The sequence below is a fragment of the Brevundimonas sp. AVps5 genome, assembly GCF_058681515.1.
On sequence record NZ_CM178740.1, the window covers coordinates 2419435 to 2475881 of the forward strand.

The following is a 56447-nucleotide window of genomic DNA, read 5'->3' on the forward strand; positions in this document are numbered from 1 at the left end:
CGCCGACCGAATCATCCTCAACAAGACCGACCTGGCGACCGAGGCCGAGCTGGTCGCCGTCGAGCAGCGGCTGCGCAAGCTCAACCCGCTCGCCCCCATCACCCGCGCCGAACGTGCCAATGTGCCACTGGATCAGGTGCTCGGCCTGCATGGCTTCGACCTCGAGCGGATCCTCGACATCAATCCCGAGTTCGCGAACTCAGGGTCTGGCCCCGCCCACGGCGAGGCCGGCCACGTCCATGACGAGCACTGCGGCCACGACCATCATGACCACGGGCATGACCACGCGCACCATCACGACCATCACCACGGCCCGCGCGGCCACGACCACGGCGACGACATCAAGGGCATCTCCCTGTCGCTCGACCGCCCGATGAATGGCGTGAAATTCACCGCCTGGCTCGACAAGCTGCTGGGCGAGAAGGGCCAGGACATCCTGCGCGCCAAGGGCATCATCAATGTCGAGGGCGAGGACAAGCGCCTCGTCTTCCAGGCCGTCCACATGATCCTCGAGGGCGACCTCCAGCGCGAATGGGGTACCGCCGAACGCCGCTGGTCCCGCGCCGTCTTCATCGGCCGCGACCTCGACGAGGCCGCCATCAGGGCCGGCTTCGAAAGCTGCGCGGCTTGAGGCAAGCCCCGGTCGGAGGTAGATTAGCCGGATGACCATGGTCGTTGTCGATGCGAATGGCGAAGTCACGCTCCAGAAGGCGCTGCTGGAGCGTGCGGGTGCACATGCTGGCGACACCCTCGAAGTTGAGGTGCGGGTCGTCTCGCCGTCGCGAAGCGATCGGAAGCCTATCGACTGGGACAACATCGCCGGGATGCTGAAGAGGCCGGCCGGCGTCGCCCCGCTCTCGATCGAAGAGATGAACGAAGTCATCGCCAAGGGATGGGCGGGCGAGCTTGACGATAACGCCTGACACCAACCTGCTGGTTCGGGTGATCGTCCTCGACGATCCTGCACAGACGGAATGCGCAAAGGCTGAACTGGCCCAGGCGACACAGGTCTTCGTCACCCTCCCGGCCCTCTGCGAATTCTGCTGGGTTCTGCGAAGCCGGTACAGATTTTCAAACGCCGACATCGTGGCGGCGGTCTTGGCGATCTCGGGCGCGGAGAACGTCGTGGTCGATATCGATGCCGTCGATGCGGGTATCGACCTTCTGCGCGCCGGCGGTGATTTTGCCGACGCCGTGATCGCCGGACTGGGCCACCGACAAGGCAGCCGCGCCTTCGTCTCTTTCGACCGGACGGCGGTCAAACTGATCTCGGCGAGCGGCATTTTCGCCCGCCAACCTGCTTAAGAAACCCCATGACCACCTTCACCTTCGACGCCCAGGTCACCTCGGCCCATTTCGAATCCTCCGGCGCGGTCTTCGCCTTGGGCGACGGCACGGTCCGGTTCGAGGACCGGACCTTCGACGCGGTCCATGACGGCGCGATCCTGTGCGCCGTGGTCCATCCCTCCGGCGACGGCCTGGTCACCGGCGGTGACGACGGCCGCGTCATCTGGAGCCGCAAGGGCGAGGCCGGCCTCCTCGCCACCGCCAAGGGCCAGTGGATCGACTCCATCGACGCCTCGTCCGAAACGAAGCTGATCGCCTTCTCGGCCGGCAAGACCCTGTCGGTGATCGACGCGACCGACGCAGGCTTCCGCCGCGACTTCGTGCATGAGCGCACCGTCTCGGGCGTCGCCTTCGATCCCAAGGGCCGACGAATCGCGGCCTCGACCTATGGCGGGGCCTGGCTGTGGTATGCCCGGATCGCCGACCAGAAGCCGACGAAACTGGGCTGGGCCGGGTCGCACACCGGCGTCGCCTTCTCGCCCGACGGCGCCTTCGTGGTGACCATGATGCAGGACGCCCAGATTCACGGCTGGCGGCTGAAGGATGCGAAGAACATGCGGATGGGCGGCTATCCGTCCAAGATCCGCTCCGTCGCCTTCATGGCCAAAGGCCGGCTGCTGGCGACCTCCGGGGCCCAGGGCGCCGTGCTCTGGCCCTTCGACAGCACCAACGGCCCGATGGGGCGCGAGGCGTCCGAGATCGGCTTCGACGACTCGACCCTCGTCAACCTCGTCGCCGCCTCGAACCCGCACAGCCGCCTGGCCGCGGGTCTGGCCGACGGCCGCGTCTGGATCGCCGATCCGGCGGGTCAGGGGCTGAACTTCATCAAGGCCGAGAAGGGTGCCCCCATCGTGGCCCTGGCCATGAGCCCCGATGCGACCCGCGTGGCCTGGGCCGACGAGGACGGAAACGCCGGCGTCAGTGACATCTGAACCGCGACAGCCCGCGCCGACGCACCCTGCCATCGGCGCGAACGGGGGGTCCTGATGCGCGGTCAAGCGGGAGGCGGGACGCCGAGACTGGCCTTCGGCTGCATGGCCGTCGGCATTCTGATCCTGGTCGGCATCGGTGCCTTCGCCGTGGTCTTCCTGTGGGACGTCAACGTAAAATAGGCCGGCCCTTGCATGGCCACGCTTCCCGGCCAAAACTCCAGAGCATGATCGCTTGAGACAGAGCCGCTGCGCGGTTCTGGCTAAGGCGTGACTCAGGCTCTCGCTCAGATCTGGAGCCTGAGTCACCGCATCGGCGGACTCGCGTAGCGAGTCCTCCTCAACGGATCAGGCTCCAGGCCGGGAGGGATCATGACTGACACACCGCCGCCGCCCCGCAAGCGCCGCCCGATCCTGACCGCCCTGCTGGTGCTCGCCGCCCTGCCGGTCGGCGGCGTCCTGATCCACGCCTTCGTCCCGCCACCCCTGACCATTCTGATGTCGCGCGAGTTCCTGGCCGGTCACGGGCTGGACTACCGCTGGCGCTCGCTGGACCAGATCTCGCCCAACCTCGTCACCGCCGCCATCGCCGCCGAGGACGCCCGCTTCTGTTCCCATGGCGGCTTCGACATGAAGGCGATCGAAAAGGCCCTGCAGAACAACGAGCGCGGCCGCAAGATCCGCGGTGGCTCGACCATCTCGCAGCAGACCGCCAAGAACGTCTTCCTCTGGCCCGGCCGCGACTGGATCCGCAAAGGGTTGGAGGCCGGCTACACCCTGATGATCGAGACGGTCTGGTCCAAGCGCCGGATCATGGAGGTCTATCTGAACGTCGCCGAGATGGGGCCCGGCATCTTCGGCGCCGAGGCCGCCGCCCGGCACTGGTTCGGCAAGTCCGCCGCCGACCTGACCCCGCGCGAGGCGGCCCGGATCGCCGCCATCCTGCCCAGCCCGCGCCGCTACAACGCCGGCACCCCCGGCCCCTATGTCCGCGGGCGCGCCTCCAGCGTCCAGGCCAACGCCCGGGTCGTCCGCAACGAGGGCCTCGCCGCCTGCGTCCTCGGCTAACGCGCGTTTACCGTCCCTCTAGGACCAAGCCTTAACCGTCACGCGCTAGACGAGGTCGATTGCGGCCCTCCGTCCGGGGCCGCCGCGCACACAGGTGGGCCATGACGACCGAGAACCGGAGGAGCCGTCGAACACGGGACGTCGCGCGCCGTTTCGCCTCCGACACCCGTGGCAACATCGCCATGATCTCGGCCTTCGTGATCCCGGTCCTGCTGCTGATCACCTTCGGCGGCATCGACATCCACCGCGCCTCGACCGTGAAGGCGAACCTTCAGGACGCCCTCGACGCCGCCACCCTGGCCGCCGCCCGGTCGCCCTACACCGCCGACACCGACATCACCCGCGTGGGCCTGGCCTCTCTCCGCGCCAACCTCGCGCCCTACACCGACATCACCCTGCTGACGGCCCAGACGACCTTCGTTCTGGACCCCAGTACCGGCGCTGTGGCCGGCGACGCCAGGGTCGATGTCACGGCTCTCGTCGCCAACATCATCCTGCCGATGGTGGGACGCGGCACGGGCGACCAGATCCCGGTCGGTGCCCGCTCCGAGGTTCTGCGTTCGAACAACCGGGTCGAGGTCGCCCTGGTGCTGGACAATACAGGGTCCATGTCGGGGACCAAGCTGGCCAACACCAAGGCCGCCGCGATCGACCTGATCGACCGGCTGGAGGCGGCCGACAGCCGGTCGATCGAACCGGACGCGATCAAGATCTCCCTGGTGCCCTTCTCGCAGACCGTGCGAATCGCGGCCGGTGGCTCCAACACCGTGCCCAGCTATATGTCGAACGCCACGACCCACACGGGCGGCGGCACCTGGAACGCCACGTCCAACCCGACCAGCCTGTTCAGCACGGCCCGGGGGCGGTTCACCCTGTTCGGCGATATCGGCGCGACCTGGGGCGGCTGCGTCGAGGCCCGGCTCGCCCCCTTCGACATCCGCGACACCGCCCCCCTGTCCACCACCCAGGGCCGGATGTTCGTGCCCTATTTCGCCCCGGACCAGCCCGACCCGGGCGACTACCCGAACGACTCGACCTGGGGGAACTATGACGACGAGGACAACGACTATCTCGAGGACGCCCGCAACGGGAACAACTCCACCTTCGCCAGCACCGCGGCGCGCGAGAGCGAATGGGGTCTGCGCCTGCGGGACCGCACGCGATACAGGACCTCCAGCAAGCGGTCGGGCACGTACAACACCGGCTGGGGCCCCAATCGCGGCTGCGATCTCCAGCCGCTGATCCGGCTGACCGACAACTACAGCGCCCTGCGCACCGCGGTGAACAACATGATCGCCAGCGGCAACACCAACGTCCCGCTCGGCACGATGTGGGGCTGGCACACCCTGTCGCCCAACGCCCCGTTCGGCGACGGCCGCGCCTATGGCACCGCGCGGCTGACCAAGATCATCATCATCATGACCGACGGCGAGAACGTCATGAGCGACCGCAGCAACCCCAACCGGGGCTCCTACAGCGGCCTCGGCTACATCTATCAGAACCGCCTCGGCATCACCTCCGGCAGCGACTCCCAGCGCCGCACGGCGATGGACAACCGCTTCGACCATCCGACCGCCGGGGTCGAGGACATGTGCGGCAATATGAAAGCCGAGAACATCGAGGTGTACACCGTCGCGGTCCAGGTCGACGGCACGGCCCAGACCCTGCTGCGCCGCTGCGCCACCGACGACGCCCACTATTTCCCGGTCGACAGCGCGGGCGGCATCGGCGAGGCCTTCGACCGTATCGCCGGAGCCATCGAGAACCTCAGGATCTCGCGGTGATCGCCGCCGGAGGCCCGGCCTAGGCTCTTCGACGAACGGGAATCCTCCGGCCCGGGTTCGCACCGTGCGCCTTGTTGACTCCGGCCCGCCTGACGTCTTCCTACAAGACGCCTGCCTGTCTGATCATCCACCAACCGGGGCTCAAGCAGCGAGCGTCGTCATTCCCGCGCAGGCGGGAACGCGTCGCGAGCGGTAGCCCCATCCAGAATGGAGCACCAGAATGCCTTACGTGACCGGCTTCCTGACCCCCGTGAAAGCCGCGGACAAGGATCGCTACATCGCGTCCGCCCAGGTCAGCTGGCCCCTGTTCCAGGAGTTCGGCGCCCTCGAACAGGTCGAGACCTGGGGCGACGACGTCCCGGCGGGCAAGGTCACCGGCTTCGACCTGGCCGTGAAGCTGGAAGAGGGCGAGGTCGTGGTCTTCTCCTGGCTCAAATGGCCCGACAAGGCGACCGCCGACGCCGCCTGGACGAAGATGATGGAAGACCCCCGCTTCGCCGACATGGACATGCCCTTCGACGGCAAACGCATGATGTGGGGCGGCTTCGAGGTGATCTTCGGGGGATAGACCCCTCCCCCTCTCGTCCCCTCTCCCGGCGGGAGAGGGGTACTATGTGGGGTGACAAGGGCTCCGAGGCCCTCGCCGAGGAGCTCTGACATGGCCGATCAGACAGCGCCCACCCTCTCCCGGCGGGAGAGGGCTTGAGCACACGATCACGCCAGTGATCGTCCTTGTGCGACCCGAAGGGCGGCGCGTAGCAGCCAAAGGGTGAGGCGCACCCCTCACCGTGACCCCCGGACAGACCAGCGCCTCACCCTTTCGGCTAAGGCGCATCGCTTCGCTCTGCGAGCCTCAAGCCCTCTCCCGCCGGGAGAGGGGTCACGTGCCAAGGGGCGGAGGCAAGGACTGAACCGTCTAGAGCCGTCGCACGCGCGGACCCGTCTGCGCCTCGGGCGGCGTCCGGGACGGGTGGGCGGCCGTCGTCTCCGCCTCCGCCTCCGCGATCCCCTTCGGCGGCCATTCGATCCCGCTCATGTCGATCTCGCCGCCGAAGCCGCCGCGCGTCAGGCCGACGTGCTGGCGCAACATCCGGTCCGACGGTGCCGCCGGCGGTTCCACCGGGTGCAGGCGGCCGTGTTCGTCCCAGTAGCGGCTGGCCCAGCCGCCGGAGACGCCCCGGGCGAAGTCGGCCAGGGCCTGGTCGGGGCCGAGGGTCCGGGCGCGCCAGCGCAGGGCCGAGGCCGCCCAGTTGTCGGCCAGGTCATAGCCACGGGTGCTCAGAATGGCGTCGGCCATGATCAGGGCGCGCCGGCCCCAGGCCTCCTCCTGCCGCGCGCTCTCGGCCTCTCGCCAGGCCGCCTTCTCGTCGGCCCAGGCGGCCCGAAGGGCCTCCTGCTCCGCCTCCCATTCCTCGACCGTCGGCAGGTGTTCGGGCGGCGTCGCCTGACGCAACCGCACCAGGGTCTCGGCGGCCTTGAGCAGACCCGCGGCTTCCGCCCCCCGTCCGGCGGCGATGGCGGTGCCCGCGCGCGCCAGCGCCGCCTCGAAGGCGTCGGCAGGATCGATATCGACCGGCGTTTCGGCTGGAGCCGCAGACATCGGGTCGGCGCGACCGGCGAGACGGACGTCCTCCGCCTCGGTCTCCGCCTCCGCCTCGGCCATCATCGCCTTGCGGGTCCAGCCCTCGGCATTGGCGCGGTATCTGAGATTGCCGAGGCCGACGTCGAACCGCCGCGCGACCGAGGCCGCCGTCTCGCCGGCCAGATAGGCCGCCCTGACCCTGGCCCACACCGCCGGGGACCGCTGTTTGATCACGCGTCGCTCTGTCATCCGCGCATCATCGACCGCCGCTACGCCAGAATCGGTCGGAGCCGCTGGCGATCCTGGTCAGGTTGGCGTTCGGGGTTGGTGGATTTGGCGATAAAACGACGCAGGGCCTGTACTTGCGCTCTACTTATTTTCGTCATTCCGGGCGGAGAGGCGAAGCCTCGCAGACCCGGAACCCAGCGGCGCGCGAGAGCGCGAAACTGTCGCACATGGGCTCGCTGAAACATTTCGCCTTCGCTGCGCTACGGCGCCGCTGGGTTCCGGGTCTCCGCTGCGCTGCGCCCGGAATGACGAAAGAAAGAAAGGGCCGCTTCCTCGCGGAAGCGGCCCTACTGCCTACTGCCTACTGCCTACTACCCGACCTCAGCTATCCAGGAAGCTCCGCAGCTTCCGCGACCGGCTCGGGTGCTTCAGCTTGCGCAGCGCCTTGGCCTCGATCTGGCGGATGCGTTCGCGGGTGACCGAGAACTGCTGGCCGACCTCTTCAAGGGTGTGGTCGGTGTTCATGCCGATGCCGAAACGCATGCGCAGGACGCGCTCCTCGCGCGGCGTCAGGGACGCCAGCACGCGGGTGGTGGTCTCGCGAAGGTTCGACTGGATGGCCGCGTCGATGGGCAGGATGGCGTTTTTGTCCTCGATGAAGTCGCCCAGGTGGCTGTCTTCCTCGTCGCCGATCGGCGTCTCGAGGCTGATCGGTTCCTTGGCGATCTTCAGGACCTTGCGGACCTTCTCCAGAGGCATGGCCAGTTTTTCGGCCAGTTCTTCCGGGGTCGGCTCGCGGCCGATCTCGTGCAGCATCTGGCGGCTGGTGCGGACGATCTTGTTGATCGTCTCGATCATATGGACCGGGATGCGGATGGTCCGCGCCTGGTCGGCGATGGAGCGGGTGATCGCCTGACGGATCCACCAGGTGGCGTAGGTCGAGAACTTGTAGCCGCGGCGGTACTCGAACTTGTCGACCGCCTTCATCAGGCCGATGTTGCCCTCCTGGATCAGGTCCAGGAACTGCAGGCCGCGGTTCGTGTATTTCTTGGCGATGGAGATGACGAGGCGCAGGTTGGCCTCGACCATTTCCTTCTTGGCCTGACGGGCCTCGCGCTCGCCCTTCTGGACCGTCTGGACGATGCGGCGATAGTCGTCGATCGGCAGGCCGGCCTCGGTCGCCACGGCGGCGACATCGCCCCGGATGGTGGCGATCTGGGTCGCCTGGTCGTCGCTGAACTTGGTCCAGCGGACACCCATCGCCTTGACCGTTTCCGACCAGTGGGGGTCGAGCTCGCGGGTGAAATAGGCCTTCAGGAACTCGGGGCGGGAGATGCCGTAGCTGTCGGCCAGGCGCAGCAGCCGGCCTTCCAGACCGATCAGCCGCTTGTTGATCGCATACAGCTGCTCGACCAGGGCCTCGATACGGTTGTTGTTCAGCTTCAGCGTCTTGAGCCGGCCCGAGATGGCCGCAGACAGGGTGACATAGGCCTTGCGGTCCTTGGCGCTGAGATCCTCGCCCTTCAGCCGGGTGTCGACCAGCTTCTCCTGCAGTTTGCGGAAGGCGTCGAAGTCCGAGGCGATCGCGTCCAGGGTCTCCATGACGCCGTCGCGCAGCTCCGCCTCCAGGGCCGAGATCGACATCCCGCCGCCGTCGTCGAAGTCTTCGTCCTCCTCGTCCTGTTCCGGCTTCTCGGCCTCGGCCTCGGCGCCCTCTTCCGGCTCCGGCTTGGGCGGAAGCGGTTGGCCGGGGATCGGGGGCTGGGGTTGGTTGTGCGGCAGGGACGAGGGGTTGAGCACGCCGTAGGTGGCGTCCAGGTCGATGACCTCGCGCAGCAGGATGCGGTTGTTGGCCAGTTCGTCGCGCCACACCATGATGGCCTCGAACGTCAGGGCGCTTTCGCACAGGCCGCTGATCATGGCGTCGCGCCCGGCCTCGATCCGCTTGGCGATGGCGATCTCGCCCTCGCGCGACAGCAGCTCGACGCTCCCCATTTCCCGCAAATACATGCGGACGGGATCGTCAGTCCGGTCGTAGGTCGGCTTGGCATCGCCTTCGGTGACTGAAGTCTCCGCGCGCTCGGCGACTTCGCCACCCGTCGTTTCAGCCGCGTCTTCCTCGGCCTCGACAACATTGACGCCCATCTCGGACAACATCGCCAACGTATCTTCAATGGCGTCAGGCGTGACTTCTTCGGACGGCAGAACCTTGTTCAGCTCCTCCATCGTCACATAGCCACGCGCCTTGGCCTGTTTGATAAACTTCTTGACCCCCGCATCCGTCAGATCGAGCAAGGGCCCGTCGGTGGACGTGGACTCAGGCGGTTCCTGCGTATCAGTCATTCACTCAGATTCTCCGCGCCGTCAGGACCCCGCCGGCCCCTCGGCAAAAATGCAACATATGTTCCGAAATAGAACGCATCGGCGCGAAGTTCGTTACGAACCCGCCTCATCGTCCCAGATCGTCCCGGTCTTGATGGCTCGCCGCAATGCATCGCGCTCCGCCTTCAGACGACTGAAGGCGGATGCGTCGAAGGCGTGATCCGCCCCCGACTTCGCTGACGCCAGCGCCGCGTCCAGTCCCGCAGCGCGGGTCAGGGCGTCGAAGCCTTGCGACCACCGGACCCTTGCTTCGGCGAGGGGCGCATTTGCGGCCAGGAAAGGCGCGCCGGACTTTGCCGCCGCCTTCTCGACCTCGCGCACTAAAGCATCGTGTCCGGAGGTCGCGAGATGGCGACGCAGGGCCGCGCTGTCAAGCGTCTGGCCGCCAAACCGCAGCCGAACCAGCTCCTGCGCCAGGCCGTCCAGCGACGGATCACCGAAGCCGTGCGAGGCGATGGCTTCCAGATGATCGTCCATCCGCTCGGGATCCTCGATGGCACCGTGGGCGAGGGCCGCCGCGATCGGCTCTATCGACCGGCTCAGCGCCTGCATGGCCGAGGCGCCCTCGGCGGTCTGTCCCAGCTTCGGCGGAGGTCCCGGCTTCCAGCGTCCGCCGGCCTGCGGAGCCCGCTGCTGCGGCGCCGACCGGCTGGGGAACAGGGCGTCGAAGCGGTCGAACAGCTCGCGGCGATACTGCTCGGCCAGATCCTTGTCCTGGACCGCAGCGGCCGCCGAACGCAGTCGCCCCTTCAGCCCCGCCCGGCGCTCTGGCGTATCCAGCGGCTCCGCCTCGGCCTCGCGGCGGAACAGGACCTCGGCGAAGGGCCGCGTCTCGGTCATCGCCTGACGCAACGCCGGGGCACCCTTGTCACGGAGGATGTCGTCGGGGTCCTGCCCGCCTTCCAGCAGGGCGAAGCGGAACGAGCGACCAGATTTCAGCAACGGCAGGGCGCGTTCAATAGCGCGATAGGCCGCCCGCTGACCGGCTCCGTCGCCGTCGAAACACAAAACGGGTTCCGACGACACCCGCCACAACAGGGCCATCTGGTCCTCGGTCAGGGCCGTCCCCATCGGTGCCACGGCCGGCAGGCCCGCGCGCTGGCAGGCGATGACATCCATATATCCCTCGACCACGATCACGGCCTGGGTCGACTTGGACTCTGCCCCCAGGATGCGCCGGGCCTCGGGCAGACCGTACAGGGTCGCGCCCTTGTGGAAGAGCGGGCTCTCCGGTCCGTTCAGGTATTTGGCGCGATCGTCGGGGTTCATCGCCCGACCGCCGAAGCTGACCAGACGGCCGCGCGCATCGAGGATCGGGAACATCAGCCGGTCGCGGAACCGGTCGTAGGGCGCGCCGCCGCCTTCGGGCGAGATCAGCATCCCCATCTCGACCAGATCGCCCGGCCTGGCTCCCCGCTGGACCAGGGCCTGCTTCAGCCCCTCGCGGTCGTTCGGCGCATAGCCCAGGCCGAACCGTTCCCACTGATCCTCGGGCAGACCACGCTTTTCCAGATAGTCGCGCGCCGCCTTGCCTGTCGACCGGCGCAGGTTTGCCGCGAACCATTTCTGGGCCAGATCCATCCAGTCGGTGAGGCCCTGTTTCTTCGCCTCGCGTTCGGCGGCCTGGGGATCCTCGGCCGGCATCTGCATCCCGGCCTCGGCGGCCAAACGTTCGACCGCCTCAGGGAAGCTCAGCCGCTCGGTCTCCTGCAGGAAGGAGATGACGTCGCCGTGCTTGCCGGAGGAGAAGTCGTGGAAGAAGCCCTTGTCGTCATTGACGAAGAAGGACGGTGACTTCTCCTTCGAAAACGGACTCAGTCCGACCCATTCGCGTCCCTGACGCTTGAGCTTCACCGACCGGCCGATCACGTCGGACGGGCGAAGGCGGGCCTTCAGTTCCTCAAGGAAGCGGTCATCGAAACGCACCTCCGCTCTATAGCGCGACGGAAGCGGGTCGTGGCCGTTAAGCATTCATTAACCAACAAGGCCAAACCAAGACCATAAGATCATGTTTTATCAGAACATTTTTTGGTCAGATTGGGGAACTATCCACAGCATACAGGGTTAATCCACTGTTCCTTCCGGCGCAGAAGAGCCGATCCCCATTCAAGCCAGAGACGCTCCATGTTCATCGCCATCGCCCAGCCGGCGGTCGAGCCCATCGGACCCGATCCCGTCGCCGTGCCCTACGCCCCTGCTGTCCACGAGCTGAACCCGCGTGCGCTCCACGCCCGCCTGCTGGCCAACGCCGCCCAGCGGCGCCTGCGTGGCCTGGAACGCATGCGCGCGGACCGGCCGGAGGACGCGGAATACTGGCTGCATGCCGCCCCGGTCGCCGTGCGCAAAGCCTGTGCGCTGCGCGAAGACCGCAGCTTCGCGCCGCTGCCTTAACCTCGTCGTCCGCGCTCAAGCAGTGACGGGCCGCGCCCGAGGATAACGCCCTTCGCCTAGAGATACCCCAGCCACCAGTCGCGGCGGCGCGCCTTGACGCCCGCGAACCAGCGAACCAGCGGATAGAGCAGGGCAAGGATGACCATCCAGACGCCATAGACGGCCGGCAGGCTCAGGCCCCAGCCCTCGGGCGGGCCCAGGAACAGGGAGTTGATGAAGGCGGAGGCCGGATACCCCATGGCCATGCCGATCCCCATGGCCGCCAGATGCGCCATGTAGATGTGCAGCACATAGGCGAACAGCGGCGCCCTGCCGAAGGCCAGCAGGAACGACGCCGCCGGACCCTTCAGCCGCTCCAGCCAGGGCAGCAGCATCAGCGCTGGCCCGATCGTCATCAGCACAAACAGGGGCGAGGGCGGGTTCTTGCGCACGTCGAGAAAGTCGCCGACCGTCTTCCACAGCTCGGAATGGACCTGCCATGGGTGCGGGTCGGAGGCGATCGGCAGTCCTCTCAGGACGAGAAAGGCGGCTATCATCGACAGGCCCAGCACGGCCAGCGCCCGTCGCCGGGCCACCGTCTCCAGGGTGAATAGCCCGCCCAGCCCATAGCCCAGGCAGGCGATGCCGAACCAGGGCAGCACCGGATAGGCGGCCAGCACCGGCACGCCGCCGACGGGCACCATCCCCTGTCCCATCAGGGCGGTCCAGGCAGGTCCCCAGGCCCCCAGCGTCTCCGCCGACACCGGCTCCAGTAGAAGGCGGCCGATCAGGATGACAGCGCCCAGCACCAGGACCGCGCGTGGCGGCGCCCAGGTCAACAGCGACAGCAGCACCATAGACCAGCCGATGGCCCAGATCACTTGCAGGAAGACGACCACAGGGGTGTGGAACTGCCAGCCGAAGCCGACCACGGTCAGTTCCAGCACCACCAGCCACAGCCCGCGCGTCAGGAGAAAGCGCGACAGCTGTCCCGGACTCTTGCCGTTGAAACGCTGCAGATAGGCCCCGACGCCCGCCAGCAGGACAAATGTCGGGGCGCAGAAATGGGTGATCCACCGCGTCGCGAACAGCGCCGGGTTGGTCAGGTCCGGATCCAGGGCGTCGAACGCGACGCTGGGATGGAGGAAGTCCCTGACGTGATCCAGCACCATCAGGCAGATCACCAGGCCGCGCAGCATGTCGATGCCGTCGATGCGCGGGGCGCCGGTTCGGGTCACGCCGCCTGCAGTGGGACTGGCCAGTGGCGCATCATGGGCTTGTTCTGCGGCAGCGGTCATGGCGAACTCCCCTTGCGAACAAGGTTCCATCAGTATCGCCCCACCGCAAGTCAACTGCGACGGTGCCCTAGCGCCAGGCCTCGCCCGAGAGCGCGCCCTGCCGACCGACCTCATAGACCGCGCTCATCGACTCCACGCTGAAATCCAGGGCCGAGGCCTCTGAGTCATCCGGCAAGGCGGCGTAACGGAAGAACAGGTCATTGCGGTCGGCGAAGGCCTTGTTGCCCGCCAGCGTCGTCAGCAGGGAGGCGCGCAGCAGAATATCGATGCTGCGGCCCAGCACGCCCTGCGGCGTATCCCCGGTGATCTCGAAAGTCGGATTGGTCCGGCCGTTGACCACGACATAGAAGCGGGCGCCGCGCAGGGTGTCGGACGGCTCCTTGAACGACCAAAGGGTCTCCGGCACCGCCAGGAAGGGCGTCGTCACTCCGCCGTCGACATGCATCTCCTCGAAATACAGGCCTGCGTTGTCGGACTGGATCAACACGGGCGGAAAGGCACCGGGAATACTGGCCGAGGCGACCAGCACGCTGCGAAACAGCTCCAGCGCGGCAGGTGTGCCCTGTGTCGCGATGGCACCCAGATCCCAGCTGACCCCGCGCTGTGAATCCAGATCGGTCGTCGCGACCAGCAACACCCTCCCCCGGGCGTATTCAGCGGCAACGGCTTCCAGCAGGTCCTCGTCCACGAACCGTTCGACCAGGGCCCGCAGAGGTTCGGACCTGTAGATGCCGGAGCCGATCAGCGCGCCCAGCCCCTGCGACTGCAACAGGCCCGCAGCCGCGCCGCCGGTGTAGGCCTCGGCGAGTTCGTCGTCATAGTCGGGTCCCAGAAAGACGAACGGTGCCGCCAGGGCACCCGTGGAGACGCCGGTGACGACCTCGAAGTCCGGCCTCTCGCCCGTCTCGCTCCAGCCCTTCATCAGGCCGGCCGTGAAGGCGCCGTTCGAACCGCCGCCGGACAGGGCGATGAAGTCCAGCCGACCGTCGGGACCCAGCGGAACACCCTCGCGGAACGCCTGCTGGAAGATCGCCGCCCGGTCGTCGGCGTCCAGATAGACACGGATCGGATGGTTGGGCGCGGAGATCAGGCCCATCGGCCGCGCGCCTTGCCGGTCCTGCACGTCGAACGACGAGCGCGCGCCGCTGGCGCAGGCGCCGAGCATCAGAACAAGAGCGAGAAGGATCAGGCGAACCGGCATGGCCTCATGCCTAACACGTCAGCGCAGTTCAGGCAGACGACGCATGAGCGACTCGCGCAGCTTTCGCCACCGCTGGCCGGCACCCTTGGGGCGCACCCTCTCGCGCAGCTCCAGTCCCTGCCCCCAACGCTCGTGCATCGCCCTGGCCAGGTGGGGATGGCGGTCGTGCTGGTGGACGATGGCGCTGACGGAACCGTCGGGGTTGACCACCTCACCGTCCCTGAGGCTCAGGGCGTCGCAGGGCGTCAGGCCGATGGTGGCGACGCGGCCGAAGTTGTCGCGCACCTCGGCCTTCAGCAGGCCCATGTGGATGGCGATGTTACACGCCGCCTGATCGGCGCCGAACGCCCCGCCCATCTCCGACCGTGGGATGGCCGCAAGCATCAGGATCATCCGGCAGAAGCGAGATACGTCCGCCCGGGGCCCCATCACGGTGCCGACGCAGATGGCCGGGGCCGGGGCCAGGGCCGTGGCCATCGTGTCGCCGACCAGAGCCCTCAGATATTTCATGTTGAAGGCATGGTCCCCCAACCTGTCGCCCTCGACGAAGACTTCCAGCCCGATCGGCTGAGGGGCGAAGGGGGGGGTCTGGAACAGCACGTCGCGCACATCGGTGATCAGCACACTACCCACGTCCGTCCGATGGGTCAGGTAGCGATCGAAGGCGGCGAACCGTGCCATGACGGCATGAGGCTCCCATCCATGGATGGTCTCCGCTGACAGCATGCGAACGTCGTACTCGGCGAACAGCGTCCGGACATCATCGCGATCATCGACGACAAGAGCGATCTCGCCGTCGAACACCGCGCGCAACGAGCGCACGAAGGGCGCGATGTCGTGGGAATCGTAACCGGTGGCATACCCCAGCACCATATCGATCGACGCCGCTGGTCCGGCTTGTGACCGCTCGCCGACGGTCGCCAGCGCGGTGCCCAGCCAGCCCAGATAGGCCGAGGTCGCCGCCACAGGCGCTAGACCTTCATCAGATCGCTGAACCGGTCGAACAGATACAGGCTGTCAGCCGGCCCCGGAGAGGCTTCCGGATGGTGCTGGACGCTGAACACCGGGCGGTCCTTCAGCTGGATGCCGCAGTTGGTGCCGTCGAACAATGAGACGTGGGTCTCGAGCACCGCGTCCGGCAGGCTGTCGCGATCGACGGTGAAGCCGTGGTTCATCGACACGATCTCGACCTTGCCGGTCGTCAGATCCTTCACCGGATGGTTCGCGCCGTGGTGGCCCTGGTCCATCTTCACAGTCCTGGCGCCGAGCGCGAGGGCCAGCATCTGGTGGCCCAGGCAGATGCCGAAGACCGGCTTGCCGCTGTCCACCAGCTTGCGGATTTCCGGCACCGCATACTCGCCCGTCGCCGCCGGATCGCCCGGACCGTTCGACAGGACGATGCCGTCCGGCGACCGGGCCAGGATGTCCTCGGCCGTCGTGGTCGCCGGGACCACGGTGATCCTGGCCCCGGTCGAGGCCAGGGCCCGCAGGATGTTGCGCTTCACGCCGTAGTCCACGACCACGACGGTCTTGCGGCCCTCGGTCCTGGGGTGGCCCGCCGGCCATTCCCACAGGCCCTCGTCCCACTCGAACGCCTGCAGCGTCGAGGCGGGCCTGGCGAGGTCCAGACCCACGAGGCCGGTCCATTCGCGCGCCTGGGCGACGAGGGCGTCGAGATCAAACCTGCCTTCGGGATCGTGCGCGATCACCGCATGGGGCGCGCCGCGGTCGCGAATGCGCTGGGTCAGGGCGCGGGTGTCGATGCCCGCGAGGCCCACGACGCCGCGCCGCTTCATCCAGACATCGAAGCTGGCGTCCGAACGCCAGTTGGCCGGATCGGTCGGCACGTCGCGGAAGAGCGCGCCCCGCGCCGAGGTATCCGACCCACCGCCCATCTGTTCGATGTCCTCCACGTTCGTGCCGGTGTTGCCGACGTGCGGGAAGGTGAAGGCGAGGATCTGGCTCATGTACGACGGGTCGGTCAGAATCTCCTGATAGCCGGTCATGGCGGTGTTGAAGACCACCTCACCCAGGGCCGAGCCGGTCGCGCCGACTCCCACACCCTGGAAGATCGTGCCGTCGGCGAGAACGAGGACGCCGGTCGCGCCGGGAAGAAGCTGTGCGGTCATGACCGTCCCCTTACACCGAATCCCGGCGAACAAACGGCGGCGTGACTAAAGGGGCGGGGCGGGCGGGTCAATCACCACCGGATGGCGTCGACGCACCCACAACCAGCCGATGCTCACCAGGATGAAGAAGCCGACAGTGGGTGTCAGGTAGGGACCGGCTGCGGCGGCGACCGCGAACACCGAGAAGACCAGTGCGAAAACCGCCAGCAGCCTCCAACCCATCGACGGCGCGGCCCGGAACAGACCCACGGCGCAGACGGCGTAGATGCTCAGCGTCAGCACCGAGGTCACCCCCACCAGCACCCCGAACTGTTCGCCCAGCGTCGGCTGGACCGTGATCAGGGCCAGGACACTCATCACCCCGCCGTTGATGATCGGGTTGGACATCGGCAGGTTGCCGTCACCCCCGAACCAGCGCGGCAGATAGCCCTTCTCGGCCGCGCGCCGGGCCGTCTCGCCGCCCATCATGGTCCAGCCGGCGACCGTGCCCGCCACCTTGATGATGGCGCAAATCGCGACGAGGCCCGCCAGCGACGCCCCCAGCACCCGCGCCGCAAGATCGGCGTAGGGGCTGGTCGATCCCGCCAGGTCGGCCGTCGGGATCACCCCGAACACAGCCAGGCAGGCCGCGACATAGACGATAAAGGCCAGTAATACCCCGGCCACGCTGGCGCGGCCGACATCGCGCGCCGGATCCTTGACCAGCCGCGATAGAGCCGCCGCGCTCTCGACGCCCAGAAAGGCCCAGAAGATCACCGCCAGCGACGCCGGTACGGTCGCCGTCAACGGCCGGCCGTCGGGGCTCCATGACGCCGCGAAGACCGCTGGATCGAAGGCCATTACCCCGGCCACGACCGCCAGCACGATGGGGACAAGGCCGATCGCCAGCGCCAGCGCGCCGAACCGCGCCGCCGCCCTGGCGCCGAGGATATAGGCCAGCGTCGCCAGCCAGACGAAGCCGAGGTTGGCCAGGGCGCCGGGAACCGGCTGCTTCAGGACGGGGAAGAAGAAGGCCAGATAGCCGGTCCCCGCCACGGCCACCGCCACATTGCCGGCCATGCAGGCGGCCCAGTAGGCGAGCGCCGCCTGATAGCCGAAGAACCGGCCCATTCCGCGTTCGGCGAGATCGCTCAAACCATCTGCCGTCGGCTGGAACCGACCGAGCCCCGAAAACATCCACGCCAGGGTCAGGGCCCCGATCCCGCAAACGATCCAGCCGATGATACTCGAGCTTCCGATCGGCGCGAGCGTGGCGGGCAGAAGATAAAGCCCCGACCCGATCATGTTCCCGGCCACCACCAGGGCGGCCAGGCCCCAGCCCAGCCTGCGCGTCTCGATCATTGATGGACCTCCCCGATGCGGCGCTGAAACCAGCCGACAGCGCCCTCATGCACCGCGCTCAACACGCCGGTCTCATAGGCACCCGCCGTCAGGTTCCTCTGCACGGCCTCGCAGATGGCCGCGTCCTCAGCGGTGAGCCGGTCCGATGCGACCAGCGCCTCGCCCAGCGCCCCCTCCCCGCCGTCGTTGAGGAACAGATAGTCCAGCCGCGTCCGCCCCGTCCCGACCGGCGTCATCCGCTCGATCATGGCACCGTCGCGATAGACGTTGATCCCGAGGTTGGGCCACAGCCAGCCCCAGACCCCGGCCTGGGGCCCGTCATTCACCCCGACCGCCTCCTGGATCACCAGATCGCCCTCGACGCGGACGCGGTATTCCGCCGAGCCGAGTTCATCGGCCAGGACGGGATGGACCGACCCGATGTGATAGCCCTCGAGATAATTCTCGGCATAGACCTTCCAGTCGCAGGCCAGGTCATGGGTGCGGCGCGCGGCCGGGCGGGCGATGTCAAGCCCGCGTTCGGCCAGCAGCGCCTCCAGCGGCGAGACCGTCTCGCCCACGGGTGCGGCTTCGGGGTCCAGAGTCACAAAGGCCAGCCCGCGCCAGATCTCCAGTCGCAGGCTGAGAAGTCCGAACTCGCGGGGATCGAACGCCTCGGCGGTGCCGAACCCGGTCGCCATCCTCAGCCGACCCTCAAGCGTGTAGCGCCAGCCGTGGTAGCCGCAGACCAGTTCGCGCCCGCAATTCCCGGCGGTGCCGCTGACCAACGGCCCCGCCCGATGGCGGCAGACATTGTGGAAGGCCCGCAGCGCGCCGTCAGGCCCACGCACCATCAGCAGCCGATGCCCGGCGATATCTGCCGCGATCCAGTCGCCGGCGTCCGGCGCCTCGGCCTCGTGCCCCAGGAACAGCCAGGCCCGACCGAACACGGCCGACCGCTCGCGCAGCCACGCGTCGGGACATCCGTACAGCCGGGCCGGAAGAGTGACCTGCATGACCGGACAAGGCCCCGGCGGTCCGGCGTCGTCAAGCGGTTGATTTCCGACGGACTAGGCCGGAATCCGCGCACCGTCCCACGCGAAGACCCCGCCGCTGTCCGCCGCAGTCAGCCCGTCAACGACGCCGAGCATATGTTTCGCCGAGACGGCGGGTGAAAACAGCCTCTCCGCCGCGACCCCGCGCTGGAACGGTTCGCTCAGACCGGTATTCACCGTCCCCGGATGCAGGCCGACGACGATCGCCTGGGGATGAGAGCGCGCCATCTCGATCGCCAGGTTGCGCACGATCATGTTCAACGCCGCCTTGGAGGCACGATAGCTGTGCCAGCCGCCCAGCCGGTTGTCGCCGATTGAGCCGACCCGCGCCGACAGGGCGGCGAACACGACCCGCCTGTTTCGCGGCAGAAGCGGGAGGAAATGCTTGGCGACAAGCGCCGGGCCCACGGCGTTGACACGGTAGTCTCGCAGAAGGTGGTCGGCCGTCATCGTCCTGAACGAGCGTTCAGGGACCTCGCCGTGGTGCAGAACGCCGGTGGCCACGAAGATCAGAACCGGAGCCGGTCCCTCTGCGACTTGCCCGGCGGCGGCGGCGATGCTGGCCTCGTCTTCCAGATCCAGTCCCGTGCCCGAGCGAGACAGGCGGTGGATCGAGGCGAAGCGCCCCGACTCCGCCAGCCCATCGGCCACGGCCGCCCCGATGCCGCCGGAGGCCCCGACAACTACCGCAGAAACGACGACTGGAGCGAGGGCCTGCATGCGTCCGATCAACGCCCTCAGGCGGAGAAGAACAAGCCGGCATCGCGTCGCGCCCTTGCGCCCCCATATACTTTGTTATCCAAAGTTCTTTATATAAGGAGATCCGACGATGTCGCGCCCGACCCCAACCGCCTTGCTCGCCGCGCTGCTACTCACCTGTGGCAGCGTGTCCGCCGTCGAGGCCCAGACCACCGCCACGGCCGCCCCTGTTCCGCCGACCCGGGAGGTGCGCACAGCAGAGCTGGTCGCCGACTATTTCGCCGCTGATCCGGCCACGGCCTGGCGTGGTGCCGTTATCGTATTGGGCGGCTCGGAAGGCGGGCTGGGCGGCTCAGGGCGGATGGCCCGCAGGCTGGCGGCCGACGGCTTCGACGCCGTCGCCGTCTCCTATTTCGGAGCGCCGGGTCAGACCGAGGCCCTGAACCTGATCCCGATCGAGCCGGTCGATCGGGCGCTGGCCTGGCTAGACGCCCGCCCCGGCGCACCCGAGCCCGTCGCCGTTGTCGGCGTGTCCAAGGGGGGCGAACTGGCCCTGCTGGTCGCCAGCCGGAACCCGGCCATCGCCGCAGTCGTCGCGGCCGTGCCGTCGAACGTGGTCTGGGCCGGAATCGACCGGACCGGCGGCGCGGTGGGATCGTCCTGGACCGCAGCGGGTCAGCCCTTGCCGCATGTCCCCTACGACTTCAGCAAGGGATTCACCGGCATTTTCAACCTCTATCGCGACAGCCTCCCCGCCGCGTCACCGGAGGCCGAGATCCCGGTCGAACGGATCGCCGGGCCGATCCTTCTGGTCTCGGGCGAAGCCGACACACTGTGGCCTTCGACCGAGATGGCCGGTCGCGTCGAAGCCCGGCTGCGGTCGCATGGCTTCGCCCATCCGGTTGAGCACCTCGCCTATCCGGACGCAGGTCACGCCGTCTTCGGCGCGCCGGTCCGGGCCGATGCGCCAGGGATTCAAAACGTCACCGCCGTGGGCGGCACGGTGGAGGGCCTGGTCGCGGCGCGCGCCGACGTCTGGCCGCGCACCCTGACCTTCCTGAAAACGGCCCTTGCGGAAGCGGACTAGCCGCCGGCGAACCGTCAGGCCGCGCGACTGCCTTCCGGCGGTTCGCCATGGGCATTGGCCTCCGGCTGACCCTTCTGCGCATAAAAGACGATCAGGATGATGATCCCGATCAAGGGGATCAGGCCCAACAGGACCCACCAGCCCGTTTTGCCCGTATCGTGCAGCCGCCGGATCGCCGCCGCCAGCATCGGGATGAAGGAGCCGATGGCGAAGATCCCCGCCAGCGGACCGGATGAGGAAAAGTCGAGCCCGTCGTTCCCGATGACGGCACGGCCGGCTCCGAACACCATGCCGTCGATGACGCTGAGGATCGCGGCGGCGACGAAGTAGAACAGGACGAAGTACCAGAACTCCTTGCGGTCCGACCGACCGTTGAACTGGGCGTATTTCTTGTAAGGCAGGATGAAGTCGTTCATGCGTCTCTCCCCTCGCTGAGGCCTCTCGCATATCACGAATCGGCAAAATTGATATCGGCTCGACCATGACCATCACGACAGTCGGGCTCGATGCCGATGACACCCTCTGGCACAACGAGACGATCTTTCGCCTGACCCATGCGCGGTTCGTGGACCTGCTCGCCGACCACGGCGACGAGGCGACCATCGAGGCGCGCATGGCAGATACCGAGCGGCGCAACCTCCGCCTCTACGGCTATGGGGTGAAGGGCTTTACCCTGTCGATGATCGAGACGGCGATGGAGCTGTGCGACGGCGGTGCCCCGCCCGAGGTCGTGCGCGAGATCCTGGCCGCCGGGCGCGAAATGCTGGGTCATCCCGTCGAGACCCTGCCCGGCGTCGACGAGGCCCTGGCGAAGCTGTCGGAGCGCTACCGGCTGGTCCTGATCACCAAGGGCGACCTGATGGATCAGGAACGCAAGGTCGCGGCCTCGGGCCTGGGCGACCTGTTCGCCGCGGTCGAGATCGTCTCGGAGAAGGATCGCGGCACCTATGACCGCGTCTTCGCCCGTCACGGCACGGGGGCGGACGAGGCGGTCATGGCCGGCAATTCGGTCAAATCGGATGTCATCCCCGCCATCGAGGCCGGGGCCTTCGCCGTGCACATTCCCTATCACGTCACCTGGGCCCACGAGTTCGCCGAACCGCCGGTCGACCATCCGCGTTTCGGCCTGCTGGACTGCATCGCGGACCTGCCCGCCTGGATCGCCGAAAGAGATGCGCCCTGACCAGGGGCTTGCCCCTCGCCCCCCCCGTCTCTAAACGGGCCGCTTAGCCGACAACCGTATTGCCACCGGCCCGCTGATCCCTCCAGGGAACAGCGTCGCCGGTCGCCTGTGCGCGAGAGAGACCGCCCTGGACGACGACATCATCAGCCATGAAGACCGGGATGCGATGATCCGCGCGTCTCTGCTGACGCATGGCGACAGCGGGATCACGCCGCGCCACACTTTGTTCTACTTCAACGGCGAAGGCGACCATGACGACCTGAACGAGGTCGCCCGCCGCGCCGGCTTCCTGACCCGGGGTCAGGGCGATTCGACCGTTCTCGAAACGACCATGGCGGTGGACGAAGCCAGCTTCGCCCCCGTTTCGTCGATGATGCAATCCTGGGCCGCGGCCTTCCAGCTCGACTACGACGGCTGGGAGTGTGCGGTCGTGACGAACTAAGACCAAGAGCCGCCAATGCCCAAACGTACAGACTTGAAATCCATAATGATTATTGGGGCGGGGCCCATTGTCATCGGGCAGGCTTGCGAGTTTGATTACTCGGGAGTGCAGGCGTGCAAGGCGCTGAAGGCCGAGGGTTACAGGGTCATCCTGGTCAACTCCAACCCGGCCACGATCATGACCGATCCGGACATGGCGGACGCGACCTATATCGAGCCGATCACGCCGGAAATGGTCGAAAAGATCATCGAGAAGGAGCGGCCGGACGCCCTCCTGCCGACCATGGGCGGGCAGACGGCGTTGAACACGGCCCTGGCTCTGGACGCCAACGGGGTGCTGGAGAAGTACGGCGTCGAGATGATCGGGGCGAAGGCCGATGTCATCGACAAGGCCGAGGACCGTCAGAAATTCCGCAACGCCATGGACAAGCTGGGCCTTGAATCGCCGAAGTCCAAGGCCGCTCACAACATGGAAGAGGCGCTGGACGGGCTGGAGTTCGTCGGCCTGCCCGCCGTCATCCGCCCGTCCTTCACTCTCGCCGGCACCGGAGGCGGCATCGCCTATAACCGCGAGGAGTTCGAGGAGATCGTCCTGCGCGGCCTCGACATGTCGCCGACCACCGAGGTGCTGATCGAGGAGTCGGTGCTGGGCTGGAAGGAGTACGAGATGGAGGTCGTCCGTGACAAGGCGGACAACTGCATCATCATCTGTTCCATCGAGAATATCGACCCGATGGGCGTGCACACCGGCGATTCGATCACCGTGGCCCCGGCCCTGACCCTGACCGACAAAGAGTACCAGCGCATGCGCACGGGCTCGATCAACGTTCTGCGCGAGATCGGCGTCGAGACCGGTGGATCGAACGTGCAGTGGGCGATCAATCCGGCGGACGGCCGGATGGTCGTGATCGAGATGAACCCGCGCGTGTCGCGGTCCTCGGCCCTGGCGTCCAAGGCCACCGGCTTCCCCATCGCCAAGGTCGCTGCCCGTCTGGCCGTGGGTTACACGCTGGACGAACTGACCAACGACATCACCATGGTGACGCCGGCCTCGTTCGAGCCGTCGATCGACTATGTGGTCACCAAGATCCCGCGCTTCGCCTTCGAGAAATACCCCGGCGCCGAGCCCCTGCTGGGCACGTCGATGAAGTCGGTCGGCGAGGTCATGGCCATCGGCCGGACCTTCCAGGAATCGATACAGAAGGCCCTGCGCGGTCTCGAAACCGGCCTGTCTGGCTTCGACGAGATCGAGATCGACGGCGTGGTCCCAAGTCCTGGCGACCCCCACGACGACGCCTCGGCCCGCGCTGCGGTCGTGCGCGCGCTCGGCCAGCCGACGCCCGACCGTATCCGCGTCATCGCCCAGGCCTTCCGCCACGGCCTGTCGGTCGAGGAGGTCAACGCCGCCTGTTCCTACGAGCCGTGGGTCCTGCGCCAGATCGCCGACATCGTGCGGACAGAGGGCCATGTCCGCGTCCAGGGCCTGCCGACCGACCCGACCGAGTTTCGCAAGCTCAAGTCCAAGGGCTTCTCCGACGCCCGTCTGGCCCAGCTCACCGGAGCGACCGAGAAGGCCGTTCGCCACGCCCGGCGCGGCCTGAACGTGCGTCCCGTGTTCAAGCGGATCGACACCTGCGCGGCCGAGTTCGCCAGCGCCACCGCCTATATGTATTCGACCTATGAGACCGGCGCCCTGGGCCAGATTCCGCTCTGTGAATCCGAGCCAACCGACAGAAAAAAGGCAATAATTCTGGGCGGCGGGCCGAACCGGATCGGGCAGGGAATTGAGTTCGATTACTGCTGCTGCCACGCGGCGTTCGCCTTCGCCGACATCGGCGTCGAGAGCATCATGGTCAACTGCAACCCGGAGACCGTGTCGACCGACTACGACACCTCCGACCGGCTGTATTTCGAGCCGCTGACGGCCGAAGACGTGCTGGAGCTGATCGAGGTCGAACGGTCAAAGGGCGACCTGATCGGCGTCGTGGTGCAGTTCGGCGGCCAGACGCCGCTGAAGCTGGCCCATGCGCTGCACGAGGACGGGATTCCGATCCTGGGCACGTCGCTGGACTCCATCGACCTGGCCGAGGACCGTGAGCGGTTCCAGGTCATGCTCAACGACATCGGCCTGATGCAGCCGCCCAACGGCCTGGCCCGCTCGGCCGAAGAAGCCGCACAGAAGGCGGAGGAGGTCGGGTATCCGGTCGTGCTGCGCCCCTCCTATGTGCTGGGCGGACGCGGGATGGTGATCGTCCACGATCGGGAGCAGCTGGACCGCTACGTCGGCGAGGCGATGCGGGTGTCTGGCTCCGATCCCGTCCTGATCGACCACTATCTGAACCGCGCCACCGAGGTCGACGTCGACGCCCTGTGCGACGACGAGACGGTGTTCGTGGCCGGGGTGCTGGAGCATATCGAGGAGGCGGGCGTCCACTCGGGCGACAGCGCCTGTTCGATGCCACCCTTCTCGCTGTCAGCCGAAATCGTCGCCGAGCTGAAGCGTCAGACCGAGGCCATGGCCCGCGCCCTGAAGGTGCGCGGCCTGATGAATGTGCAGTTCGCGATCGAGGAGCCGCACAGCGATGCGCCCCGGATCTTCGTGCTGGAGGTGAACCCGCGCGCGTCCCGCACCGCGCCCTTCGTGGCCAAGACCATCGGCCAGCCGGTGGCCGCCATCGCCGCCAAGGTCATGGCCGGGGTGCCGCTGAAATCCTTCGGTTTGAAAGATGTTGGATACGACCATATCGCGGTGAAGGAGGCGGTCTTCCCGTTCGCCCGCTTTGCAGGGGTCGACACCATCCTCGGCCCGGAAATGCGCTCGACCGGCGAGGTCATGGGTCTGGACTTCAAACGTCCCGGCGAGATCGACATGGCCCCCGCCTTCGCCCGCGCCTTTGCGAAATCCCAGATCGGCGGCGGCACCATCCTGCCGACATCCGGTTGCGCCTTCGTCTCGGTCAAGGACGACGACAAACCCTTCATCGTCGAGGCCGTGACCCTGTTGCTGAAACAGGGCTTCGAGGTCATCGCCACGGGCGGCACCCACACCTTCCTGGTCCAGCAGGGCCTGCCGGTCGGCTATGTGAAAAAGGTGCTGGAGGGCCGTCCTAACATCGTGGACGCAATGAAGAACGGCGACGTCCAGCTGGTCATCAACACCACCGAGGGCAAACAGTCTCTCCAGGACAGCTTCAGCCTTCGCCGCACCGCCCTGATGATGAAGATCCCCTACTACACCACGTCAGCGGGAGCCCTGGCGGCGGCCCAGGCGATCGGGGCGATCCAGGCGGATACGCTGGATGTGCGACCCATCCAGGACTTCGCGCACTGAGGGTCGCGGCCGCTTGCCTGCCGACACTCATGATCTAAGCTCGACCGGAAACGAGGGCTGGACCATGAAGCGCATTCTCTTGTCGGCGGGCATGATGGCGATCGTCGCCGGGGCCGGCCTTCCGGCCATGGCCCAGGACCTGGCGCTGCGCGAGGCCATCCAGGCCGACTACGACGCCCGCCTCGGCGCATTGTGGGATCATTTCCACCGCAATCCGGAGCTTTCGACGCTGGAAGTCCAGACCTCGGCACGGATGGCCGAGGAACTCCGCGCCCTGGGCTATGAGGTCACCACCGGCGTCGGCGGAACCGGCGTGGTCGCCACCCTCGCCAACGGCCCGGGTCCGACGGTCCTGCTGCGCGCCGACATGGACGGTCTGCCGGTGCGGGAGGCCTCGGGTCTGCCGAACGCCTCGACCGCGATGCAGGTGGACTGGAACGGCGTCGAACAGTCCGTCATGCACGCCTGTGGCCATGACGTGCACATCACCGCCCTGGTCGGCGCCGCCCGTCAGCTGATGGAGCGCCGCAACCGCTGGTCCGGCACACTGGTCCTGATCGCCCAGCCCGCCGAGGAAGCTTTCAACGGGGCCGATCGGATGGTGCGCGACGGCCTCTACACGCGCTTCCCCAAGCCGGACTATGCGGTCGCCTTCCATGTCTCGGCACAGGCACCGGCCGGTCAGATCGAGGTGCGCGACACGACGGTCGCGTCCAGCGCCGACAGCGTCGACATCACCGTGAGGGGTATCGGCGGACACGGCGCCTACCCGCATCTGAGCGTCGATCCGGTGCTCGTCGCCGCCCACATCGTCGTGGGTCTGCAAAGCCTGCGCAGCCGCGAGGTCAATCCGCTGGAAGGCGCGGTGGTTACCGTGGGATCCATCCACGGCGGGACCAAGCACAACATCATCCCCAGCGAGGTGACCCTTCAACTGACCGTACGGGCCGACAGCGTGGAAGTGCGTGAACGCCTGCTGGCCGGGATCCAGCGGATCGCCCGCAACACCGCCCTCGCCCAGGGCGTACCGGAAGACCGTCTGCCGGTCGTGGCCATCTCGCCGGACGCGACGCCACCGACGATCAACGATCCGGAAACCGCGACCCGGGTGCGCGCCGCCATCGCCGAACGGATGGGAGCCGACCGGGTCATCTCCACGCCGCGCGGCGGCATGGGAGCCGAGGACTTTTCGTTCCTGGTGGCACTGGGGACGGGTGTCAGAGGGGTCTATTTCGAGGTCGGGGGCACCCCGCCGGATCAGCTAGACACCGCCGCGCCTCACCATTCGGCCGGATTCCGCATCTCTCCGGAGCCCTCGGTCACCGCCGGCGCCGAGGCCATGGTGGTGGCCACCGAGACGCTGATGGCCCCCGCCGGGTGATGAGATCGCGGTCCAGGCCATCGGAGCCATCAAGGCTGGCGCGCTGGGCGTGCGACTGATCGAGGACGATGCATGATCCGGTGGCGTTGAGGCTGATCGACGCCTTCACGCCCTTGCACGCTTGAGCCTCGACGCGAGGCAGCGTCCGCTCAGGTTCGGTGAACGCCTCTGCCTGAGCAGCCCGGCCTTTCTTGTCGGGCCTTGTTCGGCCGGGCGTCAGTCGAAGATGTCGAAGATCGACCCGCGCTTCTTGCGGTGCCCGCCGTAGCCCTGGCCATATTCACCCCGCTCGCCGGATTCGCCGCGCTCCCCATATTCCCCCCGTTCACCGAAGCCGGGGTTCCAGGTCTGGGGGCGGGGAGCCGAGGGCTGCGGCATGGCTGCGGACGGGGGCGCGCTTCCCTGAGCACCTGAGGCCATCAGGTTTTCCAGTTCTCCCCGATCCAGCCAGACTCCGCGGCAGGTGGGGCACATATCGAACTGGACCCCGGCGCGGTCCACGGTCTGCATGGGGCTGTTGTCATTGGGGCAGAGAATCAGAGGCATGGGCGGGTCCCGTTGAAAGTAAGGGAGGCTAAATGCCGTACGGCAATCGGGCCTCACGTTTGAAACGTGCTGCGTCCGACATCACCGCAACCGCCGGGAGGGCAGGTGCGGTCAGAGGGGCCCGGGTCGCTTCAACATTTTGGCACTCCGGGCGCACAAAGGCAAGGTCGGGGCAGTCCCCGGCTTGGCACCCCGGCGTTTCCTGATACCCTCCACCCGGATTGCCGGGGGAGCGTGTTCTGGCCACTGGACCGATGGCCCATCGGAGGCTTGATTGATCGTTACCGCTGACCTGATCGATCGCGAAACAGTGCTCGCCATTCGTGACGTCCTCGGTCGGGTGCCGTTCAGGGACGGAGCCCTGACCGCCGGCAAGACGGCCGCCGGGGTCAAGCGGAACGCGCAGGCGCGCGGCGACGACCCTGACGTGATTGCCCTGGGCCGCGACCTGAGGATCGCATTGGAGACCCACAGGACCGTGCGGGACCTGGTGCGACCCGCTCGCTGGTCGAGCCTGATTTTTTCACGCTACGCGCCCGGTCAGCACTATGGACTGCACGCAGACAATGCCGTGATGTCTGACGTCGACGGGTGGCCTCTCAGGACCGACATAAGCTTCACTCTTTTCCTGTCCGATCCGGAAACCTACGAAGGCGGGGCACTGCTGATTTCGGATCCGGCGGGGGATCGTGAATTCCGACCGGCGGCGGGCTGCGTTGTCTTCTATCCCACCGGGCATCTCCACCGGGTGACACCAGTCACCGCTGGCGAACGTCTGGCCTGTGTCGGCTGGATCCAGAGCTTCATCCGGCGACCCGACCATAGGGAGATCCTGCTGGACCTCTCGCGTTTGCGGGACGGCGCGACGGACGAGATCTCGCTGACCCTCGACAAGACGATCGGGAACCTGCTCCGTATGTGGGCAGAGGGATGACCGGGGAAGGACAGCGGGAGCCTGGGGCCTGATCGGCCGAGGGACTTCGCTTCGCGAGTCCGCCGATGCCGTGACTCAGGCTCTGGATTCCCGCTGCAGCCTCGGGGTCCGCCCACCCTGGCCAGGCAGATCGGGGCGATGGAAGCGGACATGCTGGAGATTCGACCGATCCCGGACTAAGCGCACTGTGGAGAGGGGAGGGGTTGCGCTCTTTGCAGAGCCGACCAGTTCCCGGTGGTTTCGGTCAGGCAACGACGGCAGAAACCCGCCAGTTCAACCAGGTCAGCTATGCAGAATTGCGCAGATGTCGGCAGATTGCGCACTCGCTCTGCGACCGTTTTCGACGCAGGCGTGTGCCAGGCTGTGCGGATGGAACACCATCGTCTGCGCAAATATCGCGGGCCTGAGACCTGGGCGCGGGTCAGGCAGGCCTGTATCGCCGGGGAATCGGCACCCTCGCTCGTGCGGCGGTTCGACGTCGGCTATGCGAATCTGAGACGCCGCGCCCGCATCGAAGGCTGGACGCGCAAGATCATCGCCCGGACTCTGGACCTGAAGCCGATCCGGGGCGGGGCGGATGAGCCGGACGGAGGCCTCCAGCCGCTCGGCCAATGGAGCGAGGTGCCGCCCAGGGATCCCCATGAAGCCCTGGGGGAGGCGGTGCGCCGGGCCGCGGGACTGTTGAGCCGGGGCCAGACGGCCGAGGCGACCACCCTGCTCCGGGCTGCGGCGGCGCTGGAAAAGCTGCGGTGGGTCGGCGGCTACAGCAAGAAGGGCGTTTGAGACGACCCGATGTCAGCGCGACGTCATCGTCCAGATGGGCTGACATCGGGATATGAAAACGGCTCCGTCCGGGGGCAGACGGAGCCGCTATCAAGGTTCTGATCTGGGGCTCAGAACTCTTCCCAGCCGTCTTCGGACGCGACGGGCTGGGGCTTGCGGGCGGCACCGCCGGAACCGACGGTGCGCATCTGGGCGACCGGACCGTTGGCAGGACGGGCCGGAACGGGAGCGGAGCGGGCCGGAACGGCGCTCAAGACCTGGGGAGCGCCGAGCTTGAAGCGCGCCATGGAGTTGGCCAGGATGTCGGCCTCCTGCGTCAGCGAGTGGCTGGCGGCGGTGGATTGCTCGACCATCGCGGCATTTTGCTGGGTCACCTGATCCATCTGGTTGACGGCGGTGTTGACCTCGGCAAGGCCCGTGGCCTGTTCCTGGGCCGAGGCGGCGATCTCCGACACCAGGCCGTCGATCTCGGCGACGCGGCTGACGATGCGCTGCAGGGCCTCTCCGGTCTGGCCGACCAGGGCGACGCCCGCGCTCACCTGCGAGCTCGAGGCCGAGATCAGGGTCTTGATCTCCCTGGCCGCTTCCGCCGAGCGCTGGGCCAGGGCCCGGACCTCGGAGGCGACGACCGCGAAGCCGCGGCCGGCGTCGCCGGCGCGGGCCGCCTCGACGCCCGCGTTCAGGGCCAGAAGATTGGTCTGGAAGGCGATCTCGTCGATCACGCCGATGATCTGGCTGATCTCCTGGGCCGATTTCTCGATCGCGCCCATGGCGCTGACGGCGTCACGGACGACATTGCCCGAGGTCTCGGCGTCGCCCTTGGCGGCCTGGACGGTCTCGGAGGCTTGACGGGCCCCCAGGGCCGTACGGTTCACCGTCGCGGTGATCTGGTCCAGGGCGGCGGCGGTCTCTTCCAGCGAGGCGGCCTGCTGCTCGGTACGGCGCGACAGGTCGTCGGAGGCCTGGGCGATCTCGCCCGAGCCCGAACGGATGGCCGAGACGTTGCTCAGCACGATCGACATCGTGTCCTTCAGCGCGGCCATGGCGGTGTTGAAGTCGGACTGCAGCTTCTCATATTCGACCGGCAGGCCGTCGCTGACACGGTAGGTCAGATCGCCTTGCGCCAGCCGCTCAAGGGCGACGCCGAAGGATTCGACCACCAGGGCCTGCTGTTCGGCGATCGCGGCTTCGCTGGCGAGACGCTGGTCGCGGTCGGACCGGGACTTGATCTCGACCAGTTCGGCATCGGCCGCGATCTTGGCGAGGGAGGCGTCACGGAACACCACCACGGCGTCGGCCATTTCGCCGAGCTCGTCGCGCTGCCCCAGCGCCGGTACGACGATGCCGTTATCCCCGTCGGCGAGACGTCGCATGGCGCCGGTCATGGCCTGCAGAGGCGCGGAGACCCGGACCAGGACGACACGGGTGGCGAAGACCAGGGTTCCGACGGCCAACAGGCCGATGACCCCCATCACGATCAACAGGATCTCGAAGACCCGCTGGGCGGCCTGAGCCTCCTCCTGTGCGACCTGGACCTGGAGATCGAGAAGCCCGCTGACATGGGTGCTGATCGGATCGATGGCGGGATAGAGTTCGGTTTCGGCGAACAGGACCAGGCCCGCCTGATCTCCGGAACTCAGCAGACGCTCGAGCTTCGCGACCGCGGCGTCCGCCTTCGGCAGGTCGACGAGCGCCGCGGCGATCCGTTCTTGCTCCTCCGGAGTCATCTTCGTTTCCAGGAAGGCGGTCCAGTTCGTTGCGATGTTCGATTTGGCGGCGGCGACAGCCGCGAGCGCCTCGGTCGGGGTCAAGGTCCCGGCACGCGCCTTGTGGGTGGTGTCGACGATATTCACTGCGTACATGTCGACGGCGACCTTGAGCTGCCTCATCGGCAACACCCGATCGGCGATGATCGCATGCATCTTGAGGTCCATGATCGTGGCGGAGGCCAGGCCGCTGATTCCGACCGCCAAAAGCGCCACGGACAGGGCCCCGAGGCAGAACAGAAGGCGGGCCTTGATCGTCATCGTCATGGATGGTCCTCGCTGCTTGACCCGTGGATCCAGCACGGGCGATTTTGCCAAGCTTCGCCGCTAATGCTTAACCATAGGTCAACTTCTGGCCACGCCGAGGCAATGTGAGGCGATGTATTGAGTAGTTCTACTTGAACTTGCAGTCCTTGATGTACGTATTTCCACGTGTTGAGGCCTGTTACTGTCCCCTTAGGTGACGAATGCGTTCGTCCTGACTGCAATATACAGTTGTATCAAGTCTGGATCCCCGCGGCGACCTCCGGGTCCGCCCCAGCGTCGCGGCCTTCGACGATCCGGGCCGCCGCCAGATCGGCGGTGACGTTGCCGACGGTGCGGAAGATGTCGGGCACGACCTCCACCGCCAGAAGCAGGGGCAGGACCTCGAGCGGCACCCCCATGGCCAGGCAGATCGGGGCGATGGAGGCGAAGAAGCTGACCTGGCCGGGGAGACCCACGGTGCCGATACTGACCGCCAGGGCCGCAAGGCCTCCGGCCAGCATGGTGGCGGTGGTGATCTCTGTCCCCGTCAGCTTCGCCACATAGATGACGACCGCCAGGTTGGCGACCGGACTGGTGATGCGGAACACGGCGACGGCCAGAGGCAGGACCAGCCCCGCGGTCGCCGCCGAGACTCCGAGCCGGTCGATCGCCCGTTCCACCATGACGGGCAGGCAGGCGAGCGAGGACTGGGTCGAGAAGGCGACCACCTGGGCCGGGGCGATCGCCTGGGCGAACCGGCCGAGACCGATGCGGCCGGCGAGGGTGGCGACGACATAGGTCAGCAGGATCAGACCGATCAGGCTGAGGCAGACCAGGGCGATATAGTGGCCCAGCACCCCGGCGGCGCCGAGACCGGCGCGCAGGCCCACACCCAGGGCCAGGGCGAAGACGCCCAGCGGGGCCACGGCCAGCACCCACTGGACGATGACGATCATGGTCTGGGCGACCGCCTCGAAGAACAGGGCGACGGGCTGGCGCAGGCGGGCGTCGAGCCGGGTGGTGGCGAAGCCGAAGGCGATGGCGAAGACCACGATGGCGAGGATGGCGTCGTCGGCCGCGGCCCGGATCGGGTTGGCGGGGGCGAGGCTGGTCAGGAAGGCGCCGAAGCCGCCGCCGCCGACACTGGAGGCCACCTCGCGCGCGGCCTCGGGCGGCGCGCCGGCCAGCAGGGCGGCCGAGCCCTCCGCCCCGATGGGCCAGAGGGCGTGCAGGCCGAGCGACGAGGCGAAGGCATAGGCCGTCGCCGCCAGCAGCAGCAGGGCGAAGACGAGGACCGCCTTCAACGCCAGACGCCCGGTCGCGGCGGCGTCGGCAATCGAGGCGATGCCGGTCACCAGCAGGCTGAACACCAGGGGGATGATGGTCATGCGCAGGGCGTTGAGCCACAGCTGGCCGAGGGCGTCGATCACGGCGATCGTGCCCGTGCCGCCGGGGATGCCCCAGGACTGGGCCGCCGCCCCGGCTGCCAGACCTCCGACGAGGGCGACCATCACCCAGAGGCTGAGGGAGGTGAAGAGGACGGCGGTACGGGAACGGGTCATGGCGGGGAGGCTAGCACCGGCTTCGCGGGACGCCATAGCGAACCTGCACGGAGGTGTGCCAGGGTTCACCATGCCTCCCCGAGTCGTCATCGCCGCCGCCGGTTCGCTCGGCGATCTGCATCCGTTCATCGCCCTAGGGCAGGCGCTGCAAGCGCGGGGATTTCAGGTAGAGATCGCCTCCTCGGCCGAATATCGCACCAAGATCGAAGCCGCCGGCCTGGTCTTCCACGCGATCCGCCCCAGCCTCGCCGAGATGGAGGCGGACCTGGGGATGACGCTGGCCCAGATCACCGAAGCCATCATCAAGTCCGACGTCTTCGTCTTCCAGCGGGTCGTCCTGCCCTATCTGGAGACCGGGGTCAGGCAGATGATCGCCGTCTCAGACGGGGCCCGGGCCATCGTCGGGGCGACCCTGACAGTCGGGGCGGGGGTGAGCGCCGAGCGGCTCGGCCTGCCGTTCGTGTCCGTCCTGCTTCAGCCGACCTTGGCCTTCTCGGCGTATGATCCGCCGTATCTGCCCAAGGCACCGTGGCTGGCTCCGGCCGACGGGGGGTTCGGTCTGTGGCGCAACCGGGCCACGATCGCTCTGGCGCGGCTGGTCGCCGCCGGGATGACGCGGCCTCTGAACCGGGTTCGCGGACGTCTCGGGCTGGCCGTGACCAGGGCCAACATGGTTTTCGACGCGGGGGCCGGGGCGGACCTGGCGCTCGGTCTGTATTCGCCGCTGCTCGGCACCGTGCAACCGGACTCGCCGCCGGGCTTTTTCGTCACCGGCTATGCGCCCTACGACAGCGAGACGGGCGGTCCCGCCGTCATGCCGCCCGCGCTGGAGCGGTTCCTCGCGGCCGGTCCGGCACCGGTCGTCTTCACCCTCGGCAGCGCAGCGGTGAACATCCCCGGCGGCTTCTATGTCGAGAGCCTGAAGGCGGCCCGGCGGATGGGTCGCCGCGCCGTCCTGCTGGTCGGGCCGGAGGGAGACCCGGGCGTCGCCGACGGGCCGGACGCGATCGCCCTGGCCTATGCGCCCTTCTCCAGCCTGTTCCCGCGCGCGGCGGCCGTCGTGCATCAGGGCGGGGTCGGGACGACGCAGCAGGCCCTGCGCGCGGGGCGACCTCAGTTGGTCGTCCCGTTCCTGGGGGACCAGTTCGACAATGCGGCGCGGATGGTGCGGCTGGGGTGCGGGGCGACCTTGAGCCGCCGCGCCTACCGGACCCGGCGGGTGGCGGAAGTGCTGGGCGGGGTGCTGGCGGATCCGACGGGGGTCGAGACGGCGACGCGGCTGGGGGTCGTGGCCTCGCGCGAGGATGGGGCGGCGGTGGCGGCGGAGCGGATTATGGAACTGCTGTCCCTCTCCCGGCGGGAGAGGGTCTCCGTAATTTGGTCCGCGGCGCAGTCGAGTTCCGCGTCCGACACCTCGGCCATCTCGACCCGCCCGATCACGGGCCGGTCGCGGCGGCCGGACATGCGGCGGTAGGCGGGGTCGTAGTGTTCCGCGATCAGGGCGGCGGCGAGGTCGACCGTGCGGCCGTCGCGGGCCATGGTCTTCCAGCCGGCGACGGTTTCGCTGGAATGATGCGGCGGGAGGCGGCCCAGCGCGGTCTCCAGCGCAGCGACGTCGGCGGCGATGTCGGCGTAGACCCGGGCGGAGAACCCGGCCCGCGCCTCGACCGGGGCGGACAGTTCCACCACCGGGGCCCGGCCCATGGCGGACCACAGGGCGGGCGGGATGGTGCGGGCACCGATACGGCTGGACTCGGCCTCGACGACGACGGGGCGGGTCGGGTCAAGGCGTTCGAGCGCTTCATAGAGACGGCTCTCGAACAGTTTCTGGGACGGCTGGGCGCGGCCGGTGGCCCCGAACAGGGAGCCGCGATGGCCGGCCAGGCCTTCGAGGTCGAGCGCCTGGACGCCGCGTTCGGCGAGACGCGGCAGGAGCGCCGTCTTGCCCGAGCCGGTCCCGCCGTCGAGCAGGATGACCGACAGGGCGGGCTCGCCATACAGGGCCGCCTGGACCGTGCGCCGCCAGGTCATGTAGCCGCCGTCCAGCACCGTCACCGGCCAGCCGATCTGGTCCATCACCGCGACCATGGCTCCCGACCTCTGGCCGCCGCGCCAGCAGTGGACCAGTGGGCGGAAGCTGCCGTCGCGATCCTTCAGCGCCCCGTCGAGGTGGGCGGCGATGTTGCGGGCCACTTTCGCCGCGCCGATGCGGCGGGCGAGGAATTTGGATTGCTGGACATAGATCGTGCCGATCTCGGCACGTTCGGCGTCGTCGAGGACCGGGAGGTTGATGGCACCGGGAATGTGGTCCTCGGCGAACTCGGCGGGGCTGCGCACGTCGATGATGGCGTCGAAGCGGGCGCGAGCCCCGGGCGACAGGTCGGTCGTGCCCTTGATCAAACGACCCGCACCCCGGTGCCCTCGACCACACGGCCGATGACGGCGGCCCGGTCGAAGCCGGCCGCGCGGATCGTCCCCAGCACGGCCTCGGCCGCCTCGGCCGCGACGGCAACGAGCAGGCCGCCCGAGGTCTGGGGGTCAGTCAGGAGGTCCCGGCGCCAGTCGTCGAATCCGGCCGGGAGGGTGATCGCGTCGCCGTAGGAGGCCCAGTTTCGGCCCGACGCGCCGGTGCGGACGCCGTCCCGGGCGAGCGCCTCGACACCCTCCAGCAGGGGCGCAGCGGCCGCCTCGAGCTCCACGCCCAGACCCGAGCCTCGCGCCATCTCCAGCGCATGCCCCAGAAGCCCGAAGCCGGTCACGTCGGTCATGGCGTGGACGCCCTCGGTGCCGGCCAGATCGGCGCCGACGGTGTTCAGCTTCGTGGTCGAGGCGATCAGGACGGCGTAGCCGTCCGCGTCCAGACGCTCCTGCTTGAGCGCCGCCGACAGCAGGCCGACGCCGAGCCCCTTGGTCAAGATCAGGAGGTCCCCTGGCCGGGCGCCCCGGTTCGTCAGCACCCGATCCGGATGGACCAGCCCCAGCGCCACCAGGCCGTAGATCGGCTCAACGCTGTCGATCGAGTGGCCGCCGGCGACCGGGATGCCGGCCTCGGTGCAGACACTGGCACCGCCCGCCAGGATCCGGCCGATCGTTTCGGTCGACAGGACGTTCACCGGCATGCCGACCAGGGCCAGGGCGAAGATGGGTCGCCCGCCCATGGCATAGACATCGGACAGGGCGTTGGTCGCCGCGATCCGGCCGAAGTCGAACGGGTCGTCGACCACCGGCATGAAGAAGTCCGTCGTCGCGACAAGCGCCTGCTGGTCATTCAGCCGCCAGACGGCCGCGTCGTCGCTGGTCTCGGTCCCGACCATCAGATTGGCGAAGGCGGCGGCCTGGGGCGTCCTCGACAGGATGTCGCGCAGGACGTCCGGCGACAGCTTGCAGCCGCATCCGCCGCCATGGGCCAGGGAGGTCAGGCGGGGTTCGGGGGTAGTCATGTTGCGAAGTCCGCCAAGCGAAGGATGCGCCGTTCGAGGCTCGGCGCCGCAGTGTGTACGACCCTGACGAACGAGTCGTCGGCCGTAAGCAGTTCGCAGTCCTGTTCGATCGCCAGCGCCAGAAACAGGCAGTCGTAGATCGGGTGTCCGAGGGTCAGCGCCAGCGCGAGACCTGCGGGAACCAGCGGGGGCGTCGGTAGATCGCGGACCGGTGCCCGGTCCAGAACCTTCAGGAGACGCGGCGCTTCCTCAGGCGGGAGTTCACCGATCCTCACCGCTCGACGCAGACCGTTAGCCGCCTCCACCCGCCAGACGTCAGGTGCGACAAGCGTGCGATCCATGGCCTCACGGGCGCGATCGCTCTGGGGCTCGTCCAATACCCATTTCAGGGCGACCGAGGTATCGACGACGATCAAGCTTCGTCACGCATCTCGCGGACGACCAACTCCGACGGCGTGAATGTCCGGCCATGTTGCCCCGCCCGGATCGCATCCGTCTCGGCACGAAACCGATCGACCTGTTTCAGCCGTTCGGTCTCGAGGGCTTCCTCGAGAAGGGCGCGATGCTCGGCCTCGACGCTGCGCTGGTTGGCGACCGCCCGGCGCTTGAGCGCTTCGACCGTGTCGTCGCTGACGTTTCTGACAAGGAGCTGGGCCATGCGTCGATGATAGCACACGCTATCGTTCGTCTCAACGAGCGCGCACTTCGGCGGTATCGGACCCAGGCGCAGACTCAGGGACATTCGCGTCGGCGCTGGAGCGGCCGAACGCGCTGACGTCTCTTGCCCTCCCCGGCGTCAACCCCGCTAGGATGGTCGAAACCTAGGGGAGAGCCGCCATGATCGTCGTCCACCACCTGAACAACTCCCGCTCGCAGCGCGTGCTGTGGCTGCTGGAAGAAATGGGGCTGGAGTATGAGGTCAAGAGGTACGAGCGGAACGCCGACACCATGCTGGCCCCGCCCGAACTGCGCGCCATCCATCCCCTGGGCAAGTCGCCGGTGATCCAGGACGGCGACATCATCGTCGCCGAAACAGGGGCGATCATCGAATACCTGCTGGCGACCTGGCCCGGACATGGATTGAAGCCGACGTCAGGGACGGCCGCCGGGCGGCGGTTCACCTACTGGCTGCACTATGCCGAGGGGTCGGCGATGACGCCCTTGCTGCTCAAGCTGATTTTCGGGGCCCTGCCGACCCGCTCGCCGGGTCTGTTGCGGCCGCTGGTCAGGGCGATCTCGAACAAGGCGCAGTCCAGCTTCATCGATCCGCAGATCGCGGCCCACACCGCATACTGGGAGGCGGAGTTGACCCGGTCGCCGTGGTTCGCGGGCGACGCCTTCTCGGCCGCTGACATCATGATGAGCTTCCCGCTTGAGGCCGGGGCGAGCCGCGCGGTCTATGGGGCCGACAAGCCGAAGCTGAAGGCCTTCCTGCAGACCGTCCACGCCCGGCCGGCCTATCAGCGTGCGCTGGAACGCGGCGGTCCCTACGCCTACGCATGAACCGTAGCGGGAGTCGCAACCGGAGGCGGACGAGCGCGTTCATGGGTCATGCATTTGAAAACACTCCAGATCGCGGCTGGCCTCGGCGCGGCCATCGCCTTCCTCTTCGCCTTTATGGCGGCGGGCGCGATGCGGGTGTCGCTATTGTTCGCCATGATCGGTGCCTCGCTGATCGTCTGGATCGTCTACGGTCTGGCCAGAACGATGCACGATCGTCGCCTGTCGCACGGTCGTCACCCGGCCGTGCGACCTCCTGCAGACTGATCCGGCGAGCCCGTTCCCGGCCGGACCTTGAGTTTCCGCGCCGGGCGCCCTAGCTTCTTCGGCCGGTCGCGCGCGCCCAGCGACCAGCGTATTCACCAGAGTTTCTCTTAAGTCCCCTCTCCGGTTTACCGGGCGACAAGTCAGAAAATCACGACCACATGGAAAAAGTGCCGATGACGGCCGAGGGTTACCGCTCCCTCGACGATCAGCTTAAGCAATTGAAATCGGTGGAACGTCCCAGCGTCATCGCAGCGATTTCGGAGGCCCGCGAACACGGCGACCTGTCTGAAAACGCCGAGTATCACGCCGCCAAGGAACGCCAGGGCTGGATCGAAGGCTCCATCGCCGACATCGAGGACAAGATCAGCCGCGCCCAGGTCATCGACGTGACCAAGCTCAGCGGCGACCAGGTCAAGTTCGGCGCCACGGTCACCGTGGTCGACGAGGACACCGAGGAGGAAGGCCGCTATCAGATCGTCGGCGAGCATGAGGCCGACGTGAAGCAGGGCAAGATCTCCATCTCCTCGCCCATCGCCCGCGCCATGATCTCCAAGGCCGTCGGCGACACCGTCGAGGTGAACACCCCCGGGGGCGTGAAGGCCTACGAAATCCTCAAGGTCGAGTGGAAATAGGGCCCAGCCCTCTTCGTATCGCGGTCGTCTCGGACGGTCGCGCCGGCATGGATAATCAGGCGCTCGGTCTCGCCGAGGCGGTCGCGCGTCTGACTCCGTCTGCCATCGACACCAAGCGCGTGAAGTGGCGGGCTGCATTCGACTGGCTGCCGGTCGGACTGAAGGCACCGTGGATGCTGGCGTCCGAAACGCCCTTCCCCGCCCACGGTGAGACCTGGCCGGATTTGTGGATCGCGACGGGGCGGGCGACCCTGCCGCTGTCCCTGGCCGCAAGGCGCCTGAGCGGCGGCCGGACCTTCGTGGTCCAGACCCAGGACCCGCGTCTCGATCCCGCATTGTTCGACAGGGTGGTGGCCCCGGCCCATGATGGGCTGAGCGGCGACACTGTCGTCTCGATCACCGGTTCCCCTCACCGGATCACGCCGCCGGTCCTGGCCGAGGCCGCGGCCGCCTTCGCCGAGCGGCTGGACGCCCTGCCCCATCCGCGTGTCGCCGTCCTGATCGGCGGCAAGTCGAAGGCCTTCGACCTGACGACAGACCATGCCGAATCCCTCTCGGACCGGATCGCGCAAGCGGTTCGAGACTCGAGCGGATCGTTGCTGATGACCTTTTCGCGCCGCACGCCCGAGGCCGCGAAAGCGGTGATGACGGAACGGCTGCGGGCCCTGCCCGGCTGGATCTGGGACGGCGAGGAGCCGAACCCGCTGTTCGGCTTCCTGCATGCCGCCGACCACATCCTGGTCACCGAGGACAGCGCCAACATGGCCGCCGAGGCCGCCTCGACCGGCAAGCCGGTGCACGTGCTGCCGATGGTCGCACTGAAGCCGCCGGGGAAGTTCGCCCGGCTACATGCCGATCTCGTCGCCAGGGGCGCGACGCGGCCGTTCGACGGATCGTTGGAGCGCTGGAGCTACGCCCCGCTGGCGGAAACAGGACGCGCCGCGCGCGAAGTCCTGAAGGCGATGGGCCGCTAGAGCATGATCGCTTGAGACAGAACCGCTACGCGGTTCTGGCGAAGGCGTGAATCATGCTCTCGCTCATATCTGGAGCCTGATTCACCGCATCGGCGGAATCGCGGAGCGATTCCTCCTCAACGGATCAGGCTCTAGGCGTCAGTCCCCTCCGCCGCCTCCACCGTCCCCGCCGCCGTCCGACCCGCTGTCGTTGTCGGAGCCGTCATTGTCCTTCGACCGGCCGCCGCTGCCGCCGGCGACCATGACGGAGCCCCCGTCGCCGTCGCCCTTCCGCTTCGCCTTGCCGCTGGCGTCCGCCGCAGCCCCGAAGACGATGCCCAGAACCACGCCGATCCCGATCCCGAGCGCCAGATTGTCGAAGGTGACGCCGAGGCCCGCGCCGATCGCCACGCCGAGGGCGAGCCCGATGCCGATGAAACTCCGTCCCGGTTGGGTAACCATGTCGCGTCCCTCCACGAATTCCGATGCTGTGAACATCGCACGCGGCGGAATCAGCGACTAGATAGAACTCATGAGCACTCCAAGAACGATCCGCGTCGCCGTCATCGGCTCCGGCCCCGCCGGCTGGACCGCCGCCATCTATGCGGCCCGCGCCAACCTGAGCCCGGCGGTGATCGCCGGCATCCAGCCCGGCGGCCAGCTGACCATTACCACCGACGTGGAGAACTACCCGGGCTTCGCCGAGGCCATCCAGGGGCCCTGGCTGATGGAGCAGATGAAGGCCCAGGCCCTGCACGTCGGCACGGAAGTGATCGAGGATATCGTGGTGTCCTGCGACCTGTCGCAGCGTCCGTTCCGGCTCAAGCTCGACAGCGGGACCGAGCTGCTGGCCGAGACGGTCATCATCTCCACCGGCGCCCAGGCGAAATGGCTGGGGCTTGAGAGCGAGCAGAAATACCAGGGCTTCGGCGTCTCGGCCTGCGCCACCTGCGACGGCTTCTTCTATCGCGGCAAGGGCGTCATCGTCGTCGGCGGCGGCAACACGGCGGTCGAGGAGGCGCTGTTCCTGACCAGTTTCGCCGCGAAGGTCACGGTCGTCCATCGCAAGGACGAGTTCCGCGCCGAGAAGATCCTGCAGGACAGGCTGTTCGCCAATCCGAAGGTCGAAGTGATCTGGAACCACACGGTCGACGAGATCCTGGGCCAGTCGGACGGCATGGCCTCGAACGTCACCGGGGTTCGGCTGAAGCATGCGCAGACCGGGGCGGCACAGGAGGTCCAGGCGGACGGCGTCTTCATCGCCATCGGCCACGCGCCGTCATCAGAGCTGTTCCAGGGCCAGCTGGAGACCAAACAGGGCGGATATCTGGTGGTGAAGCCCGGCACGACGGCGACCAACATCGAGGGCTGCTACGCCGCCGGCGACGTCACCGATGACGTCTACCGCCAGGCCGTGACTGCGGCCGGCATGGGCTGTATGGCCGCGCTGGAAGCGGTGCGGTTCCTCGCCGAGGAAGACCACGCGAAGGCGCACCACCCGATCAGTCACCACGAGGCGGAGAAGATCGGGGTCTGGTGAGACCCCGAGAGGCTGGCCGAACAGAGACAGCCCCGGCGGCGCGTATTCGACCGGGCGGCCGGCGCGGCGGCGCAGGGCGATGCCGGTGGAACCGTATGCCCGGTTCGGAGGCTGAATGCCTGACAGGCCTCGACCTTGCACGCCGTGGATGGGTGACGCTTCAGTCGGCCGGGCGACCGACCTCTTCGACGTCCATGACGGTGACGCCTGCCGGGGCGGCGGCGGCGGACTGTGGCGCGACGATCGAAGGGGCCTCGAAGGCCTGGAGTCGGGCATTGATGGCGGCGATGTCGGCCGCCGTGGCCTGACGACGGCCGCCGAGGCTGGCCACGCCCACGACCCGGGTCTGGCCGTTGATCTCGACCGTGCGCAGGTTCATCCCGCCCTCGGCCAGGACGGTGGCATCGTCGGGGCCTACGTCGCCCAGGGCAGCGGAGGCCGTGATCAGGCGGGGGCGTGAGAAGCGCGCCTCATCGATGGTCGGCTCACGACCGGCATAGGTCTGTTTGAAGGCGGCGGTCTCTCCGGCCAGACCCTTCCAGCGATAGAAGATGTGGGCCCCGATCTGGGTGATCTTGGCGAGCGATGGCGACCACCAGGGGTGGACGTAGTCGGCGTGGTAGTGGGTCGCGGTGCCGACCTTGGTCGCGACGTATCCAGACAGGGCGCGCTCGGCGACGATCCGGGCGCGGTTCCAGGCCCAGCCGACCGGCGCCTGCGACAGCGCGCCGTCGCAGGTGAAGCTGAATTGGCAGCCCGTGGTCCGCTCGGCGCCTTCGAAGACGACGCCGCAGACCGTGTTCGGATAGTTGCGATCGCGCACCCGGTTCAGGATGACCTGGGCGACGGCCTCCTGGCCCTCGGTGCTTTCCAGCGCCGCCTCGTAGTAGACGCCCTGGGTCAGGCAGCGCAGCGCCCGGGCGCGGTCGTCGGCGGTCGCCACCTGCAGCACGAACGGCCGCGCGGTGCGCAGGGCTCCCACTTCGACAGGTGTGGCGGCGTTGCGTTTCTGCGCGTCGAGACCGTTCATGCCGAGCTCAAGCGTAGGCCGGCCGGCGAGGGTGAGGCTCTCCCAGCCGGGCGTGAGCCCCAGCATGTTGGCGCGTCGCTCATTGGGATCGAAACGGATCGCGAGGGCCAGTTGGGCCGGGTCCATCCGCGCGCTGAGGGCCGCGAGCCCGCGCGCTGACAAGTCGCCCTGGGTGACACGCGCCACAGCCTCGGCCGTGCGATCTCCGGCGGGACGCACGGTGGAGCTCGCGGCCATCGCCACGCCGAGCGCCGCCAGCGCCGCAGGAGCCGCTGCGGCATAGCGACGGGCGAGGGTCTTGACCCTGTGCCAGTCGACGGACGTGATCGAGAAGAGCGTCATTCGTATCCGGAAGTACGACGACGGAGCGCCGTGGAGCAGGGTCCTTGATCCAGCAACACGGCGCTTTTCAGGCCACGGATTACGGTTCGGTGAGGCGGGCCTAACGGCCGCCGAGAGTCGAGCGGAGCATCCAGGCGAACTTCTCGTGCGCCGCCAGACGCTGGGTGAGAAGATCGACCGAGACGTCGTCGCCGTCAACGTCCGCCGCCTTCAGGGCGGCGCGGCAGGTGGCGATCAGGGTCTCGTGATCCTTCATCAGCTCGGTCAGCATGGCCGGAGCGTCCTTGTCCGGATCGCCGTCCTTGATCGACGTCAGATTGGCGAAGGCGGACTGGGCCTGGGGCGCGAACTCGCCAAGCGCGCGGATACGTTCCGCGATCTCGTCCAGTGCCGCCCAGATTTCGCGGTATTGCTGTTCCAGCAGAGTGTGCAGGGTGAAGAACTCCGGGCCCCGGACGTTCCAGTGATAGCCGTGCGTCTTCAGATAGACGGCGAAGCTGTCCGCCAGCACTTTGGACAACTCCTGCGCCACTTCGCTGCGCTCCGCCCTGGTCAGGCCGGTATGGATCGTTGCGGTCATGCTTGCTCCTTTGACGACAGTCTTTAAATCGTTTGGGCAGCAAGGCGTTCCAACCGCCCTTGCCAAGGCTGGCACTCCGTCAGAACGAGAACAGCCGTGGCGCGGAACGCAAGGCATCGGAAAGCGTTGCCGTTTTTCGCGCAGGCGCGCTCCGGGGGCTATTGGTTGGGGTTCAGTGCGTTGGTCAGTCGGATGCTGGAGCCGGACATCGTCCTGGCCCGGCTGGCGCGCGCGCCCAGGCGACCATGGTGGCGAAACGCCTTGACCGGCCTGGCCTTCGCCGCCGCCGGACTGTTCGTGCGCTGGGCGGCTCAGGCCTTTTACGGCGAGGTGACCGGCTTCATCATCCTGCTTCCGGCGGTGATTCTCGCGGCCCTCACAGGCGGGCGGGTTGCGGGGCTCGTCGCCACGGTCGCATGCCTGCTGGGCGGCTGGGTCATCGCCGGGCCGACAGCAGTCGGGTACGGTATCGCGACACCGGCAGGCCGGGTCGCCACCGTCAACTTCATCATCGTCGGAGGGTTCGTCACCATCGTGGCCGCATCACTGCGCAAGAGCCTGGCCCGGCTTGACGGGACGATCACTGCGCTGGAGGCGTCCCGGGTCCGGGTGGGCGAGGCGGTGACGAGCCTGATGCAAGGCGAGGCGCGCTTTCGGACCGCCATCGAAGCCGTTCAGGGCGTCCTCTGGACCAATACGCCGGACGGCCGAATGGAAGGCGAACAAAACGGCTGGGGCAGCCTCACCGGTCAGTCGCAACCCGAGTATCAGGGCTATGGCTGGGCCTCAGCCGTTCATCCTGACGATTCCGCACAGACGGTTACCGCGTGGAATGCAGCCGTGGCTGACAGGAAGCTCTTCGTTTTCGAGCATCGGGTCCGCACGACCGACGGAACCTGGCGGCATTTCGCGGTACGGGCCATTCCCACCCTAGACGACGCCGGTGAGCTGATCGAATGGGTCGGCGTCCACATCGACATAAGCCAGGCCAAGTTCGCCGAGGCGGCGCTGCGCGAGAGCGAGAGCCGCTTCCGTCTGATGGCCGACACCGCTCCCTCGCCCGTCTGGCTGACCAATGCCGAAGGGGAGGTGGAGTTCGTCAACGCCGCCTTGGTGGAATTCTACGGCAGGCCCGGCGAGACCTTCATGGGCCACACCTGGAAGGCCGCAATCCACCCCGACGACTTGGCCGAGGTGAACGCCACCCAAGCCGAAGCCCGCTCCCGCTTCCTCCCCTACGGCTTCGAATGCCGCTTCCTGCGTCACGATGGCGCCTGGCGCTGGATGCGCGTGTCGGTGAACCCCCGGTTCGATGGCGACAGGGTGTTGCAGGGCTATGTCGGCCTGTCGTTCGACGTCACCTCCACCCGCGAGGCCCTGGACGCCCTGGCCCAGCAGGAACGCCGTCAACGGTTCCTGCTGGAGCTGTCGGATGGCGTCCGCGAGCTGAATGATCCCGAGGCGATCATGGATCATGTCCAGAGCGTCCTGGGGCGGATGCTCGGCGTGAACAGGGTCGGTCACGGGGAACTGCGCCGGGACCGCGAGGTCTTCGAGATGGCGCGCGACTGGACCGAGGGGGTCGGCAGTCTGCAGGGTGCCCACCGCATCCAGAACTTCGGCGGCGAGGTGGATCTCGAGCTGGCGGACGGCAAGACGATCGTGGTCCACGACGTCGCGGCGGACTCCCGCACCCGGGCCGCAAGGGCCGGCTTCGAGGACGTCCAGGTCGCGGCCTTCGTGACCGTTCCACTGATCCGTTCCGGCGTCCTGCGGGCCTTCCTGCACGTCAACAGCACCCGGCCCCGCGTCTGGACCGGTGCCGAGGTCAGCCTGATCGAGAATGTCGCCGACCGCGCCTGGTCCGAGATCGAACGCACCCGCGCCCAGGCCGAGGTGCTGGAAAGCGATGCCCGCTTCCGTGACATCGCCGACACCGCCCCTGTTCTCATCTGGGTGACCCGGCAGGACCGCACCCGCGCCTTCGTCAACCAGGCCTATGTGGAATACTACGGCGGAACCTATGAGGAGGCCCGGCTCGCCGACTGGCGCTCCATCGTCCATCCCGACGACCACGCCTGCATCACCGCTGAGTCCGTCGCCGGCGAGGCGACCGGGGAACCCTTCTCGCTCGAGGCCCGCTACCTGCGTCATGACAACGAGTATCGCTGGCTGAAGTCCTTCTCGCGTCCGCGCTTCGGTCCGGGTGGCGAGGTGATCGGCTTCGTCGGCGTGGCCTTCGACGTGACCGACGCGCGCCGGGTCGAGCACGACCTGAAGCGGATCAATGAACTGCTGGAAGACCGCGTCGGCGACGCCCTGGCCGAAAAGGCCAAGGCCGAGGCACACCTGATGCATTCCCAGCGGATGGAGGCGGTAGGCCGTCTGACAGGCGGGGTGGCGCACGATTTCAACAACCTGCTGACTGTCGTCATCGGTGCCCTGGACCTGATCCTGAAGTCGCCGGATGACGCCGGGCGGCGCCAGAAGCTGGGCGAGGCCGCCCTGTCGGCCGCGCGGCGTGGCGAGCGGCTGACGCACCAACTTCTCGCTTTCTCAAGGCGTCAGGCCCTGCGCCCCGAGGCGGTCGACATCAACGCCCTGATCCGCGAGAGCGACCCCCTGATGCGTCGCGCCGTCGGAGAGGCGGTCACCTACAAGCTCAAACTCCGTCGCGGCGGCGCCCGGGTCATCGTCGATCCGGCCCAGTTCGAGGCTGCCCTGCTGAACCTGATCGTCAACGCCCGCGACGCCGTGGCCGAGCGGGGTCAGACGGAGGGAGCCCGGATCACCGTCCAGACCCAGGCCTGCGAGGTCGAGGCCGGCGACGTCGTCGAACTGGCCCCCGGAAACTATGTCTGCGTCACCGTCTCCGACACGGGTTCCGGCATGAACACCGAGACCCTGCAGCGGGTGTTCGAACCCTTCTTCACCACCAAGGCGGTCGGCAAGGGCACCGGCCTGGGTCTCAGCCAGGTCTACGGTTTCGCCCGCCAGAGCGGCGGCGGGGTGAAGATCAGTTCGACCGTGGACGAGGGGACGGAAATCCGCGTCTACCTTCCGCCCGCCCCGACCGGGGACGTGGCTCAGGATGCAGGCCAGCGTCGCTTGCCGGGCGCTGTGAAAGCAGGCCAGACCCTGTTGCTGGTCGAGGATGACACCGGCGTCGCCGCCATCGCCATGGATCTGCTGCGCGGCATGGGGTTGAAGGTCGAGACGGCGGAGACCGGCGCCGAGGCCCTGGCCCTGCTGGAGCAACGCGGCTTCGACGTCATGCTGACTGACATCGTGATGCCGGGCGGCATGACCGGAGTCGAACTGGCCCGGACCTGCGCCGGCCGCTGGCCGACCATGTCGATCATGCTGACCTCCGGCTATGCGGGTGACGATGTCGACCTGGCCCTGGCGGACGCGCCCTGGCCGTTCCTGAGGAAACCGTATTCGGGTGAACAGCTGCGCGAGGCGCTGGGCGATCTCCTGATCACCGCCACCCCATAAAGACTTCGGCCCGCCGCAGGATCGCGACGGGCCGAACATCTCTATCCCATGCGGGGCACCTGAAGCCTATTTGCGCGCCTTGCGGGCGGCGTATTTGGCGTCGCGGGCGGCCTTCTGCTCTTCCTTGGTGAGCTGCTTGCGCTCCTTGCGATTTGCGCGCTTCTCGGCCTCGAGGGCCTCCTCGGATTCGCGTTCGGCGGCGGCGCGCTCGGCATCGCGCTCGGCCTTGATGCGGCGCTCTTCGGCCTTCACAGCCTCGTGCTGGAGACGCAGGGCCTCCTTTTCGGCCGCGCGCTTCTCGGCCAGTTTGTCGAACTCGGGATCGGGCGCGGCGGCCTTGGGCTTGAACTTGGCCAGCAAGGCCTTCTTGGCCTCCTGCTGGGTGCTGATGCGGTCGCTGAAGCCCGTCTGTTTCAGATCTCTCATGCGGTCGGTCGGTCGTCCTTCGAGGGGTGGGCCCGCGCCGGATGCGGCGAAGGCGGGGATCGCCACGGCGTCCGGGCGTCGGCAAAGCCGAAACCGAGCCGTAAATCAAGCTCGGAGGCCGCTTAATCGACGAACGGGGTCGTTCTTGGGCCGACCGTCATCGCCGGGACGCACCCGCGAGGCGATCGCGCCTACAGGCGTCGAAAGCTTCGCCCCAAGATCTTGCGCATCAATCCGGGCGCGCGGCACCCGCTGCGCCGCCCACTGCCGCGCCGACCGGGCCGGCCACTACGGCGCCGGCGATGGCACCGGTCGCGGCACGCTGTTCGGTCGTGTGGCCACAGGCCGAAAGGGCGGTGGCGCCCAGGGTGATTGCGGCGAGGGCCGCGGTCGTGAGGAGGGAACGGCGCATGGGAGGGATCCTGATCCGGTTGAGGTCACGCTGCAACGCCGCCACGACGGCCCCGTTCCCTGACGACCGTTCGCGACAGATCAGCACCGGCCCTGGCGGCGTACGAATACAATAGAAACGATGCCCAAGAGCATGCCTTGGCGCCACCAGCCCTTCTGCAAGTCTCGCTTGTGCAAACCGATACGGCATTCGGCTCCAAACCCCGCGCCGCCTGCGCAATTCAGGCGCTGCTCATCTCTGTGAAACCTGAAAACCTGCCGCAATTGCTGCGCCGCAGCGACATCTTGCGAATCAACCACATTGAGGACATAAACAGATGGCTTAAGGCCTATCTTTCGGCGGTCAGGCGTTCACCGACCTCCGATTCGCAATCCGGTTCGCGACCTCTCGGGTCGCCCGGTTCTGCAGACGACCCGGGGGCGACTTTTCCGCCCTGCTGAATAGGACGACGCCTTTGTTCCAATCCTCGCAACAGCGTGCGACTTCGCATGCCGACCGTGCGGCCAGGATCAGGCCCGTACAGGCGGCGGCGGCGTTTGGCGCGCTCGTGGGGTTGGGAATCGGCTGCGCCTATCTGGGAGGGACCGTCGCGCGCGCGACGACCGTCCGCGCCCAGGCCGAACGTCTGGAGGGGGCCACAGCCGCCGGCTTCACCGAGGAAGCGCTCGCCGCCGCTGCGGGCGGTCTGGACGCCAGCGCCCTGGCCATCGCCCGTCGCCACGATCCCTATACCGTCGCCGGTGGTGCCCAGCGCGACCGTCAGGCCGAGCTGCTGACCGCCCGTCTGGAACAGCTCCGTCCCGACAACGCCCGCGCCGACCTGCGCCGCGCCAGCCTGACCGACATTTCGGCCGCCGCCCGTCCGTTCCAGATCAGCAATGCGCTGGACGCCTCGCGCGATCTCGAATGCCTGACCCAGGCCGCCTACTACGAGGCGCGGGGCGAGGGTTCGGATGGGATGCGCGCCGTGGTCCAGGTCGTCCTGAACCGCGCCCGTCACCCCGCCTTCCCGCGCAGCGTCTGTGGCGTCGTGTTCCAGGGATCGGGACGCCGGATCGGCTGCCAGTTCAGCTTCACCTGCGACGGTTCGATGCGCGCGCCGGTCAACCGTGCCGCCTGGAACCGGGCCCGTACGGTCGCCTCGGCCGCCCTGTCGGGCGCAGTGTTCGCGGGCGTCGGCAACGCCACCTTCTTCCATACGACGGGCGTCTCTCCGTCCTGGCGCAACAGTCTGCTGCGCGTCAGCCAGGTCGGCAGCCACATCTTCTATCGCTTCGGCGGGCGCGCCGGATCGTCGAACGCCTTCAGCTACGCCGCGCGCGGCTCGACCGGCTCGGACATCCAGCGCACCGTCTATGCCGGGATCGATCCGGCGGAGACCGTTCGCCAGGCCGGCCAGGCCATTGCCTACACCGCCCTGCTGGCCCAGGAGACCGCGTCCAGCTCCCAACCTCCGTCGGCATCGACCGAGGCTCCTGCCCCGGCCGTCGCGCCCGCGCCTGCAGCGACGCCGGTCTCGGCTCCGGCTCAGCCGGCAGCCGCCGACTCCGCCGCCGTCAGCGCACCCCAGGCCTGATCGACCGCCTCAGCGTTCCTGCACGTTGCGGATCGCGGTCAGGTTCTGGTTCAGGTTTCCGAACCGTCCCTGCTCCTTCAGATTGACGTCCGCATCGCCGGGTTGAGCCGACTGCACGCCGGTCTCAAGGTCGCGACGGTCCGTCAGGCCGCCGTTCTCGATCGAGGTCGCACCGTGATCGGCGAGGCTGCGTTGCTCCGCGGGACTCTTCGGGACCGTGGCCATGGGAATCTCCTTCTGATCAGAGAAGAAACCCCTCCGCCTCCGGCCTGTTCCTCAGAAAGCGTCGAGGCCGATATCCAGCACGGGTGCCGAATGGGTCAGGGCCCCCACGGAGATGACGTCCACTCCGGTTTCGGCGATGCCTCGCACAGTCGTCAGGTTAACCCCGCCGGACGCCTCCAGAACCACACGGTGGCCGCCGTCGCGCCGACGCTTCACCGCCTCGACCAGTTCGGCGTTGTCGAAGTTGTCGAGCATGATCACGTCCGGCCCCTGCCCTTCCGCGACCAGGGCCAGAGCCTGATCGAGCTGGGCCAGGCCGTCGACCTCAAGCTCGATCTTCGTCAGGTGACCGGCCTGCGCCCGCGCGGCCGTCACGGCCTCGACCACCCCGCCACAGACGACGACATGGTTGTCCTTGATCAGGATGGCGTCATCCAGACCGAAGCGGTGGTTGATGCCGCCACCGCAGCGCACGGCGTGCTTCTCCAGCGCGCGGAGGCCCGGCGTGGTCTTGCGCGTATCCGCGATCCGCGCGCCGGTTCCGGCGACCGCCTCGACATAGGTCCGGGTCAGGGTGGCGATGCCGCACATCCGGCCGAGAAGGTTCAACGCCGTCCGCTCCGCCGACAGGAAGGCGCGGGCGTCCGCCTCGACCTCGGCCAGGACCGCGCGGGCCTCGAAGGCCTCGCCGTCCTTCAGGCGGAGATCGATGGAGGCCTTGGGATCCATCTCCAGAAGCGCCAGCCGCACGCAGTCGATACCCGCCAGCACGCCCGGCTTCCTCGCCGCGAAACGGGCCCGCATCCGCGCGCCCTCGGGGATGCAGGCGGCGGCCGTCACATCGCCGGCGCGGCCGAGGTCCTCGGCCAGGGCCATGCGGACAATGGGCAGGATCAGTGTATCGGGGAGACCGCTCATGCCGCCGCAGCCCGCAGGATGTCTCGCCGGATGCGCGTATGGACCGGCGTCGCCGCCGTGTCGGGATAGTCCGAGCGATAGTGACCGCCCCGGCTCTCGCGCCGGGCCAGGGCCGCCTCGGCGATCAGCCGCGCCGCGAACAGAGCCGGCGGTGCGCCATGGGCCGCCTCCAGCCGGTCGATCAGGGCGATCAACCGCGTCAGGCCGGTCGCATCCCGCACCACGCCCGCGTCGGCGCTCATCGCCGCGCGCAGTTCGGCGTGGGCCGCCGCGGGCAGGTCGGCGACGACCGCGCCGACGACCACCGGTCCCTTGACGGGAGCCTGTCTGGCCGCCTCGCGCCCCGTCCGCCGCCCGAAGGCTGCAGCCTCGAGCAGGGAGTTGGACGCCAGACGGTTGGCGCCGTGAACCCCCGTCGCCGCGCATTCGCCGACGGCATAGAGGCCTTCGAGCGAGGTCCTGCCGTCCGGATCGGCCGCGATCCCGCCCATGTGATAATGGGCCGCCGCCGCGACCGGGATCGGGGTGACTCGCGGATCCAGACCGGCCCGCATGCAGGCCGCGAACACGGCCGGAAACCCGGTGGGAAAATGCTCGCCGATCGCCGTGCGCGCATCGAGCAAGGCGCCGCGCCCGGCCGCCCGCGCGGCATGCACGGCCCGCGCCACGACGTCGCGCGACTTGAGGTCGGCATCGTCGGCATCGCCCAGCAGGAAGACGTCGTCCTTGTCGATCAGCCGGGCGCCCTCGCCCCGCAGCGCCTCGGTCGCCAAAGGCATGGGGTCGAGGCCGACGTCGATGGCCGTGGGGTGGAACTGCACGAACTCCGGGTCGAGGATTTCCGCCCCCGCCGCCCAGGCCAGGGCCATGCCCTCGCCCTTCAGCGCCACCGGCGTGGTCGTCGCGCCGTACAGGCCGCCCGCCCCGCCGGTCGCCAGGACCACGGCGGGCGCCAGGATCTCGACGATACGGCCGCTGGGATGTTCGATCACCGCGCCGCGCACGCGACCGGTCCCGTCCTGGATCAGGGCACGCAGCCGCGCGTCCTCCCACACCGTGATGTGCGGTGCCGCCCGTACCGAAGCCACCAGCGCCGACAGGATCGCCCGCCCCGCGCCGTCGCCGCCGACGCGCGCCACCCGCGCCATCGAATGGGCCGCCTCGAGACTGACGGAGAACTCGCCGGCGGCGTCCCGGTCGAACGGCGCACCGAGTGACGCCAGCCATTCCACCGTGCCCCTGCCCTCGTCGGTCAGGACCTCGGCTGCATGATGGTCGACCAGGCCAGCCCCCGCCGCTTCCGTATCCTTCAGGTGCAGGGCCGGAGCGTCGTTCTTCGACAGGGCCGCAGCCACGCCGCCCTGGGCCCAGGCGCTGGACGCGGCCTGCAGCAGGGGCGCCGGGCTGATGACGATGACGGGCGCAGGTGCCGCCGAGAGGGCCGCCGAAAGCCCGGCCAGGCCGCCACCGATGATCAGCGGGCCGTCGTGGTGAATGCGGCTCATCGATCGAACCCGATGAAGCGGGCGGCGATGTCTATGGCCCCTTGGGGCGAGCCCTCCGACAGGGGCAGCAGGACGCCGATCGCGGCGGCGGCGCACAGGGCGGCGGTCAACAGGAACAGGGCCAGCGACTTGCCGGCTTCGGGCCAGGTCAGGGTCTTCTCGCCCGGCCGCCATGCTCCGCGACGCAGGGATCCCAGGATCGCGATGGCCAGGAAGACCGCGAGGATATAGCGCCCGGTCGAGACGCCCCACCAGACGGCCAAGGCACCGATCGCGATCAGGGCGGCCTTCTCGACCATCGGATCGATGCGGGCCAGCACGGGCCCCAGCGCCTTGGACCCGTCCAGCGGCGGCGCGGGGGCCAGGTTCACCAGATTGATCATGGCGATGAAGAAGGCGCCCATCATCCAGGCGTCATCGCCCGTCGCGAACCACAGGCCGACGACCGGGATCAGGGCCAGCAGGCCGAACGCCGGCCCCGCGAGCGACACCAGCACCCCGTGCCATTCGCTTTCGGGGTTGCGCTGGCCGCGCGCGAGGCCGCCGAGGAAGGGGATGATGTAGATTTTCGCCGGCCCCATGCCGAGCCGGTTCATCGCCAGCACATGGCCGTATTCGTGCACGACCAGGCCGAAGAGGGCGGCGACCGCCACGACCCAGCTGCCGCTCATGAACCAGAGGAAGCCGCCGAGCAGCAGCGTCGAGGCGATGGCCCAGGGCAGGCTCTGGCCCTTGTCGATGACCGGTGCGCCGGGGCTGGACGTCGGGACGGCCGTCGTCGTTTGCGCGACCGGCGTCGGGGCGGATCCGTCGCGTGATCCCCAGGGGCCGTCGGTCATCTGGCGGCCTTCGGACTGGCGAACAGGGTGGAGAGCCACCCCGTGATGCGCGGCTCGTGAACGGGTTCGGGCCTGGGCTTGATCGGCAGAACGACGAACCCGCCGAAACCGCGCGAATGGGGGGCCTGATAGTGCATCAGATCAGCTCCACCGCAACGTGGTGCCTGGCCTTGACCAGGTCGTAGCGCGCCGGAACGGCGGGCGGCGGCAGATCGATCATCCGCTGCACAGCGAGCCGGGCCGGGGCGATCATGGCGTCCGGCACCGTGACCTCGAACCGCATGTTCAACAGGCAGTCGCGGATATTGGTCAGGGTGATCCGCTGCATAAAGGGGCAGAGGTTGCATGGCCCGATGAAGGACACCTCGGGTGCATCGCCCTTGATGTTGGCCCCCATCGAGCATTCTGTCAGCAGAACCACCTGCTTCGGCTTCCGGCTGGTGATATAGTCGGTCATCGCCGCCGTCGATCCGGCGAAATCCGCCGCTGCCAGCACCTCTTCCGGGCATTCGGGGTGGGCGAGGATTTCCGCCCCGGGATAGGCCGCACGCATCTCGGCGATGTCGGCTCCGGTGAACCGCTCATGCACGATGCAGCGGCCCTTCCAGGCGATGATCCCGATGTCGGTCTGGGCCGCGACATTCCTGGCCAGGAATTCGTCGGGGATCAGGATCACCCGGTCGACGCCCCATTCCTTCGCCGCCCACTCCACCACCTGGACCGCGTTGGCCGAGGTGCAGCAGATGTCGGTCTCGGCCTTCACATCGGCCGTGGTGTTCACATAGGTGACCACCGGCAGGCCCGGGTATCTCTGCTTGATCAGACGCACGTCCGCGCCCGTGATCGCCTCGGCCAGCGAGCAACCCGCCTTCAGGTCGGGGATCAGCACGGTCTTCTCCGGGCTGAGGATCTTCGAGGTCTCGGCCATAAAGTGCACGCCCGCCTGGACGATCACCTTCGCCTTCGACCGCGCGGCCTCCTTGGCCAGACCCAGGCTGTCGCCGACATAGTCGCCGACCCCGTGGAAGATCTCCGGCGTCATATAGTTGTGGGCCAGGATGACAGCGTCCCGCTCCTTCTTCAGGGCGTTGATCTCATGGATCAGCTGGGCCTGGATCGGCCATTCAATCGGGGTGACGAACTCTTTCACCTTCTCCCAGACGGGAGCGGTTTCGGCGGCCAGTTCCGGCGACATGACCAGGCTCTGGGCGGCGTGGGCCATCGACGTCATCTCCTCGGCGATCTCGGTCGCCTCACCCTTATGCTCAACATTAGCATAAGTCCGGGTAAGATAGGCCTGTGACGGGGGGATGCAAGAGGGCGGGCGGTCAAAAGTCGCGCCCTGTGAGGTACGAAAGCGACCTCGGCCAGGCTGGGCGCCAAGACGATTTAGGGGGACTTTCTGTCCCAGATGTCTATTGCAGGGGTGACTTCCTCCCAACTTCGCTCGCCTGACGCCTCCCCATGCAAGAAACTCTCCGCCGCATCCTCACCGCCCGCGTCTATGACGTGGCGATCGAGACGCCGCTCGACCCCCTGCCGCGGCTCGCCGCGCGCCTCGGCCGCCCCGTGCTGCAGAAGCGCGAGGACCTGCAGCCGATCTTCTCGTTCAAGATTCGGGGAGCCTACAACAAGATCGCAACCCTGACGCCGGAGCAGCTGGCGCGCGGGGTCATCTGCGCCTCGGCCGGCAATCATGCCCAGGGCGTTGCCTTCGCCGCGCGGAAACGCGGGGCCAGGGCCACCATCGTCATGCCGGTGACCACCCCGCCCATCAAGGTGGCGGCGGTGCGGGCGCTGGGCGGCGACGTCATCCTGCACGGCGACGCCTTCGACGAGGCCTTTGCCGAGGCCACCCGCCGCGCGGCGGAGACCGGCGCCGTCTTCATCCACCCCTTCGACGACCCTGACGTCATCGCCGGCCAGGGCACGGTCGGGCTTGAGATCACCCGCCAGCACTCCGAGCCGATCGCAGCGATCTTCGTGCCGATCGGCGGCGGGGGGCTGGCCGCCGGGGTCGCCGCCATCGTCAAATTCCTTCGTCCCGGCACGAAGGTCATCGGCGTCGAGCCTGTCGACGCCGCCTCGATGAAGGCGGCGATAGAGGCGGGCGAGGTGGTGACCCTGGACCAGGTCGGCCTGTTCTGCGACGGCGTGGCCGTGCGTCGCGCCGGGACCGAGACCTTCCGCCTGTGCAAGGACCTGCTCGACGAGATCGTCACGGTCGACAACGACGCCATCTGCGCCGCCATCAAGGACATCTTCGACGACAGCCGCGCCGTGGCCGAGCCGTCCGGCGCCCTGGCGCTGGCGGGGCTGAAGGTCTGGGCCGCCGCCCATCCGCAGACCGCCGACGCCGATTCTTCAGGAGTGGGTGCCCTGATCGCGATCAACTCGGGCTCCAACGTCAATTTCGACCGGCTGCGCCATATCGCCGAACGGGCCGAGATCGGCGAGGGGACCGAGGCCCTGTTGGCCGTCGCCATGGCCGACGACCGCGCCGTCTACAGCCGCTTCCTCAGCGCGCTCGACGGCCGGTCGGTGACCGAGTTCAACTACCGCTGGTCGGGCGAGGGCCGTGCCCACATCTTCGTCGGTGTCGCCATCAAACAGGGCCCGCATGAAAAGCACGACCTGATCGCCGCCCTCCGCTCCGACGGCTATGCTGTCGAAGACATGAGCGACAACGAGACCGCCAAACTGCATGTCCGCCACATGGTCGGGGGTCGCGCCACGGGCCTCCCCCACGAACGAATCCTGCGTTTCGAATTCCCTGAACGGCCCGGGGCCTTCCTGCGCTTCCTCAACAGTCTGAAGCCGGCCTGGGCCCTGACCCTGTTCCACTATCGCAACCACGGTGACGATGTCGGCCGGGTGCTGGCGGGGATTTCCGTACCGCCCGACGAACAGCCGGCCCTGACCGCCGCCCTCGCCGAACTGGGCTACCCCTATGCCGACGAGACCGACAACCCGGCGAGCCGGTTGTTCCTGGACGGTACGTAGAGTCCCTTGCCCCTCCGCTAAACCTTGGGAAACACCTCCGTGTCAGGATGAGGTGTGAACTTCATGCGCTCGCCCTTCCTTTTCTGCACGATCCTGCTCGGCATCGCCCTGTCGGCAGCCGCGCCGTCAGCCGTTTGCGCCAGGGTGACGTCCCACCATGACCCCCTTGCCCTGGCTATCGTTGTCGAGCGTCGCTCCGCGGCCACGACCTTCGCCCAACTGGAAGCCTTCGGTCAGGCCGCCGAGCGCAGGCATGATCGCGAGGGGTTGAACCGCCTCTATCATGTCGCCTGGACCATTCTGAACCAGGGCCATTTCGAGCAAGCCGAAGCCTGGAACCTGCGCCTCGCCGCCGCCGCCGGACGCCAGGGCGATGAGCGCTATACCAGAATGGCCCACCTGAATGCCCTGGCCATCCGCTACAATCAGGGCGAAGACGCCGCCGCCCGGGAGATGGAGCGGATCGCGAACACCGAGACCGACTGGTTCGTGAAGGCTCACGCCAGCCGCCTCCACGCCATCAGCCTGATGGACGAGGACCGACTCGGCGAGGCCCTGGCCCTGCTCAATGACGCCTTGATTCTGATCCCCGAGGGTGACGCCTTCGCCAATACCGCGCGGGCCGGCCTGTCAGAGATCAGCGGCCTCGGCCTGATGGAGCTGAACGATATCGAGGGCGCGACCGACGCCTTCGGCCGGTTCGAGATCGACTACAGCAACCCCGCCTATCCCCGCCCGGACTTCGACACGGTCTACAACCTGACAAGGCTGGCTGTGCAGGTCGGAGACCAGAACCTGGCCGAACGGCTGTTCGTCATTCACCACCGACTGACAGTGCCCACAGGAATGGAGAGCCTCGCCGTCTATGACGCCGTTCTGTGCGCCACATTGGCCGAGGGGGCGGACAATCCGAGACGCGTGCTGAGCTGCGTGGAACCCTACGGCGAGACCCTCGGCGCCGCGGAATTTCTCGCTGCTGGCATCCTTCCCCTTCGGGCCAGGGCGCGGGCGCGTGTCGGCGACGTGCAGGGCGCGCGCCGTGACGTCGCCGAAATTCATCGTCGTCAGGCCGCCGGCGAGTTCAGGGAAGGCACCGCGTCCCCGGCGCT

General features: G+C 67.9%; 54 protein-coding genes and 1 pseudogene (2 of these 55 only partly in view). 26 read left to right on the forward strand and 29 right to left on the reverse strand.

Annotated features, from left to right (window positions below):
- From ACW18A_RS12275 to ACW18A_RS12310, 8 genes are all read left to right on the forward strand, one after another.
- A protein-coding gene (locus ACW18A_RS12275; protein WP_492022001.1) for a CobW family GTP-binding protein crosses the window boundary here: on the forward strand, positions 1-631 show its 3' portion. The gene continues 458 nt to the left of window position 1, outside the view; the window shows 631 of its 1089 coding nt (coding positions 459-1089); its start codon lies off the left edge, out of view; the stop codon is at positions 629-631.
- Between the two features lie 31 nt (positions 632-662).
- The gene (locus ACW18A_RS12280; RefSeq protein WP_492022002.1) at positions 663-923 is read left to right on the forward strand and encodes an AbrB/MazE/SpoVT family DNA-binding domain-containing protein; all 261 of its coding nucleotides are present in this window, start codon (positions 663-665) and stop codon (positions 921-923) included.
- Positions 907-1305 (forward strand): type II toxin-antitoxin system VapC family toxin, encoded by a 399-nt coding sequence (locus tag ACW18A_RS12285; protein ID WP_492022003.1) that lies wholly within the window; start codon positions 907-909, stop codon positions 1303-1305. Before ACW18A_RS12280 ends, ACW18A_RS12285 begins: the two co-directional genes overlap by 17 nt.
- An 8-nt stretch (positions 1306-1313) precedes the next feature.
- A complete protein-coding gene (locus ACW18A_RS12290; RefSeq protein WP_492022004.1) occupies positions 1314-2279 on the forward strand; it encodes a WD40 repeat domain-containing protein in 966 nt (321 codons plus the stop codon).
- 54 nt (positions 2280-2333) lie between these two features.
- Positions 2334-2459 carry a hypothetical protein gene (locus tag ACW18A_RS12295; protein WP_492022005.1) on the forward strand — a complete coding sequence of 42 codons (126 nt, stop codon included), beginning with the start codon at positions 2334-2336 and terminating at the stop codon, positions 2457-2459.
- Positions 2460-2648: 189 nt separating this feature from the next.
- On the forward strand, positions 2649-3344 hold the full coding sequence (gene mtgA / locus ACW18A_RS12300; RefSeq protein WP_492022006.1) for a monofunctional biosynthetic peptidoglycan transglycosylase: 696 nt from the start codon (positions 2649-2651) through the stop codon (positions 3342-3344).
- Positions 3345-3445: 101 nt separating this feature from the next.
- The gene (locus ACW18A_RS12305; protein ID WP_492022007.1) at positions 3446-5128 is read left to right on the forward strand and encodes a TadE/TadG family type IV pilus assembly protein; all 1683 of its coding nucleotides are present in this window, start codon (positions 3446-3448) and stop codon (positions 5126-5128) included.
- Positions 5129-5348: 220 nt separating this feature from the next.
- Complete coding sequence (locus ACW18A_RS12310; protein ID WP_492022009.1) at positions 5349-5696, forward strand: DUF1428 domain-containing protein; 348 nt, start codon at positions 5349-5351, stop codon at positions 5694-5696.
- 348 nt (positions 5697-6044) lie between these two features.
- Here the strand turns inward: ACW18A_RS12310 and ACW18A_RS12315 are convergent, their stop codons facing one another.
- The 3 genes from ACW18A_RS12315 to dnaG all read right to left on the reverse strand — a co-directional run bounded on the left by ACW18A_RS12315 (position 6045) and on the right by dnaG (position 11246).
- The gene (locus tag ACW18A_RS12315) at positions 6045-6959 is read right to left on the reverse strand and encodes a hypothetical protein (protein WP_492022010.1); all 915 of its coding nucleotides are present in this window, start codon (positions 6957-6959) and stop codon (positions 6045-6047) included.
- A 360-nt stretch (positions 6960-7319) separates the two neighbouring features.
- Entirely contained in the window at positions 7320-9281 is a 1962-nt protein-coding gene (gene rpoD, locus ACW18A_RS12320) for an RNA polymerase sigma factor RpoD (RefSeq protein ID WP_492022011.1), read from the reverse strand.
- A 93-nt stretch (positions 9282-9374) separates the two neighbouring features.
- Positions 9375-11246 (reverse strand): DNA primase, encoded by a 1872-nt coding sequence (dnaG, locus tag ACW18A_RS12325; RefSeq protein ID WP_492022012.1) that lies wholly within the window; start codon positions 11244-11246, stop codon positions 9375-9377.
- A gap of 198 nt (positions 11247-11444) precedes the next feature.
- Here dnaG and ACW18A_RS12330 point away from each other — a divergent pair, with 198 nt between their 5' ends.
- Positions 11445-11711, forward strand: coding sequence for a hypothetical protein (locus ACW18A_RS12330; protein WP_492022013.1), 267 nt, complete (start codon positions 11445-11447; stop codon positions 11709-11711).
- A gap of 56 nt (positions 11712-11767) precedes the next feature.
- Here ACW18A_RS12330 and ACW18A_RS12335 read toward each other — a convergent pair whose 3' ends face one another.
- The 7 genes from ACW18A_RS12335 to ACW18A_RS12365 form a co-directional block, all read right to left on the reverse strand.
- Positions 11768-12988 carry an acetyltransferase domain-containing protein gene (locus ACW18A_RS12335; RefSeq protein ID WP_492022014.1) on the reverse strand — a complete coding sequence of 407 codons (1221 nt, stop codon included), beginning with the start codon at positions 12986-12988 and terminating at the stop codon, positions 11768-11770.
- Between the two features lie 67 nt (positions 12989-13055).
- Positions 13056-14189, reverse strand: a complete 1134-nt coding sequence (locus ACW18A_RS12340) for a patatin-like phospholipase family protein (protein ID WP_492022015.1) — start codon at positions 14187-14189, stop codon at positions 13056-13058.
- 18 nt (positions 14190-14207) lie between these two features.
- Entirely contained in the window at positions 14208-15155 is a 948-nt protein-coding gene (locus ACW18A_RS12345; RefSeq protein WP_492022016.1) for a hypothetical protein, read from the reverse strand.
- A gap of 5 nt (positions 15156-15160) precedes the next feature.
- The gene (gene carA, locus ACW18A_RS12350; protein ID WP_492022017.1) at positions 15161-16318 is read right to left on the reverse strand and encodes a glutamine-hydrolyzing carbamoyl-phosphate synthase small subunit; all 1158 of its coding nucleotides are present in this window, start codon (positions 16316-16318) and stop codon (positions 15161-15163) included.
- A gap of 45 nt (positions 16319-16363) precedes the next feature.
- Entirely contained in the window at positions 16364-17659 is a 1296-nt protein-coding gene (locus tag ACW18A_RS12355; protein ID WP_492022018.1) for an amino acid permease, read from the reverse strand.
- A complete protein-coding gene (locus ACW18A_RS12360) occupies positions 17656-18654 on the reverse strand; it encodes an aromatic ring-hydroxylating oxygenase subunit alpha (RefSeq protein WP_492022019.1) in 999 nt (332 codons plus the stop codon). Before ACW18A_RS12360 ends, ACW18A_RS12355 begins: the two co-directional genes overlap by 4 nt.
- 54 nt (positions 18655-18708) lie before the next feature.
- Complete coding sequence (locus ACW18A_RS12365) at positions 18709-19413, reverse strand: SDR family NAD(P)-dependent oxidoreductase (RefSeq protein ID WP_492022020.1); 705 nt, start codon at positions 19411-19413, stop codon at positions 18709-18711.
- Between the two features lie 109 nt (positions 19414-19522).
- Here ACW18A_RS12365 and ACW18A_RS12370 point away from each other — a divergent pair, with 109 nt between their 5' ends.
- Positions 19523-20479, forward strand: a complete 957-nt coding sequence (locus ACW18A_RS12370; protein ID WP_492022021.1) for an acyl-CoA thioester hydrolase/BAAT C-terminal domain-containing protein — start codon at positions 19523-19525, stop codon at positions 20477-20479.
- A 14-nt stretch (positions 20480-20493) separates the two neighbouring features.
- On the opposite strand, the gene ACW18A_RS12375 is transcribed toward ACW18A_RS12370, so the two are convergent.
- Positions 20494-20895 (reverse strand): DUF805 domain-containing protein, encoded by a 402-nt coding sequence (locus ACW18A_RS12375; RefSeq protein ID WP_492022022.1) that lies wholly within the window; start codon positions 20893-20895, stop codon positions 20494-20496.
- 65 nt (positions 20896-20960) lie between these two features.
- On the opposite strand from ACW18A_RS12375, the gene ACW18A_RS12380 reads away from it, so the two are divergent.
- From ACW18A_RS12380 to ACW18A_RS12395, 4 genes are all read left to right on the forward strand, one after another.
- Positions 20961-21662, forward strand: a complete 702-nt coding sequence (locus ACW18A_RS12380) for an HAD family hydrolase (RefSeq protein ID WP_492022023.1) — start codon at positions 20961-20963, stop codon at positions 21660-21662.
- A gap of 166 nt (positions 21663-21828) precedes the next feature.
- Positions 21829-22104, forward strand: a complete 276-nt coding sequence (locus ACW18A_RS12385) for a hypothetical protein (protein WP_492022024.1) — start codon at positions 21829-21831, stop codon at positions 22102-22104.
- Between the two features lie 15 nt (positions 22105-22119).
- On the forward strand, positions 22120-25434 hold the full coding sequence (gene carB, locus ACW18A_RS12390) for a carbamoyl-phosphate synthase large subunit (RefSeq protein WP_492022025.1): 3315 nt from the start codon (positions 22120-22122) through the stop codon (positions 25432-25434).
- Between the two features lie 64 nt (positions 25435-25498).
- The gene (locus tag ACW18A_RS12395; RefSeq protein ID WP_492022026.1) at positions 25499-26815 is read left to right on the forward strand and encodes an amidohydrolase; all 1317 of its coding nucleotides are present in this window, start codon (positions 25499-25501) and stop codon (positions 26813-26815) included.
- 216 nt (positions 26816-27031) lie between these two features.
- Here the strand turns inward: ACW18A_RS12395 and ACW18A_RS12400 are convergent, their stop codons facing one another.
- On the reverse strand, positions 27032-27361 hold the full coding sequence (locus ACW18A_RS12400) for a TFIIB-type zinc ribbon-containing protein (protein ID WP_492022027.1): 330 nt from the start codon (positions 27359-27361) through the stop codon (positions 27032-27034).
- Positions 27362-27635: 274 nt separating this feature from the next.
- Between ACW18A_RS12400 and ACW18A_RS12405 the strand changes: the two genes are divergently transcribed.
- Both ACW18A_RS12405 and ACW18A_RS12410 read left to right on the forward strand, forming a co-directional pair.
- Entirely contained in the window at positions 27636-28295 is a 660-nt protein-coding gene (locus ACW18A_RS12405; protein ID WP_492022028.1) for a Fe2+-dependent dioxygenase, read from the forward strand.
- Between the two features lie 369 nt (positions 28296-28664).
- Positions 28665-29078 (forward strand): hypothetical protein, encoded by a 414-nt coding sequence (locus ACW18A_RS12410; protein WP_492022029.1) that lies wholly within the window; start codon positions 28665-28667, stop codon positions 29076-29078.
- A 110-nt stretch (positions 29079-29188) separates the two neighbouring features.
- On the opposite strand, the gene ACW18A_RS12415 is transcribed toward ACW18A_RS12410, so the two are convergent.
- Together ACW18A_RS12415 and ACW18A_RS12420 are read right to left on the reverse strand one after the other, a co-directional pair.
- Positions 29189-31111, reverse strand: coding sequence for a methyl-accepting chemotaxis protein (locus tag ACW18A_RS12415; RefSeq protein WP_492022030.1), 1923 nt, complete (start codon positions 31109-31111; stop codon positions 29189-29191).
- 233 nt (positions 31112-31344) lie between these two features.
- Positions 31345-32652, reverse strand: a complete 1308-nt coding sequence (locus ACW18A_RS12420; RefSeq protein WP_492022031.1) for a dicarboxylate/amino acid:cation symporter — start codon at positions 32650-32652, stop codon at positions 31345-31347.
- A gap of 70 nt (positions 32653-32722) precedes the next feature.
- Here ACW18A_RS12420 and ACW18A_RS12425 point away from each other — a divergent pair.
- Positions 32723-33874: pseudogene (locus ACW18A_RS12425) on the forward strand (glycosyltransferase); the annotation flags it as partial.
- On the opposite strand, the gene mnmH reads toward ACW18A_RS12425, so the two are convergent.
- From mnmH to ACW18A_RS12445, 4 genes are read right to left on the reverse strand one after another with little or no spacing between them, the layout of a single operon-like run.
- A complete protein-coding gene (gene mnmH / locus ACW18A_RS12430; protein WP_492022032.1) occupies positions 33856-35052 on the reverse strand; it encodes a tRNA 2-selenouridine(34) synthase MnmH in 1197 nt (398 codons plus the stop codon). The pseudogene ACW18A_RS12425 and the gene mnmH sit on opposite strands and share 19 nt — an antisense overlap.
- Entirely contained in the window at positions 35049-36092 is a 1044-nt protein-coding gene (gene selD / locus ACW18A_RS12435; protein ID WP_492022033.1) for a selenide, water dikinase SelD, read from the reverse strand. Before selD ends, mnmH begins: the two co-directional genes overlap by 4 nt.
- Positions 36089-36508 (reverse strand): type II toxin-antitoxin system VapC family toxin, encoded by a 420-nt coding sequence (locus tag ACW18A_RS12440; RefSeq protein ID WP_492022034.1) that lies wholly within the window; start codon positions 36506-36508, stop codon positions 36089-36091. The genes selD and ACW18A_RS12440 overlap by 4 nt, the downstream gene beginning before the upstream one ends.
- The gene (locus ACW18A_RS12445) at positions 36505-36750 is read right to left on the reverse strand and encodes a FitA-like ribbon-helix-helix domain-containing protein (RefSeq protein ID WP_492022035.1); all 246 of its coding nucleotides are present in this window, start codon (positions 36748-36750) and stop codon (positions 36505-36507) included. Before ACW18A_RS12445 ends, ACW18A_RS12440 begins: the two co-directional genes overlap by 4 nt.
- Before the next feature lie 179 nt (positions 36751-36929).
- On the opposite strand from ACW18A_RS12445, the gene ACW18A_RS12450 reads away from it, so the two are divergent.
- The 4 genes from ACW18A_RS12450 to ACW18A_RS12465 all read left to right on the forward strand — a co-directional run bounded on the left by ACW18A_RS12450 (position 36930) and on the right by ACW18A_RS12465 (position 39465).
- A complete protein-coding gene (locus ACW18A_RS12450; RefSeq protein WP_492022036.1) occupies positions 36930-37595 on the forward strand; it encodes a glutathione S-transferase family protein in 666 nt (221 codons plus the stop codon).
- A 48-nt stretch (positions 37596-37643) separates the two neighbouring features.
- Positions 37644-37859: a hypothetical protein gene (locus ACW18A_RS12455; RefSeq protein WP_492022037.1), complete on the forward strand. Its 216-nt coding sequence runs from the start codon at positions 37644-37646 to the stop codon at positions 37857-37859.
- A gap of 158 nt (positions 37860-38017) precedes the next feature.
- A complete protein-coding gene (gene greA / locus ACW18A_RS12460; RefSeq protein WP_309627413.1) occupies positions 38018-38491 on the forward strand; it encodes a transcription elongation factor GreA in 474 nt (157 codons plus the stop codon).
- Positions 38482-39465 (forward strand): mitochondrial fission ELM1 family protein, encoded by a 984-nt coding sequence (locus ACW18A_RS12465; protein WP_492022038.1) that lies wholly within the window; start codon positions 38482-38484, stop codon positions 39463-39465. The genes greA and ACW18A_RS12465 overlap by 10 nt, the downstream gene beginning before the upstream one ends.
- A 138-nt stretch (positions 39466-39603) precedes the next feature.
- On the opposite strand, the gene ACW18A_RS12470 is transcribed toward ACW18A_RS12465, so the two are convergent.
- Positions 39604-39906 (reverse strand): glycine zipper domain-containing protein, encoded by a 303-nt coding sequence (locus ACW18A_RS12470; RefSeq protein WP_492022039.1) that lies wholly within the window; start codon positions 39904-39906, stop codon positions 39604-39606.
- Between the two features lie 70 nt (positions 39907-39976).
- On the opposite strand from ACW18A_RS12470, the gene trxB reads away from it, so the two are divergent.
- Positions 39977-40984: a thioredoxin-disulfide reductase gene (gene trxB, locus ACW18A_RS12475; RefSeq protein WP_492022040.1), complete on the forward strand. Its 1008-nt coding sequence runs from the start codon at positions 39977-39979 to the stop codon at positions 40982-40984.
- Positions 40985-41144: 160 nt separating this feature from the next.
- Here trxB and ACW18A_RS12480 read toward each other — a convergent pair whose 3' ends face one another.
- Positions 41145-42356: a cell wall hydrolase gene (locus tag ACW18A_RS12480; protein ID WP_492022041.1), complete on the reverse strand. Its 1212-nt coding sequence runs from the start codon at positions 42354-42356 to the stop codon at positions 41145-41147.
- Between the two features lie 100 nt (positions 42357-42456).
- A complete protein-coding gene (locus ACW18A_RS12485) occupies positions 42457-42936 on the reverse strand; it encodes a Dps family protein (RefSeq protein WP_492022042.1) in 480 nt (159 codons plus the stop codon).
- Between the two features lie 192 nt (positions 42937-43128).
- On the opposite strand from ACW18A_RS12485, the gene ACW18A_RS12490 reads away from it, so the two are divergent.
- Positions 43129-46434, forward strand: coding sequence for a PAS domain-containing protein (locus ACW18A_RS12490; RefSeq protein ID WP_492022043.1), 3306 nt, complete (start codon positions 43129-43131; stop codon positions 46432-46434).
- Between the two features lie 66 nt (positions 46435-46500).
- Here ACW18A_RS12490 and ACW18A_RS12495 read toward each other — a convergent pair whose 3' ends face one another.
- On the reverse strand, positions 46501-46860 hold the full coding sequence (locus ACW18A_RS12495; protein ID WP_492022044.1) for a DUF6481 family protein: 360 nt from the start codon (positions 46858-46860) through the stop codon (positions 46501-46503).
- Positions 46861-47089: 229 nt separating this feature from the next.
- Positions 47090-47272, reverse strand: a complete 183-nt coding sequence (locus tag ACW18A_RS12500; protein ID WP_492022045.1) for a hypothetical protein — start codon at positions 47270-47272, stop codon at positions 47090-47092.
- Between the two features lie 547 nt (positions 47273-47819).
- Between ACW18A_RS12500 and ACW18A_RS12505 the strand changes: the two genes are divergently transcribed.
- Positions 47820-48848: a cell wall hydrolase gene (locus tag ACW18A_RS12505; RefSeq protein ID WP_492022046.1), complete on the forward strand. Its 1029-nt coding sequence runs from the start codon at positions 47820-47822 to the stop codon at positions 48846-48848.
- 9 nt (positions 48849-48857) lie between these two features.
- Here the strand turns inward: ACW18A_RS12505 and ACW18A_RS12510 are convergent, their stop codons facing one another.
- From ACW18A_RS12510 to nadA, 6 genes are read right to left on the reverse strand one after another with little or no spacing between them, the layout of a single operon-like run.
- Positions 48858-49073 carry a hypothetical protein gene (locus tag ACW18A_RS12510; RefSeq protein WP_492022047.1) on the reverse strand — a complete coding sequence of 72 codons (216 nt, stop codon included), beginning with the start codon at positions 49071-49073 and terminating at the stop codon, positions 48858-48860.
- A gap of 51 nt (positions 49074-49124) precedes the next feature.
- The gene (gene nadC / locus ACW18A_RS12515) at positions 49125-49991 is read right to left on the reverse strand and encodes a carboxylating nicotinate-nucleotide diphosphorylase (protein ID WP_492022048.1); all 867 of its coding nucleotides are present in this window, start codon (positions 49989-49991) and stop codon (positions 49125-49127) included.
- Positions 49988-51496 (reverse strand): L-aspartate oxidase, encoded by a 1509-nt coding sequence (locus ACW18A_RS12520; protein ID WP_492022049.1) that lies wholly within the window; start codon positions 51494-51496, stop codon positions 49988-49990. Before ACW18A_RS12520 ends, nadC begins: the two co-directional genes overlap by 4 nt.
- Positions 51493-52335 (reverse strand): metalloprotease, encoded by an 843-nt coding sequence (locus tag ACW18A_RS12525; RefSeq protein ID WP_492022050.1) that lies wholly within the window; start codon positions 52333-52335, stop codon positions 51493-51495. Before ACW18A_RS12525 ends, ACW18A_RS12520 begins: the two co-directional genes overlap by 4 nt.
- Entirely contained in the window at positions 52332-52472 is a 141-nt protein-coding gene (locus ACW18A_RS12530; RefSeq protein WP_492022051.1) for a hypothetical protein, read from the reverse strand. The genes ACW18A_RS12525 and ACW18A_RS12530 overlap by 4 nt, the downstream gene beginning before the upstream one ends.
- Positions 52472-53566 carry a quinolinate synthase NadA gene (gene nadA, locus ACW18A_RS12535; RefSeq protein ID WP_492022052.1) on the reverse strand — a complete coding sequence of 365 codons (1095 nt, stop codon included), beginning with the start codon at positions 53564-53566 and terminating at the stop codon, positions 52472-52474. Before nadA ends, ACW18A_RS12530 begins: the two co-directional genes overlap by 1 nt.
- Positions 53567-53799: 233 nt before the next feature.
- Here nadA and ilvA point away from each other — a divergent pair, with 233 nt between their 5' ends.
- Both ilvA and ACW18A_RS12545 read left to right on the forward strand, forming a co-directional pair.
- Entirely contained in the window at positions 53800-55338 is a 1539-nt protein-coding gene (ilvA, locus tag ACW18A_RS12540; RefSeq protein WP_492022053.1) for a threonine ammonia-lyase, biosynthetic, read from the forward strand.
- 63 nt (positions 55339-55401) lie between these two features.
- Positions 55402-56447, forward strand: the beginning of a protein-coding gene (locus ACW18A_RS12545; RefSeq protein WP_492022054.1) for a hybrid sensor histidine kinase/response regulator. The gene runs 1483 nt beyond the window's last position; only the first 1046 of its 2529 coding nucleotides appear in the window; its start codon is at positions 55402-55404; its stop codon lies beyond the right edge, outside the window.

Bases quoted from the DNA above. Each gene is read 5' to 3' on its own strand.
- ACW18A_RS12280 (WP_492022002.1), top strand. From the start codon at position 663: ATGACCATGGTCGTTGTCGATGCGAATGGCGAAGTCACGCTCCAGAAG.
- ACW18A_RS12290 (WP_492022004.1), top strand. From the start codon at position 1,314: ATGACCACCTTCACCTTCGACGCCCAGGTCACCTCGGCCCATTTCGAA.
- ACW18A_RS12295 (WP_492022005.1), top strand. From the start codon at position 2,334: ATGCGCGGTCAAGCGGGAGGCGGGACGCCGAGACTGGCCTTCGGCTGC.
- mtgA (WP_492022006.1), top strand. From the start codon at position 2,649: ATGACTGACACACCGCCGCCGCCCCGCAAGCGCCGCCCGATCCTGACC.
- ACW18A_RS12305 (WP_492022007.1), top strand. From the start codon at position 3,446: ATGACGACCGAGAACCGGAGGAGCCGTCGAACACGGGACGTCGCGCGC.
- ACW18A_RS12310 (WP_492022009.1), top strand. From the start codon at position 5,349: ATGCCTTACGTGACCGGCTTCCTGACCCCCGTGAAAGCCGCGGACAAG.
- ACW18A_RS12315 (WP_492022010.1), bottom strand. From the start codon at position 6,959: ATGACAGAGCGACGCGTGATCAAACAGCGGTCCCCGGCGGTGTGGGCC.
- rpoD (WP_492022011.1), bottom strand. From the start codon at position 9,281: ATGACTGATACGCAGGAACCGCCTGAGTCCACGTCCACCGACGGGCCC.
- ACW18A_RS12330 (WP_492022013.1), top strand. From the start codon at position 11,445: ATGTTCATCGCCATCGCCCAGCCGGCGGTCGAGCCCATCGGACCCGAT.
- ACW18A_RS12335 (WP_492022014.1), bottom strand. From the start codon at position 12,988: ATGACCGCTGCCGCAGAACAAGCCCATGATGCGCCACTGGCCAGTCCC.
- ACW18A_RS12340 (WP_492022015.1), bottom strand. From the start codon at position 14,189: ATGCCGGTTCGCCTGATCCTTCTCGCTCTTGTTCTGATGCTCGGCGCC.
- carA (WP_492022017.1), bottom strand. From the start codon at position 16,318: ATGACCGCACAGCTTCTTCCCGGCGCGACCGGCGTCCTCGTTCTCGCC.
- ACW18A_RS12355 (WP_492022018.1), bottom strand. From the start codon at position 17,659: ATGATCGAGACGCGCAGGCTGGGCTGGGGCCTGGCCGCCCTGGTGGTG.
- ACW18A_RS12360 (WP_492022019.1), bottom strand. From the start codon at position 18,654: ATGCAGGTCACTCTTCCGGCCCGGCTGTACGGATGTCCCGACGCGTGG.
- ACW18A_RS12365 (WP_492022020.1), bottom strand. From the start codon at position 19,413: ATGCAGGCCCTCGCTCCAGTCGTCGTTTCTGCGGTAGTTGTCGGGGCC.
- ACW18A_RS12370 (WP_492022021.1), top strand. From the start codon at position 19,523: ATGTCGCGCCCGACCCCAACCGCCTTGCTCGCCGCGCTGCTACTCACC.
- ACW18A_RS12375 (WP_492022022.1), bottom strand. From the start codon at position 20,895: ATGAACGACTTCATCCTGCCTTACAAGAAATACGCCCAGTTCAACGGT.
- ACW18A_RS12380 (WP_492022023.1), top strand. From the start codon at position 20,961: ATGACCATCACGACAGTCGGGCTCGATGCCGATGACACCCTCTGGCAC.
- ACW18A_RS12385 (WP_492022024.1), top strand. From the start codon at position 21,829: ATGATCCGCGCGTCTCTGCTGACGCATGGCGACAGCGGGATCACGCCG.
- carB (WP_492022025.1), top strand. From the start codon at position 22,120: ATGCCCAAACGTACAGACTTGAAATCCATAATGATTATTGGGGCGGGG.
- ACW18A_RS12395 (WP_492022026.1), top strand. From the start codon at position 25,499: ATGAAGCGCATTCTCTTGTCGGCGGGCATGATGGCGATCGTCGCCGGG.
- ACW18A_RS12400 (WP_492022027.1), bottom strand. From the start codon at position 27,361: ATGCCTCTGATTCTCTGCCCCAATGACAACAGCCCCATGCAGACCGTG.
- ACW18A_RS12410 (WP_492022029.1), top strand. From the start codon at position 28,665: ATGGAACACCATCGTCTGCGCAAATATCGCGGGCCTGAGACCTGGGCG.
- ACW18A_RS12415 (WP_492022030.1), bottom strand. From the start codon at position 31,111: ATGACGATGACGATCAAGGCCCGCCTTCTGTTCTGCCTCGGGGCCCTG.
- ACW18A_RS12420 (WP_492022031.1), bottom strand. From the start codon at position 32,652: ATGACCCGTTCCCGTACCGCCGTCCTCTTCACCTCCCTCAGCCTCTGG.
- selD (WP_492022033.1), bottom strand. From the start codon at position 36,092: ATGACTACCCCCGAACCCCGCCTGACCTCCCTGGCCCATGGCGGCGGA.
- ACW18A_RS12445 (WP_492022035.1), bottom strand. From the start codon at position 36,750: ATGGCCCAGCTCCTTGTCAGAAACGTCAGCGACGACACGGTCGAAGCG.
- ACW18A_RS12450 (WP_492022036.1), top strand. From the start codon at position 36,930: ATGATCGTCGTCCACCACCTGAACAACTCCCGCTCGCAGCGCGTGCTG.
- ACW18A_RS12455 (WP_492022037.1), top strand. From the start codon at position 37,644: ATGCATTTGAAAACACTCCAGATCGCGGCTGGCCTCGGCGCGGCCATC.
- greA (WP_309627413.1), top strand. From the start codon at position 38,018: ATGGAAAAAGTGCCGATGACGGCCGAGGGTTACCGCTCCCTCGACGAT.
- ACW18A_RS12470 (WP_492022039.1), bottom strand. From the start codon at position 39,906: ATGGTTACCCAACCGGGACGGAGTTTCATCGGCATCGGGCTCGCCCTC.
- trxB (WP_492022040.1), top strand. From the start codon at position 39,977: ATGAGCACTCCAAGAACGATCCGCGTCGCCGTCATCGGCTCCGGCCCC.
- ACW18A_RS12480 (WP_492022041.1), bottom strand. From the start codon at position 42,356: ATGACGCTCTTCTCGATCACGTCCGTCGACTGGCACAGGGTCAAGACC.
- ACW18A_RS12485 (WP_492022042.1), bottom strand. From the start codon at position 42,936: ATGACCGCAACGATCCATACCGGCCTGACCAGGGCGGAGCGCAGCGAA.
- ACW18A_RS12490 (WP_492022043.1), top strand. From the start codon at position 43,129: ATGCTGGAGCCGGACATCGTCCTGGCCCGGCTGGCGCGCGCGCCCAGG.
- ACW18A_RS12495 (WP_492022044.1), bottom strand. From the start codon at position 46,860: ATGAGAGATCTGAAACAGACGGGCTTCAGCGACCGCATCAGCACCCAG.
- ACW18A_RS12500 (WP_492022045.1), bottom strand. From the start codon at position 47,272: ATGCGCCGTTCCCTCCTCACGACCGCGGCCCTCGCCGCAATCACCCTG.
- ACW18A_RS12510 (WP_492022047.1), bottom strand. From the start codon at position 49,073: ATGGCCACGGTCCCGAAGAGTCCCGCGGAGCAACGCAGCCTCGCCGAT.
- nadC (WP_492022048.1), bottom strand. From the start codon at position 49,991: ATGAGCGGTCTCCCCGATACACTGATCCTGCCCATTGTCCGCATGGCC.
- ACW18A_RS12520 (WP_492022049.1), bottom strand. From the start codon at position 51,496: ATGAGCCGCATTCACCACGACGGCCCGCTGATCATCGGTGGCGGCCTG.
- ACW18A_RS12525 (WP_492022050.1), bottom strand. From the start codon at position 52,335: ATGACCGACGGCCCCTGGGGATCACGCGACGGATCCGCCCCGACGCCG.
- ACW18A_RS12530 (WP_492022051.1), bottom strand. From the start codon at position 52,472: ATGCACTATCAGGCCCCCCATTCGCGCGGTTTCGGCGGGTTCGTCGTT.
- nadA (WP_492022052.1), bottom strand. From the start codon at position 53,566: ATGACGTCGATGGCCCACGCCGCCCAGAGCCTGGTCATGTCGCCGGAA.
- ilvA (WP_492022053.1), top strand. From the start codon at position 53,800: ATGCAAGAAACTCTCCGCCGCATCCTCACCGCCCGCGTCTATGACGTG.